The sequence below is a fragment of the Streptomyces sp. NPDC002776 genome (genome assembly GCF_053592195.1).
Genome location: NZ_JBSFVG010000011.1, coordinates 1 through 55362 on the forward strand (window position 1 = coordinate 1; position 55362 = coordinate 55362).

Here is a 55362-nt window from a genome sequence, read left to right on the forward strand (position 1 = left end):
AAACGCCCGGTTACATTCCGAACCCGGAAGCTAAGCCTTACAGCGCCGATGGTACTGCAGGGGGGACCCTGTGGGAGAGTAGGACACCGCCGAACTCCTTTTACAGCTCTGGCTCTTGGGCATCTGCCCAGGAGCCAGAGCTTTTTTGCGTTGAGGTAAGGTCAGGGAGCATCGTTCGCACGTTTCCCTCAGGAGGCCCCGGGTGGAGGTCCAGGAGACCCGTGTCCAGACGGACAGGGTCCTCACCATCCCCAACATCCTCAGCATGGCTCGCCTCGTTGGCGTGCCCGTGTTCCTGTGGCTGATCCTCTGGCCGGAGTTCGGCGGGCCGAAGAGCGATGGCTGGGCCCTGCTGGTGCTGATGCTGAGCGGGATCAGTGACTACCTGGACGGCAAGCTCGCGCGGCGCTGGAACCAGATCAGCAGCCTCGGCCGGCTCCTGGACCCCGCCGCGGACCGGCTCTACATTCTCTCGACTTTGGTCGGACTGACCTGGCGGGATATTTTGCCGCTGTGGTTGACCGGTGTACTTCTGGCACGAGAACTGCTGCTGCTGGTGATGGTGGGCATCCTCAGGCGTCACGGCTATCCGCCGCCCCAGGTGAACTTCCTGGGCAAGGCGGCTACCTTCAACCTGATGTACGCCTTCCCGTTGCTCCTGCTCAGTGACGGGAGTGGGTGGCTCCCGTCACTTGCTGCTATTTTCGGATGGGCGTTCGCAGGATGGGGTACAACCCTCTATTGGTGGGCAGGAGTCCTCTACGTGGTACAGGTCCGCCGCCTTGTCCGTGCGGACACCATGGCCGATTGAACCTCGCCCATTGCCGGGCTCCAGCGGCTCGATGGCCCGCTGACGAAAAGTGCGGGACAATTTGGACGGGTGAAGTCGGCTAGACCGTCGTCTTAGAGGAGGACGCTTCCGACATGAAGGCCGTCGTGATGGCCGGAGGCGAAGGCACACGCCTTCGTCCCATGACCTCAAGCATGCCCAAGCCGCTCCTGCCGGTGGCCAACCGGCCGATCATGGAGCATGTGCTGAGGCTGCTCAAAAGGCATGGGCTGAACGAGACCGTCGTAACTGTCCAGTTCCTGGCCTCCTTGGTCAAGAACTACTTCGGTGACGGTGAAGAGCTCGGAATGGAGCTCACCTATGCCAATGAGGAGAAGCCACTCGGTACCGCCGGAAGCGTCAAGAACGCCGAAGAGGCGTTGAAGGACGACGCCTTCGTTGTGATCTCCGGTGATGCCCTGACCGACTTCGACCTCACCGACCTGATCCGTTTCCACAAGGAGAAGGGCGCGCTCGTCACCGTCTGCCTGACGCGGGTGCCGAATCCTCTGGAATTCGGAATCACCATCGTCGATGAGGAAGGCAAGGTCGAGCGTTTCCTCGAGAAGCCGACCTGGGGCCAGGTCTTCTCCGACACGGTGAACACCGGTATCTACGTCATGGAGCCCGAGGTCTTCGACTACGTCGAGGCCGATGTGCCCGTCGACTGGTCCGGCGATGTCTTCCCGCAGTTGATGAAGGAAGGCAAGCCGATCTATGGGTACATCGCGGAGGGCTACTGGGAGGACGTCGGCACCCACGAGAGCTATGTGAAGGCGCAGGCCGATGTCCTGGAGGGCAAGGTCGACGTCGAGCTCGACGGGTTCGAGATCTCCCCGGGCGTGTGGGTGGCCGAGGGTGCCGAGGTGCATCCTGACGCCGTTCTTCGTGGCCCTCTCTACATCGGCGACTACGCCAAGGTGGAAGCCGGCGCCGAGATCCGGGAGCACACCGTGGTCGGCTCCAACGTGGTCGTGAAGAGCGGCGCCTTCCTGCACAAGGCCGTCGTGCACGACAACGTGTATGTCGGGCAGCAGAGCAACCTTCGGGGCTGTGTCGTCGGCAAGAACACCGACATCATGCGTGCCGCCCGGATCGAGGACGGCGCCGTCATCGGCGACGAGTGCCTGATCGGTGAAGAGTCGATCATTCAGGGCAATGTGCGGGTCTATCCGTTCAAGATCATTGAGGCCGGTGCGTTCGTCAACACCTCGGTGATCTGGGAGTCCCGGGGGCAGGCGCATCTGTTCGGTGCCCGTGGCGTGTCCGGAATCCTCAATGTGGAGATCACGCCGGAACTCGCTGTACGCCTCGCCGGTGCCTATGCGACGACCCTCAAGAAGGGGTCCACCGTCACCACGGCCCGCGACCACTCCCGTGGTGCTCGGGCGCTGAAGCGTGCGGTGATCTCCGCGCTGCAGGCGAGCGCCATCGACGTACGGGATCTGGAGAATGTACCGCTGCCCGTGGCGCGACAGCAGACCGCTCGCGGCAGCGCCGGCGGGATCATGATCCGGACGACGCCCGGTGTGCCGGACTCCGTGGACATCATGTTCTTCGACAGCCAGGGCGCCGATCTGTCGCAGGGCAGTCAGCGCAAGCTGGACCGGGTGTTCGCGCGTCAGGAGTACCGGCGGGCGTTCCCCGGTGAGATCGGGGATCTCCATTTCCCGGCCAGCGTCTTCGACTCGTACACCGGATCGCTGCTGCGGAACGTGGACACGACCGGGATCGCGGAGTCCGGGCTGAAGGTCGTCGTGGATGCCTCCAACGGCAGCGCCGGCCTGGTGCTGCCCAGCCTGCTCGGCAAGCTGGGTGTGGACGCGCTGACCATCAATCCCGGTCTGGATGAGTCCCGGCCGACCGAGACGGCGGACGCTCGTCGTTCCGGGCTGGTGCGGCTGGGCGAGATCGTCGCCTCCGCGCGGGCCGCGTTCGGAGTGCGGTTCGACCCGGTCGGTGAGCGGCTGTCGCTGGTCGACGAGAAGGGACGGATCGTCGAGGACGACCGGGCGCTGCTCGTGATGCTCGACCTGGTGGCCGCCGAGCGGCGCAGTGGGCGGGTCGCGCTGCCGGTGACCACCACGAGGATCGCCGAGCAGGTGGCGGCGTACCACGGGACACAGGTGGACTGGACGACGACGTCGCCCGACGACCTGACGCGGGTCGGCCGGGACGAGACCACCATCTTCGGCGGTGACGGCAAGGGCGGGTTCATCGTCCCCGAGTTCAGCGGTGTCTTCGACGGCACGGCGGCCTTCGTGCGGCTGATCGGGCTGGTGGCGCGGACGCAGCTCACCCTCAGCCAGATCGACGCGCGGATTCCGCGGGCGCACGTCCTCAAGCGGGATCTGGCGACCCCGTGGGCGGTCAAGGGACTCGTGATGCGACGGGTCGTGGAGGCTGCCGGTGACCGGTTCGTGGACACCACGGACGGTGTGCGGGTGGTGGAGACCGACGGGCGCTGGGTGATGGTCCTGCCCGACCCGGCCGAGGCCGTCACCCATCTGTGGGCGGAGGGTCCCGACGACGCGTCGGCCCAGGCCCTGCTCGACGAGTGGTCGGCCGTGGTGGACAGCGCCGGGCGCTGAAATCCCCAGCACGCGCGCGTGCCGGACAAGTGTCCCCAAGGGGGCCTGTCCGGCACGCCGGTGGGGCCATTCGGAGGTACGTGGCGCGACGTGCGACGATGTGCGGCATGCCGCAGCAGCCCCCCGTTCGGAGCACTCCTACGCGACCCTCGCGCCCGGACGCCTCCATGTCGCTGCTCACCAACGTCATGGATCACAGCCTCGATGACGGGTACGCCGAGGCGGCGGCCCGGAAGAAGGCGGCGGACGGCGGTCTGCCCAAGACCCTCAGGGCGAAGCTCGGACTCGCGGCCGGTCTGGTGCTGGCCGCCCTCGTCGTCACCGTCGGGGCGGCCCAGGCGCGGGTCGCGGCTCCTGTGGTGGCGAAGGAGCGCGAGGAACTGATCGACCGGATCGATCAGGAGACCGAGGCCGCGGACAAGCTCGAGGACAGCGTCGACGAGCTGCGCGAAGAGGTGAGCGCGCGCCAGCGTGAGGTGCTGAAGGAGAGCGGCAGCGAGCAGGGGGAGCTCGTGGGCATCCTGTCCGGCGCCGTCGAGGTGCACGGACCCGGGGTGAAGCTGGTCGTCGACGACGCCCGGGAAGCCGGTGGGGGCGGTGACGGGGATCCGCGTGAGACCTCCGGGTTCTCCGACACCGGGCGGGTGCGCGACCGTGACATGCAGCGGGTGGTCAACGGGCTGTGGGAGTCGGGCGCCGAGGCGATCTCCATCAACGGACAGCGGCTGACGGCCCTGTCGGCGATCAGGGCCGCGGGCGACGCGATACTGGTCGACAACAAGCCGCTGGTACCGCCGTACACGGTGCTCGCGGTGGGGGACGGGGAGCGGCTGAGCACCAGGTTCCAGGACAGTGCCGACGGGCTGTATCTGCATGCCCTGCAGGAGAACTTCGGCATCCGGACGGCAATCTCCGTGGAAGAGGACCTCCGGCTGCCGGCGGCACCCCGTGTGACCGTACGAACAGCGCAGCCGAACACCGAGAAAAGCGAGAAGGGCACATCGTGATCGCCGTACTGGGCCTCGTCGTGGGAGTCGTGGCCGGCCTGTTGGTCCGGCCTGAGGTTCCGGCGGTCGTGGAGCCTTATCTGCCGATCGCCGTCGTGGCGGCGCTGGACGCCGTCTTCGGTGGCCTGCGGGCCATGCTCGACGGGATCTTCGACGACAAGGTCTTCGTGGTGTCCTTCCTGTCCAATGTGGTCGTCGCCGCGCTGATCGTGTTCCTCGGTGACAAGTTGGGTGTGGGGGCGCAGCTGTCCACCGGTGTCGTCGTGGTCCTCGGGATCCGTATCTTCTCCAATGCCGCGGCGATCCGCCGGCACGTGTTCCGGGCGTGAGACCGATGAGCAACCAGGACGAGGCGGCCGAGAACAGGCTGCGCAAGGAACTGCCCGACGAGGTCCCGTCCCAGGCGGCCGCGGTAGGCGCGCACGAGGCGGAGACGCGGCCGGAGCTCACCGGACGGCAGCGGCTCGCCAAGGGGCTCTGGCCGCCGCGGGTCACCCGGGCTCAACTGATCGTCGCCCTGTTGCTGTTCGGCCTCGGCTTCGGCCTGGCCGTGCAGGTCGCCTCCAACAGCGACGGGGACGACGCCCTGCGCGGCGCGCGCCAGGAGGATCTTGTCCGGATCCTCGATGAACTGGATGACCGCACACAGCGTCTTGAGGACGAGAAGCAGGGACTCGAGCAGCAGCGGGACGAGCTCGAGAACAGTTCGAACCAGGCCGAGGAGGCTCGTCGGCAGACGGTCGAGAAGGAGCGGCAACTCGGCATCCTGGCGGGCACGGTGGCGGCGCAAGGACCCGGCATCACGGTGGTCATCGACGACACGAAGGGCACGGTCGAGGCGGACATGCTGCTCGACGCCATTCAGGAGTTGCGTGCGGCCGGTGCGGAGGCGATCCAGGTGAATGGGGTACGCGTGGTGGCGGGGACCTATCTGACCGATTCGGGAAACTCCGTGAGCGTCGACGGGAACAAGATCAACGCGCCCTATCGTTTCAAGGTCATCGGCAAACCTCAGGACCTCGAACCGGCGCTCAACATCCCTGGAGGCGTGGTGCAGACCCTCGAGAAGGAGCAGGCCGTGGTGACGGTCGAGCGGTCGGACAAGATCGTTGTGGACGCCTTGCGAGCCGCGCAGCAGCCTGACTACGCTCGGTCGTCCTCGCGGTGAATCGGGGGTGCATGGGGGACGTCCGGCGAGGGCATGAGGTTGCGGGGGGTCGGCGCACCGAATGGGTGGTGCGTGGTGGAAACTGTCTGGTGGATACGGACGTTGTGAGGATGTCCGGGTCGGCCGGAGTGTGCAGTCAGGGTTCGTCCTGCCCCACGGGCGGGTCTGTTTCAGTCAAGGGGAATCGCCCGTGAAGTTGTTTGCGAAGTTGTTCGGCAAGAGCGCGCGGCAGGGCAACGACAACGCCACCGCCCGCCACCGCGCGCAGCCTGACGCAGAGGGCCAGCGGCCGTTGTTCCGGGACCAGGTGGGTGGCCCGGGCGGGGACATTTCCGGAGGTCAGGGCGCGCCGTCTGTTGACCCTGCCCAGGCCGGAGGCATAGGTTTCGGGCAACCCTCAACCTCAGGTACGGGTGGAGGGTTCACCGCCGACCCGTATGCGTCCAATGCCCCCGCGGGGCAGCCGCGGCAGGAGGATCCGTCCATGTCGGCCCTGGTGTGCACGAGGTGCGGTAACCGCAACGCGGAGAACAGTCGCTTCTGTTCCAACTGCGGTGCTCCGCTGCGGGCGGGTGCGGTGCCCGAGCGTCCGTCCGAGACCACCTCCACGATCTCCATCTCCGGTCTCGAGGCCTACGACGCCGAGGCCACCGGCCAGACGCAGATCCCGGCGCTGTCCCCCGAGGCGCAGGCCGCCGTCGAGGCGCTGCCGCTCGGCTCCGCGCTCCTGGTGGTGCGCCGCGGGCCGAACTCGGGCAGCCGCTTCCTGCTGGACAGCGACCTGACCACGGCCGGCCGTCACCCGCAGAGCGACATCTTCCTGGACGACGTCACCGTCTCGCGCCGGCACGTGGAGTTCCGCCGGAGCCCGGACGGCTCGTTCACCGTGGCCGACGTGGGCAGCCTGAACGGCACGTACGTCAACCGCGAGCGGATCGACCAGGTCGCCCTGTCGAACGGTGACGAGGTGCAGATCGGCAAGTACCGGCTGGTCTTCCACGCGAGCCAGCGAGGCTACTGACCCTCCCCCGGAGAAGGTCCATGCTTCACACACCGAGCGGCGGTGCCGGACACGGCACTGCCGCCACGGACAGCGGGCTGATGAGCATCGGCACCGTGCTGAGCGTGCTGCGCGACGAGTTCCCCGAAGTCACCATCTCCAAGATCCGCTTCCTGGAGTCCGAGGGACTCGTCGAACCGCAGCGGACCCCTTCGGGTTACCGCAAGTTCAGCGCCGACGACGTCGAGAGACTCGGCCATGTGCTGAGGATGCAACGGGACCACTATCTGCCCCTCAAGGTGATCAGGGAGCACCTGGACGCCATGGAGCGCGGCGAGGCCGTGGCGCTGCCCACCGTGGGCCGACAGCGCGACGGAGAGGCCGGACCGGAGCTCTCCGATGCTCCTACGGCGGCCCGGATCGGGCGGAGCGAGCTGCTGGCCGCCGCGGAGATCGGCGAGCGGGAGCTCGAGGAGTGGGAGTCGTACGGGCTGATCGCCCCGCTGCCGGACGGGGCGTACGACGCCGAGGCGGTCACCGTGGCCTCGCTCGTCGTCGAACTGGGGCGGTTCGGGATCGAGCCGCGGCATCTGCGGGCGATGAAGGCCGCCGCGGACCGGGAGGCCGGGCTCGTGGACCAGGTCGTGGCACCGCTCAGACGCCATCGCAACCCGCAGACCAGGGCCCATGCCGAGGCCCGCACGAAGGAGCTGGCGGGGCTCACGGTGAAGCTGCACGCGGCGCTCGTGCAGACCGCGCTCGGGGTGCGGCTGCCCTGACCCGGAGGGCCTGGGCGGTCCGGATGGGCCGCCCGTTTCCTGCCCGACTACCCAAACGTCCCGGGCACGGCCTAGGGTTGCTGTGTGAACGAGCTCGATGTCGTAGGTGTCCGGGTCGAAATGCCCTCCAACCAACCGATCGTGCTCCTGCGCGAAGTGGGAGGCGACCGTTACCTCCCCATCTGGATCGGGCCGGGGGAGGCCACGGCCATCGCCTTCGCCCAGCAGGGCATGGCCCCCGCACGACCGCTGACCCACGACCTGTTCAAGGACGTGCTGGAGGCCGTCGGCCAGGAGCTCACCGAAGTGCGCATCACGGACCTGCGTGACGGCGTCTTCTACGCCGAGCTGGTCTTCGCCAGCGGCGTCGAGGTGAGCGCGCGTCCCTCCGACGCCATAGCACTGGCCCTGCGCACCGGAACGCCGATCTACGGCAGTGACGGCGTGCTGGACGACGCGGGGATCGCGATTCCGGACGAGCAGGAGGACGAGGTGGAGAAGTTCCGCGAGTTCCTCGACCAGATCTCGCCCGAGGATTTCGGCACGAGCAGCCAGTGAGACGTCCGGTTCCCGGCAATTGCCAGCGGCGAGTGAGAGCGTCCTGCGGCCCGCTCCGAGCGCATTCGGCTAGCCTTTCCCCGCGGTGGGGTACGGGAAACCACTCCTAGGGTGATTATCACTCGGCGTGCCGAGTGTGGCGATCGTTGACGCACCCCTGGTGACTGCCTACCGTCGAGAAGGCAGGTCAAGGACGGAGGTCGGCGTGAGAAGCAGCGGCGACGGTACGGCTGGGGGTGCCCCCGGACGCGGTCTCGGGGAGAGCGGTCCGTACCCTCCCCCGAGCTCACGACTCCGCTCCGGCGGGGGATACCCCCAGCCGGGTGGTGCGGCCGACCGCGCCCCGCAGCGACCGACGGCCGTGCCGAGCGGCGGAGGGGCGACGTCCATGACGTCCGAGCAGATCGGCTACCGGGGCCCGACGGCCTGCGCGGCGGCCGGCATCACCTATCGGCAGCTGGACTACTGGGCCCGTACGGGGCTCGTCGAGCCCAGTGTGCGGCCCGCGCACGGGTCGGGGACGCAGCGTCTGTACAGCTTCCGGGACGTCGTCGTCCTGAAGATCGTCAAGCGGTTCCTCGACACCGGTGTCTCGCTCCAGAACATCCGCACCGCGGTGCAGCACCTGCGAGAGCGGGGCTTTCGTGACCTGGAGCGCATGACGCTGATGAGCGACGGCGCCACGGTCTACGAGTGCACCTCGCCCGACGAGGTCCACGCGCTGCTCCAGAGCGGGCAGGGAGTCTTCGGGATCGCCGTCGGCGTGGTGTGGCGGGACGTGGAGAGCGCGCTGTCGCAGCTGCACGGGGAGCGCATCGACACCGGGGAGACGCTGGTCGGCCCCAATCCGGCGGACGAGCTGGCGCGGCGGCGGAACCGGGCGGTCTGAGGACGGCTCCGCCGTGTGGGCTGTGCGGGGCGGCGTGGAGGCCGCTCGGGGGCATTGTCAGTGGCGTAGGGCAGCATCGGACATGTGAGAAACACGCCCACGATCCTGCATCTCGACATGGATGCCTTCTTCGCCTCGGCGGAGCAGGCGTCCAAGCCGAGTCTGCGCGGGAAGGCGGTCATCGTGGGCGGGCTGGGGCCGCGTGGTGTGGTGGCCACCGCGTCCTACGAGGCCCGGGTCTTCGGGGTGCACTCGGCGATGCCGATGGCGCAGGCCCGGCGGCTCGCACCGAACGCCGCGTATCTCGTGCCGCGGTTCGCGTTCTACCGGTCGATCAGTGAGCAGGTGATGGCGCTGCTGAGGGCGCTGTCGCCGCTGGTGGAGCCGTTGAGTCTGGATGAGGCGTTCGTCGACCTGGAGGCCGGGGGAGCGGCCTGGGACGAGGCGTCGGCGCGGCTGGTGGGGGCGAAGCTGCGGGCGGACATACGGGCGGTCACCGGGCTGACGGGGTCCGTGGGGCTCGCCGCGTGCAAGATGCTCGCGAAGATCGCTTCCGAGCAGGCCAAACCGGACGGTCTGGTGGTGATCGAGCCGGGGACCGAGCGGGCGATGCTGGGGCCGATGCCGGTGCGGACCCTGCCGGGGGTGGGGCCGGCCACCGGGGATCATCTGCGGCGGGCCGGGATCCACACGGTCGAGGAGCTGGCCGAGGCGGGCGAGGACGAGCTCGTGCGGATGCTGGGGAAGGCGCACGGGCATGCGCTGTACGCCATGGCGCTGGCGCGGGACGAGCGGCCGGTGGTGGCTGAGCGGGAGACGAAGTCGGTGTCCGTGGAGGACACGTATGACGTGGACATCCATGACCGGGTGCGGGTGGGGCTGGAGGTGCAGCGGCTCGCGGATCGGTGTGTGCGGCGGTTGCGGGAGGCCGGGTTGTCCGGGCGGACCATTGTGCTGAAGGTGCGGCGGTACGACTTCTCCACGCTGACTCGGTCCGAGACGTTGCGGGGGCCCACGGATGATCCGGCGGTCGTGCGGGAGGCCGCGGGGCGGTTGCTGGAGTCGGTGGACACGACGGGGGGTGTGCGGTTGCTGGGGGTGGGGGTCAGTGGGCTTGCCGACTACACGCAGGAGGATCTGTTCGCGCAGGCCGCGGGGGAGCGGGGTCGGGGTGCGGAGGATGGGGGAGAGGACGGGGCCGGCGAGGTTGGCGAGGCCGGGGGTGTGGGTGCGGCTGCGGAGGTGGGGGCGGCTGTGGAGCGGCGGTGGGCTGCTGGGCATGACGTTCGGCATGCGGAGTTCGGGCATGGGTGGGTGCAGGGGAGTGGGGTGGGGCGGGTGACTGTGCGGTTCGAGACGCCGGAGTCCGGGCCGGGGCGGGTGCGGACGTTTCGGGTCGATGATCCTGAGCTTGTTCCTGCGGAGCCGTTGCCGTTGGTGCCGCGGAGGCCGGGGGTTGCTGTGGATGAGGTGCGGGCGTGAGGGGCGGGGGCGGTGTTGGTGGGGGGTTGGTGCACTCGCCCGCGTTGGCCGGGTGCCTCACCCGAGGGGCCCAGCCCACCCGTGCCGCCCCAGCGGCACGACTGCCCGCAGCGGCGGGTTGGGGGTGCGGGCCGGGGGTTGTGCGGGCGATGGGCTGTAGGGCTGTGGGCAACAGGCTGAGGGATGTGCGGCTGCGGGTTAGGGGATACACGGCACGCGACTCGGAGCTATGGGCATGCGGTCATGCAGCCAGGGGCGCGAGGAGTGCGGTCACCCAGCTGCGGGGCGGCGGGGGCCGCGGTCACTCAGCTAGGGGGCTACGACGGATGCGGCCGTCCCGCTGTGAGGGCAGACAGGTAGGCGGCTACGGGGCGGTGGTGGCACGGTCGCTCAGCTGCGGGGCGAGGTGGGACGCGGAGGCCCAGCCCCTGGGGCTGCGAGGGGTGCGGTCGCCCAGCTAGTGCGCCCGAGCAGCGCTGGATCCGCGACGACAGCCTGGCTGCCCTGGGCCAGGAGGGGCGCGGCCGTCCCGCTGCGAGGGCGTGCAGGTGCAGCTACGGGGCGGCGGGGGCGCGGTCGCTCAGCTGCGGGGATAGGAGGGACGCGGAGGCCCAGCACTGGGGCTGCGCGAGGGGTGCGGGTACCCAGCTGCGGGGCGGCGGGGGACGTCGTCACCCAGCTGGTGCGCCCGAGCAGCGCTGGATCCGCGACGACGGCCTGGCTACCCTGGGTCACGAGGGACGCGGCTGCTCCGCTGCGAGGGCGTGCAGGTAGGCAGTTGCGGGGCGGCGCGGGCGCGGGCGCCTAGCTGCGGGGAGCGGAGGGGAGCGGAGGCCCAGATCCCGGGGCTGCCAGGGGGCGCGTCGGTGCGGGGCACGAGGGGTGTCGGGTGCGCGGTCGCGTTGCGGGGGCTACGTGGGGGGCTTAGGTGTCTGCTTCTTCTGTGCCTGCCAAGTTGCCGAAGTCGTAGTCGGGGGGTGTGGGGGAGGTCAGGTCCAGGCCGTAGTGGTGGTAGAGCTGGAGTTCCTGTTCCGGGGAGAGGTGGCGGCCTACTCCGAAGTCGGGGGCGTCCTTGATCAGGGAGCGGTCGAAAGGGACGCGGAGGGCGCCCTCCACCAGTTCGCTGGGCTCCAGGGGGACGAAGGCGTCCCTGCTGAACAGGCCCGTTCGTATGGCTGCCCACTCCGGTACGCCGGTGGCGTCGTCGAGGTAGACCTCGTCGATGGTGCCGAGCTTCGTACCGTTGCGGTCGAACGCCTTGCGGCCGATCAGGTTGCGCGGATCGATGTCGGTCTGCACGTGCCCTCCACTTGGTCGCAACTCATCCGTAAGCACTACGAAAGAGCACATTCGGGTGCGCGGCCACTCGAACGCCTGGGCGTTGACCTCGCTGGTAGGCTGACAGCGGCTGCTGACCCCGTGCGGGAGAGTCCTCCGGACACCATCCGGAGGCGCCGAAGGAGCAAATCCTCCCCGGAATCTCTCAGGCCCACGTACCGCACGGACGAGGTCACTCTGGAAAGCAGAGCGGGTGTCGACGGCTTCCGCTCTCACCGACGGTGAAAGCCGGGCGCCCTCATGCCCTGGTGAAGCTCTCAGGTTGAGATGACAGAGGGGGAGGCCGTCCGGGTACCCGTGCCGTGGTGCCCCTCGAAGGTCGTGTCGACCAGGAGGCCTCCGCAATGACCGCCTATCGCATTCCGCTCTCCGAGCTCGAGCAAGGGATCCCCTTCGAGCAGCGTCACATCGGTCCTGATCATGAGGCTCGGGCCAAGATGCTCGCCCAGGTCGGCTACGGCTCGCTGGACGAGCTCACCGCCGCCGCGGTGCCGGATGTGATCAAGAACGCCGACGCCCTCGACCTGCCGGGTGCGCGGACCGAGGCCGAGGTGCTCGCCGAGCTGCGGACCCTCGCCGACCGCAACCAGGTGCTGGACTCCATGATCGGGCTCGGCTACTACGGCACCTTCACCCCGCCGGTCATCCTGCGCAACGTCATGGAGAACCCGGCCTGGTACACGGCCTACACGCCGTACCAGCCGGAGATCTCGCAGGGCCGCCTGGAGGCCCTGCTGAACTTCCAGACGATGGTCGCCGAGCTCACCGGGCTGCCCACCTCCGGTGCCTCACTGCTCGACGAGGGCACGGCGGCTGCCGAGGCCATGGCGCTGTCCCGGCGCATGGGCAAGAACAAGAAGGGCCTGTTCCTCATCGACGCGGACGCCCTTCCGCAGACCATCGCCGTGATCCAGACGCGGGCCGAGCCCACGGGCGTCGAGGTGGTCGTCGCCGACCTGAGCGAGGGCATTCCGGACGGCATCGCCTCGCGCGAGATCAACGGCGTGCTCATCCAGTACCCGGGCGCCTCCGGTGCCGTGCGGGACATCAAGCCCGTCATCGAGCAGGCCCATGAGCTCGGCGCGCTGGTCACCGTCGCCGCCGATCTGCTCGCGCTGACGCTGCTGACCTCCCCCGGCGAGCTGGGCGCGGACATCGCGATCGGCACCACGCAGCGCTTCGGTGTGCCGATGGGCTTCGGCGGTCCGCACGCCGGTTACATGGCCGTGCACGAGAAGTTCGCGCGCAGCCTGCCCGGGCGGCTGGTCGGGGTGTCCGTGGACGCCGACGGCAACAAGGCCTACCGGCTCGCGCTGCAGACGCGTGAGCAGCACATCCGCCGGGAGAAGGCGACCAGCAACATCTGTACGGCGCAGGTGCTGCTCGCCGTCATGGCCGGCATGTACGCCGTCTACCACGGGCCCGAAGGGCTGAAGAGCATCGCCCGGCGGGTCCACCGGTACACCTCGATCCTGGCCGCGGGGCTCACCGCCGGCGGAGTCGAGGTCGTGCACGGCTCCTACTTCGACACGCTCACCGTGCGGGTACCCGGTCGGGCCGCCGAGGTCGTCGCGGCCGCGCGGGAGAACGGCGTGAACCTCTGGCTGGTCGACGCCGACCACGTCTCCCTCGCCTGCGACGAGACCACCGGCCGGGCCCAGCTCACCGCGGTGTGGAGCGCCTTCGGGGTGGACGGGGACGTCGAGGCGCTGGACGCGCGGGCCGAGGACGCGTTGCCGGCGGCGCTGGTGCGCGGGGACGAGTTCCTGGCCCACCCGGTCTTCCACCAGTACCGCTCCGAGACCGCGATGCTGCGCTACCTGCGCCGCCTCGCCGACCGTGACTACGCGCTCGACCGCGGCATGATCCCGCTGGGCTCCTGCACGATGAAGCTCAACGCGACGACCGAGATGGAGCCGGTCACCTGGCCCGAATTCGGGCAGCTGCACCCCTTCGCGCCGGAGGAGCAGGCGGGGGGTTACCTCACGCTCATCCGCGAGCTGGAGGAACGTCTCGCCGAGGTCACCGGGTACGACAAGGTCAGCCTCCAGCCGAACGCCGGATCGCAGGGTGAGCTGGCCGGTCTGCTCGCCGTCCGCGGCTACCACCGGGCCAACGGCGACGAGCAGCGCACCATCTGCCTCATCCCGTCCTCCGCGCACGGCACCAACGCCGCCAGCGCCGTGATGGCGGGCATGAAGGTCGTCGTCGTCCGGACCGCCGAGGACGGCGAGATCGACGTCGAGGACCTGCGGGCGAAGATCGAGCAGTACCGCGACGAGCTGTCGGTGCTGATGATCACGTACCCCTCGACGCACGGCGTCTTCGAGGAGCACGTGGCCGACATCTGCGCGCAGGTGCACGAGGCGGGCGGGCAGGTCTACGTCGACGGCGCCAACCTCAACGCGCTGGTGGGCCTGGCCAAGCCGGGTCACTTCGGTGGTGACGTCTCGCATCTGAACCTGCACAAGACCTTCTGCATCCCGCACGGTGGCGGTGGCCCGGGCGTCGGCCCGGTGGGTGTGCGGGCGCACCTGGCGCCGTACCTGCCGAACCACCCGATGCAGCCGAGCGCCGGCCCCGAGACGGGTGTCGGGCCGATCTCGGCGGCGCCGTGGGGTTCCGCGGGGATCCTGCCGATCTCGTGGTCGTACGTCCGGCTCATGGGCGGCGAGGGGCTGAAGCGGGCCACGCAGGTCGCCGTGCTCAGCGCGAACTACATCGCCAAGCGCCTCGAGCCGCACTACCCGGTGCTGTACACCGGCCCGGGCGGGCTCGTCGCGCACGAGTGCATCATCGATCTGCGGCCGCTGACCAAGGCGACCGGTGTGAGCGTCGACGACGTCGCGAAGCGGCTCATCGACTACGGCTTCCACGCGCCGACGATGTCCTTCCCGGTGGCCGGCACGCTGATGATCGAGCCGACCGAGTCCGAGGACCTCATCGAGCTGGACCGGTTCTGCGAGGCGATGATCGCCATTCGCGGGGAGATCGAGAAGGTCGGCTCCGGCGAGTGGGCCGCGGACGACAACCCGCTGCGGAACGCTCCGCACACCGCCGCCGCGCTGGGCGGGGAGTGGGAGCACGCGTACAGCCGCGAGGAGGCCGTGTTCCCGGGCGGGGTCTCGGCCGCGGACAAGTACTGGCCGCCGGTGCGCCGTATCGACCAGGCCTTCGGCGACCGGAACCTGGTGTGCTCGTGCCCGCCGATGGACGCGTACGAGGGCTGATCCGGCGTAGGCGAGGGGCTCCGCCCGGGCTGTACGGCTCGGGGGGAGCCCTTCGCTGTTTCCCGCTCCTGTTTCCCGCCGGCCGGACGGACGGCCTAGGCCGGGTAGGCGTGGGTCTGCGTCGCCTTGACCGTGGCCCAGACGGGGGCGCCCGGGTGCAGGTCCAGCTCCGCCGCGGCGACCGTGGTGAGGTCGGCGGCGAGGGGGAGTTCGCCGGTGAGGTCGGCGCGGATCTGGTCGCCGTGGGTTTCCAGCCCCTCCACCTGGCAGTGCCAGAGGTTGCGGGCGCTGGCGCCGGTGGGGCGGTCGCGGAACAGGGTGACGGCGCCCGGGGGGAACGCGACGAAGACCGGGCCGGTGAGGTCCTCCGTGGTGGTGATGACGGGTCCCGCGTCCAGCCGGACCGTGTGGCCCGCCGCCGTGCCCTTGTAGAGGTTCAGGCCCACCAGCTGGGCGATGTAGTCCGTGCGGGGGTGGCGGGCGATGTCCGAGGGGGTGCCCTCCTGGACGATCCGGCCCTGCTCGATGACCACCAGGCGGTCCGCCAGGACCATGGCGTCCAGGGGGTCGTGGGTGACGAGGACCGCCACCGCCGCGAACTCGGCGAGATGGCGGCGCAGCTGGGCCCGGACCTCCAGGCGGGTGCGGGCGTCCAGGGCCGCCAGGGGCTCGTCGAGGAGCAGGAGGCGCGGGTTCGTGGCGAGGGCCCGGGCCAGCGCGACGCGTTGCGCCTGGCCGCCGGAGAGGTGGCGGGGCTTGGCGTGCGCGTGGTCGGCGAGGCCCATGCGGTCCAGCCAGGTCCGCGCCTGGGCGCGGGACTCGGCCTTGGTGGCGCCTTGGCAGCGCGGGCCGAAGGCGACGTTGTCGAGGGCGGTGAGGTGGGGGAAGAGGAGGTAGTCCTGGAAGACGACGCCGACGGGGCGGTGCTCGGGGGGCGTGCGGTCCAGGGACCTGCCGTCGAGGCGCAGGTGACCGGCGGTCAGGGGGAGCAGACCGGCGAGTGCCCGCAGGGCGGTGGTCTTGCCCGCGCCGTTGGGGCCGAGGAGGGCCACGACGTCACCGGGGGCGGCGGTGAGCCCGATGTCCAGGTGGAAGGTGTCCCGGTCGACGATCAGGTGGGTGTCCAGACCCGGGCGGGTGTCGGTCATGGGGTCGCCATCCATCGGTCCCGTAGTGCTGCCAGCACCGTGATGGACACCGCGAGGAGCACCAGGCTCAGGGCGATGGCGGCTGCCGGGTCGGACTGGAGGGCCAGGTAGACCGAGAGGGGCATGGTCTGGGTGCGGCCCGGGAAGTTGCCCGCGAAGGTGATGGTGGCGCCGAACTCGCCCAGTGCGCGCGCCCAGGCGAGGACCGCTCCGGCCGCGATGCCCGGGGCGATCAGCGGCAGCGTCACCCTGCGGAACGCCGTGAAGCGGGACGCGCCCAGGGTCATGGCCGCCTCCTCGTAGCGGGGATCCGCCGCCCGGAGCGTGCCCTCGACGCTGATGACGAGGAACGGCATCGCCACGAAGGTCTCCGCCACCACCACTCCCGCGGTCGTGAAGGGGAGCGTGACGCCGAACCAGCTGTCCAGCCACTGGCCCACCACGCCGTTGCGGCCCAGCGCCAGGAGCAGCGCCACGCCGCCCACCACCGGGGGCAGGACCAGCGGCAGGGTCACCAGGGCGCGGACCAGGCCGCGGCCGGGGAAGTCGGTCCTGGCCAGCAGCCAGGCCAGCGGGACGCCCAGGAACAGGCTCAGGGCGGTGGCCGCCGTGGCGCAGAGCAGGGACAGGCGCAGGGCGTCCCAGACCTCGGGGCTGGTCAGCTGGTCCGGCAGGGTGCTCCACGGGGTGCGGACCAGCAGGGCGATCAGCGGGACGACCAGGAACGCCAGACCCAGCAGCGCGGGGAGCAGCAGCGGCAGCGGCACCAGGCGGGGCCGCGGGCGCCCGGGGCCGCCTTTCGAGGGCGCGGCGGGGTGCGTCACGGCTTCAGGAACCCGGCCTCGGTCAGGGCCCTTCGGCCCTCGGCGGACCGCACCAGGGCCATGAACGCCTTGGCCGTGTCCGGGTTCGGCGCGTCCTTGAGGAGGGCGATCGGGTAGTCGTTGACGGCGTCGGCGGCCTCGGGGAAGTCCACGCCGTCCACCTTGTCACCCGCCGCCTGCACATCCGTCCGGTACACGACGGCGGCGTCTGCCTCCTTGAGCTCCACCTTGGTCAGGGCGCCCTTGACGTCCTGCTCGTAGGAGACGGGCGTGACCGTCAGCCCCGCCGCCGTCAGCGCCCTGTCCGCCGCCGCGCCGCACGGCACGGTCCTGTCGCACAGGACGACCTTCAGGCCGGGCTCGGTGAGGTCCTTCAGGGAGGAGATCTCGTCCGGGTTGCCCGGCAGGGTGGCGATCTCCAGCTGGTTGCGGGCGAACGTGGACGGCGTGCCCGCCACGTCCTCCGCGGCCGTCACGATCTCCATGGTCTGCGGGCTGGCCGCGGCGAACACGTCGGCGGGGGCGCCGCCCGTGATGTTCGCCGCGAGGGTGTCGCTGCCGCCGAAGCTGAAGGTGACCTCGGTGCCGGGGTGCTCCTTCTCGAACGTCTCGCCGAGCTGGGTGAAGCTCTCCTGGAGGGAGGCGGCGGCGAAGACGGTGACCGTGCCGGAGAGCCTGGACGAGCCCGAGGAGCCGGACGCCTCGGAGGAGGACCCGGACGAGGAGGAGCAGGCGCTCAGCAGGAGCAGTACGGCGGCTCCCGCGCCGGCCGCCTGCACCGTCCTGCGGGTCCGGCGGGCGTAAGGGGTCATCACGGGTCCACTCCCTCGGTCTCCGGGGGAGGAAGCCGCCGGGACTCACCGTCGGCCTCCCCTCGCATACGCCGATGATACTTACGCAGATGCGAGGAGAAAGTCTGCTGGCTCTTCGTATGAGCGAGGGGGAAGGGGGGATGGAGGTTCGTATGTGCGAGACCAGGTGTGGGTCTCAGGTGCGGTCGATGTGTACGTTTGTCGACTTCACCCGGGCCGTGGCCTCCATGCCGACCTCCAGGCCCAGCTCCTCCACGGCCTCCCGGGTGAGCAGGGAGACCAGCCGGTGCGGGCCGGCCTGGATCTCCACCTGGGCTGCCACGTCACCGAGCTTGATCGCGGTGACGATGCCGGGGAAGGCGTTGCGGGCCGAGGTGTAGGGGGCCTCCTCGTCGGGTGCGGCCGCCGTCCTGGCGAGCTCCACCGAGAACTCGGCCAGGTCCCGGCCGTCGATGAGCCGCCGGCCGCTGTCGTCGCGGTGGGTCGCCATCCGGCCCGCGTCCGCCCAGCGGCGGGCGGTGTCCGGGCTGACCCCGAGAAGTCGTGCGGCCTGACCGATCGTGTAGGACTGCATGCCGGTCACGATAGGGCGTCGACCTTGGCTTTCGGCCGTCGGCGTAAGAGAACCGTCAAGGACGGTCGGTGATCCGTATGGGAGCCGTCAACGGCGGTCGGAAGCGGTCAGGGGAGAGGTTCGCTCTACCCGTCCCTGTTTTCCCACCGCATCTCAACTCCAGGAGCTCACGATGGCCGATCTGGCCTTCGTCGTCACCACGGTCGCGGTCTTCGCGCTGGTGGCTCTCGTCGCCAAGGGGGTGACCAGGCTGTGACCGCCGAGAACATCGTCGGCCTCGTCGTGGCCGTCGCCCTGCTGGGCTATCTCGTCCTCGCCCTGATCTTCCCCGAGAGGTTCTGAGCGCTGATGGGTCCCGTACTCGCCGGCGTGCTTCAACTGCTGGCACTGGCAGGGGCGCTCGCCCTCGTCCACATTCCCCTCGGCAACCACCTGGCCCGGGTCTACTCCAGCGACCGTCACTGGCGCGTCGAGAAGTGGATCTACCGGGGGATCGGAGCCGACCCCGACACCCGGATGCGCTGGCCCGCCTATCTGCGCGCCCTGCTGGCCTTCTCGCTCGTCGGGGTCCTCTTCCTGTACGCCCTTCAGCGGCTCCAGGGCGTGCTGCCCGGCTCACTGGGGTTCACGTCGATCGACCCGGACCAGGCGTTCAACACCGCCGTGTCCTTCGTGACCAACACCAACTGGCAGTCCTACGCCGGTGAACAGGCCATGGGCCATGTCGTGCAGACCGCCGGCCTCGCCGTGCAGAACTTCGTCTCCGCCGCGGTCGGCATGGCCGTCGCGGTCGCGCTGATACGCGGGTTCGCGCGGTCGCGTACCGGTGAACTCGGCAACTTCTGGGCCGACTTGGTGCGGGGCGTCGTACGCGTGCTGGTGCCGCTGGCTGTCGTCGCGGCGGTCGTGCTCGCCGGCTGCGGGGTCATCCAGAACTTCTCCGGCATCCATGAGGTCGGGCAGTTCACGGGTGGCTCGCGGGAGTGGAACGGGGGTGCCGTCGCCTCGCAGGAGGCCATCAAGGTGCTGGGCACCAACGGCGGCGGTTATTTCAACGCCAACTCCGCGCATCCGTTCGAGAATCCGACGCCGTTCTCGAACCTCTTCGAGATCTTCCTGATGCTTCTCATCCCGTTCTCCCTGACCCGGACGTTCGGGGTCATGACCGGCTCGGTCCGGCAGGGGTACGCCGTCCTCGCCGCCATGGGCGTCATCTGGCTCGGCTTCACCGCGCTGATGATGTGGGCCGAGTTCGCCCACCACGGCCCGGCGTTCGAGATCGCCGGCGGGGCGTACGAGGGCAAGGAGGTCCGCTTCGGGGTCGGCGCCTCCTCGATCTTCGCCACGTCGACGACGCTCACCTCGACCGGTGCGGTGAACTCCTTCCACTCCTCCTTCACCGGCCTCGGCGGCGGCATCACCCTGCTCGGCATGATGCTGGGCGAGATCGCGCCCGGGGGTGCCGGATCCGGCCTCTACGGCATGCTGATCATGGCGATCATCGCGGTGTTCCTCGCCGGTCTGATGGTCGGCCGTACGCCCGAGTACCTCGGCAAGAAGATCGGCACCCGCGAGATCAAGGCGGCGGCCTGCTTCATCCTCGTCACCCCGGCCCTGGTCCTGGTCTGCACCGCCGTGGCGATGGCACTGCCCACCCCGCCCCACTCGATGAGCAACGGCGGGGCCCACGGATTCACCGAGATCCTCTACGCCTACACCTCCGCCGCCAACAACAACGGCTCGGCCTTCGCCGGGCTGAACGCGGACACGCAGTGGTTCAACAGCACCCTCGGCCTGTGCATGCTGCTCGGCCGTTTCCTACCCATGGTGTTCGTGCTGGCGCTGGCCGGCTCGCTCGCCGAGCAGCGGCCGGTGCCGGTCACCGCGGGCACCCTGCGCACCGAGAAACCGCTGTTCACCGGCGTGCTGGTGGGCGCCATCCTGATCATCACCGGTCTGACCTACTTCCCGGCCCTGGCGCTGGGACCGCTCGCCGAGGGGTTGGCGGCATGACCATCGACGTAACACATCCCGAGGACGCCATGTCCACCACCGCCCCGAGCCGGGCCCCGCACACCGTCGGCGCCGGTCTGTTCGCGCCCCGGCAGCTGCTGCTGTCGCTGCCGGACGCCTTCCGCAAGCTCGATCCGCGGGTGATGATCAAGTCTCCCGTGATGTTCGTGGTGCTGGTCGGCTCGGTGCTGACGACCGGGTTCTCCTTCGCGGATCCCGGAGACTGGTTCGGCTGGACGATCAGCGGCTGGCTGTGGCTGACGGTCCTCTTCGCGAACCTCGCGGAGGCCGTGGCCGAAGGGCGCGGCAAGGCGCAGGCGGACACCCTGCGCAAGGCCAGGACCGGCATGGTGGCCCGCAAGGCCGACGGGACCGTGGTCGCCGGGACCGAGCTGCGGGTCGGTGATCTGGTCGTCTGCGCGGCGGGCGATGTCATCCCCGGCGACGGGGACGTGGTCGAGGGCGTGGCCAGCGTCGACGAGTCGGCGATCACCGGTGAGTCGGCGCCGGTGATCCGCGAGTCGGGCGGGGACCGCTCGTCCGTCACCGGGGGTACCAAGGTGCTCTCCGACCGGATCGTCGTGAAGATCACGACCAAGCCGGGGGAGACCTTCGTCGACCGGATGATCAACCTGGTCGAGGGCGCCGCGCGGCAGAAGACGCCCAACGAGATCGCGCTGAACATCCTGCTGGCGTCCCTGACGATCGTGTTCCTGCTCGCCTGTGCCACCCTCCCGCCGTTCGCCGGCTATGCGGGCGCCCACTTGACGACGGTCGTGCTGGTGGCGCTGCTGGTCTGTCTGATCCCGACCACCATCGGCGCCCTGCTCTCCGCGATCGGCATCGCGGGCATGGACCGGCTGGTGCAGCGCAATGTGCTCGCCACGTCGGGCCGTGCGGTCGAGGCCGCGGGTGATGTCTCCACGCTGCTGCTCGACAAGACCGGCACCATCACGCTCGGCAACCGGCAGGCGGCGGAGTTCGTGCCGGTGCGCGGGGTGACCGCCGCCGAACTCGCCGGGGCCGCCCAGCTGTCGTCGCTGGCGGACGAGACGCCCGAGGGCCGTTCCGTCGTCGTCCTGGCCGAGGAGCGGTTCGGGCCGCGCGAGCGGCGCGAGGGCGAACTGGCGCAGGCCCGCTGGATCCCCTTCACCGCCCGGACCCGGATGTCGGGGGTGGATGTCGCCGGGCGCAAGGTCCGCAAGGGCGCGGCCGGTTCGGTGCTGGCCTGGGTGGCGGAGCAGGGCGGCCAAGTCGCCGAGGACGCCAGGGAGTTGGCCGAGCTGATAGCCGCGGCGGGCGGTACGCCTCTGCTGGTCGCGGTCGAGGATGCCGGCGGGGCCCGGGTGCTCGGTGTCATCCACCTCAAGGACGTCGTCAAGGAGGGCATGCGCGAGCGGTTCGAGGAACTGCGCAGGATGGGCATCCGGACCGTCATGATCACGGGGGACAACCCGCTCACCGCCAAGGCCATCGCGCAGGAGGCCGGCGTCGACGACTTCCTGGCGGAGGCCACCCCCGAGGACAAGATGGCGCTGATCAAACGGGAGCAGGCCGGCGGAAAGCTGGTCGCGATGACGGGCGACGGCACGAACGACGCCCCGGCGCTCGCCCAGGCGGACGTCGGCGTGGCGATGAACACGGGGACGTCGGCCGCCAAGGAGGCCGGCAACATGGTCGACCTCGACTCGGATCCGACGAAGCTGATCGAGATCGTGGAGATCGGCAAGCAGTTGCTGATCACTCGGGGAGCGCTGACCACGTTCTCGATAGCCAACGACGTCGCCAAGTACTTCGCGATCATCCCGGCGCTGTTCGCGGCCGTCCATCCGGGCCTGGACAGGCTGAACATCATGGGCCTGTCATCGCCGGACTCGGCGATCCTGTCCGCGGTCGTCTTCAACGCGCTGATCATCATCGCCCTGGTGCCGCTCGCGCTGCGCGGAGTGCGGTACCGGCCGATGAGCGCGGACCGGATGCTCCGCCGCAACCTCGCGGTCTACGGATTCGGCGGGCTGATCGCACCCTTCGTCGGCATCAAGCTCATCGATTCGATCGTCTCGCTGATCCCCGGGATCGGGTGAAGGACCATGAACAACTCCGTGCTGAACACCGGCCGCCTGCTGGGCGCGGCGCTTCGGGCGCTGCTCGTGTCGACCGTGCTCACAGGCGTGCTGTATCCGCTATCCGTCACCGGTGTGGCGCAGGCGCTCTTCCCCACCGAGGCGAACGGCTCGGAGGTGAAGGCGGACGGCCGGGTCGTCGGCTCCGCCCTGATCGGACAACAGGGCTACAGCCTGGACTGGTTCCAGCCCCGCCCCGCCGACGGACTGGGCGAGAACTTGGTCAACACCCAGTACCGGCTGATCCTCTCCGGCGCGACCAACCGCTCGGCCGACAACCCCGAGCTGATCAAGTGGGTCAAGGAGGCCAAGGCCAAGGTCGTCCAGGAGAACTCCACCGCCGGCCACCGGGTCGAACCCTCCGACGTACCCCCCGACGCCGTCACCTCCTCCGGCTCAGGGCTGGACCCGGACATCTCCCCGGCGTACGCCGAGCTCCAGGTCCACCGGGTCGCCGAGCGCAACCACCTCTCCGTCGCCCGCGTCGAGCGGCTCGTCGCCGACCACACCGAGGGCCGCACCCTCGGCTTCCTCGGCGAACCCCGCGTGAACGTGCTCGCACTCAACATCGCGCTCAAGGAGTTGATCGACGGCCGCTGACCGCCCAGGGGCTCGCGGGGCTTCTTGTCCGCCCCCGCGGGCCCCCTTACAGTCCGCTCCGTAAGGTTCGCCACCCAGACCGAATGTTTCGCTCGGTCTCCGGAAGGACTGACGCATGCGGACGTACGACAACCCCGTCCTCGCCGGCTTCCACCCCGACCCCAGTGTCTGCCGGGTCGGGGAGGACTACTACATGGTCTGCTCCAGCTTCGAGTACTTCCCCGCGCTGCCGCTCTTCCACAGCCGCGACCTGGTCAACTGGCGGCAGATCGGCCATGTCCTCGACCGGCCCGAGCAGTTCGAGGTGCCGCACGACCTGCGCGCCTCCGACGGCATCTACGCACCCACGATCCGCCATCACCGGGGCCGCTTCCACGTCATCACCACCAACGTCGGCGCGGGGGGGGGGGTAACTTCCTCGTCACCGCCGACCGCCCCGAGGGCCCCTGGTCGGACCCGGTGTGGATCGACCTGCCCGGGATCGACCCCGACCTCGCTTGGGACGAGGAGGGCACGTGCTGGAGCGCGGTCGCCGGTGTGGGGCTCGCGCGCATCGACCCCGTGGCCGGGAAGGTGCTCGAAGGGCCGTTCCCCGTCTGGTCGGGCACGGGCATGGCGGATCCCGAGGGGCCGCACCTGTACCGCGTCGGGGCGTGGTGGTACCTGATGGTCGCCGAGGGCGGCACCGCGGACGGGCACAGCGTGTCGATCGCCCGGGCGCGCACACCCCGGGGGCCCTTCGAACCGGCCCCGCACAACCCCGTGGTGAGCAACCGCAGCACCGGGCTGCCCATCCAGTGCACCGGCCACGCGGACCTCGTCCAGGCGGCCGACGGCCGGTGGTGGATGGTGCTGCTCGGGACGCGTCCGCGCGGCTTCTTCCCGAAGTTCCACGTCCTCGGCCGGGAGACCTTCCTGGCCCCGGTGGAGTGGGTGGACGGCTGGCCGTACGTCGGCACGGTACGCGAGCGGTACGAGGCCCCGGCCGTCCTGCACCCCTTCCCGTCGGAGCCCGCCCGGGACGACTTCGACGCGCCCGTCCTCGCCCCGCACTTCATCTCCCCGCGCCAACGCCCAAAGTGGTCGACGGCCGAGCGCCCGGGATGGCTCACCCTGCACGCCGGCGGCGACAGCCTCGACCGGCCGGGCCACACCTTCGTCGGCCGTCGCCAGCAGCACCACGACTGCCGGGTGGCGGCCCGCCTGGACGGCGGACCGGGCAGCCGCGCGGGCCTGTCCGTCCGCATGGACGAGGCGCACCACTACGACCTGGAGGCGCACGACGGCACGGTCAGCGTGCTGGCCCGGATCGGCCCGCTGCGCCAGTGCGTCGGCCGACTCCCCGTCCCCGCGGGGCCCCTGACCTTGGCCGTCGAGTTCCGTACGACCGACGCACCGCCGCCCACGGAGGGCGTCCGCCCCGCCGGTCCCGACACGATCGCCTGCTCGGTCGAAAGCCCGGAGGGCACCGTCACGGTGGCCGAGCTCGACGGGCGCTACCTCTCCACCCAGGTCGCGGGCGGCTTCACCGGACGGGTCGTCGGCATGTACGTCACCGCGGGCAGAGCGGCTTTCGACTGGTTCGAGTACCGGGAACAGGGCCCCGAGCCCCGCTGAACCCGGCTGTCCCACGGCCGCGGGCGCGTCACAGTCGGATTCCCCGTGCACGAGGGGTTGCCACCCATCAAGCGCTGTCTCTAGGGTGCGGCAGCAGCGAAGCTTTCTGGATTCACACCGAAACTTTCGAAATCCCTGGTGGGCGGAGTGACACGCCGTCCCGGATCTCAAGGAGCGCATGATGGGCGACCCGGCACTGTCCCGCCGCGGCTTCCTGGCGGCCTCCGCCGCAGCCGGTCTGAGCATGACGGCACTGAGCGGCTGCGGCGGCGACTCGGACGGAGGGTCGTCCGACGGCACGACCACGGTCGAGTGGTGGAACATCTCCACCACCCAGCCGACGAAGGACGTATGGGCAGGCCTCGCGCGGAAGTTCGAGGCCCAGAACCCCAAGGTGAAGATAAAGATCGTCCAGCTGGAGAACGACGCCTACAAGTCGAAGATGACGGCGCTGACCGCCTCCGGGAAGCTCCCGGACATCTTCCACACCTGGGGCGGGGGCGTACTGCGGCAGCAGATCGACGCCGGTCTCGTCGAGGACCTCACGGACCGCACCAAGGAGTGGGCCGAAGGGCTGGTGCCGGTCGCCAAGGAGCCGTACCTGGTCGACGAGAAGCTGTACGGCATTCCCTTCGACATCGGCATGATCGGCTTCTGGTACAACAAGGCGCTGTTCAAGAAGGCGGGCATCAGCGCACCCCCCGCCACCTGGAGCGCCTTCCTGGAGGCGGTCGGCAAGCTGAAGTCCGCCGGTGTCACCCCGCTCGCCCTCGCGGGCAAGGAGACCTGGACCGGCATGTACTACTGGGCGTACCTGGCCATGCGCACCGCCGGTGCCGAGGCTCTGCAGAAGGCCAACGACGACAAGGACTTCTCCGCCCCGGGGCTCGTCCAGGCCGGCGCGCACCTCAAGGAACTCGTCGAACTGCAGCCGTTCCAGAAGGGTTTCCTCGGCGCCTCCTACTCCGGGCCCACCGGACAGGCGGCCACCGTCGGCAACGGCAAGGCGGCCATGGAGCTCATGGGCCAGTGGGCGCCCGTCGTGCAGGCGGACGCCGGGAAGGGCCTCGGGGACGACCTCGGCTTCTTCCCGTTCCCCACGGTCGAGGGCGGACAGGGCGCGATCACCGAGGTGTTCGGCGGGGGCGGCGGCCACGCCCTGCGCAGCGGCGCCCCGCAGGCGGCGGTGGACTTCCTGAAGTTCTTCGCCTCGGAGGCGACCGACCGGGAGCTGGTCAAGAAGACCGGCGTGCTGCCCGTCGTCCCGGCCGCCGCGAGCGCCATCACCGACCCCAACGTCAAGGCCGTACAGCAGGAGTTGACGGCCGCGACCGGGTTCCAGCTCTACCTCGACCAGGCGTACGCGCCCGCCCTCGGCCAGGAGGTCAACGACAGCGTCGGGGCGCTGATCGCCGGGTCCAAGTCGCCCGAGCAGGTCACCGACTCGATCACCAAGGTCGCGAAGGAAGAGCAGTAAGCGCCGATGACCTTCACCTCGCTCAAGGACGAACGGAGCGGCCTCGACCTCCCGCCCCCGCCCGCCCCCGCGGGCCGGGGGCGGGCCAGGCGCCGGACGCTGAACTGGCTCACCGCGGTCTCCTTCCAGGTGCCCGCCCTCGCCCTGTTCGGCGTCCTGGTCCTGCTGCCGATCCTGTTCGCGCTGTACGCCGCGTTCTTCCGGTGGGGCGGCTTCGGCATGCCCTCCGACTACATCGGCGTCGACAACTTCACCCGGCTCTTCGCGGACCCGGTCTTCCTCGGCGACCTGTGGCGCTGCCTCGTCCTGGTCGTGCTCTCACTGGTGCTGCAGCTGCCGTTCGCGCTCGCCATGGCCGTCGCGCTCAACCAGCGCATGCGCGGCCGGGCCGTGTACCGGATGCTGTTCTTCGCGCCGTACGTGCTCTCCGAGGCCATCACCGGTGTGCTGTTCGCCATGATCTTCGCGCCGGGCGAGGGGCTCGCCGACGAGATCCTCGACGGGGTGGGCCTCGAAGGGCTGGGCGGTGAGTGGTTCGCCGACCCCGACATGGTGATGGCCACCCTGTTCCTGGTCATGACCTGGAAGTACTTCGGCTTCCACATGATGCTCTACCTGGCCGGACTCCAGTCCATCCCCAAGGAACTGCACGAGGCGGCGCTGATCGACGGCGCCGGGCCCTGGCAGCGGTTCCGCAGTGTGACCCTGCCGCTGCTCGCGCCCACCCTGCGGATCAGCGTCTTCCTGTCCGTCATCGGGGCGATCCAGCTCTTCGACCTGGTCTGGGTGGTCACCGCGGGCGGCCCCGACCATCACTCCGAGACCATGGCCGTGACCATGTTCCAGTACGGCTTCAAGCGCTACCAGGTCGGCTACGCCAGCGCGATCAGCGTGGTCATGTTCGGTATCAGCCTCGTCTTCGCCCTCGCCTACCAGCGGTTCGTGCTCCGCCGGGACCTGGAGGGCGCGACCACCACCATGCGGGGAGGCGGCACGTGACCGTCCGTTCCACCAAGCGCGGGCGCTCGATGCCGCTGCACCTCGTCCTGATCGTGGTCGGCGCGGTGATGGGCATCCCCCTGCTGTACGCGGTGCTCTCCGGCTTCAAGTCCACCGACCAGCTCTCCCGCAACCCCATCGGGCTGCCCGACCCCTGGGTGACCGGCAACTACACCGACATCCTGGCCACGGGGGACTTCTGGCGGCTGGTCGGCAACAGCACCCTGATCGCCGTGGCCACCACGGCCCTCGTGGTCGCCGCATCGGCGCTCGCCGCGTTCTCCTTCGCGCGGTTCGCCTTCCGGGGCCGGGAGATGCTGTTCACCCTGTTCACGATGGGGCTGATGTTCCCCTTCGCGGTGGCGGCGCTGCCGCTGTTCCTGCTGCTGCGCGAGATGAACCTGCTGGACAACCCCCTGGGTGTGATCCTCCCGCAGGCCGCCTTCGGGCTGCCGATGACCATCATCATCCTGCGCGGCTTCTTCCGGCAGATCCCCGGGGAACTGGAGGAGGCGGCCACCCTCGACGGCTGCGGTCCGCTCGGCTTCTTCTGGCGGGTGCTGCTGCCCATGGCGCGGCCCGCGCTCGGCACCGTCTCGGTCCTGGCCGTCGTCACCAGCTGGAACAACTTCTTCCTGCCGCTGCTCGTCTTCAACGAGCCCACCTGGTGGACCATCCCGATCGGCGTTCAGCAGTTCCAGGGCCAGTACTCGCAGGACGTGGCCCGTGTGTTCGCCTATCTCGTCCTCGCCATGGTCCCCGCCCTGGCCTTCTACGCCGTCGCCGAGCGCCAGCTCGTCGGCGGTCTCACCGCCGGCGCCACGAAGGGATGACCCGCGCCGCGGACGTACGGCTCACCCACCCCTGTTCCGTGAGGAGTCGCACCATGCGCAAGAACCGTCTCCGAGTTGTCGGTGTCCTCGCCGCCGTGCTGGTCACCGTCACCGGGCCGGCCGCCGTGGCCCACGACGAGCCGCCCACGCTCGCCGACCTCGCCCAGCGCCACGGCCGCTACTTCGGCAGCGCCACCGACAACCCCGAACTCACCGACGCCCCATATGTCTCGCTCCTCGGCAGTGAGTTCGACCAGATCACCCCCGGCAACGGCATGAAGTGGTACGCCACGGAACCCCAGCAGGGCGTCTTCGACTTCTCGCAGGGCGACGAGATCGTCGACCTGGCCCGCGCCAACCACCAGAAGGTCCGCGGCCACACCCTGGTCTGGCACAGCCAGTTGCCGGACTGGCTCACCGGCCGCGAGTGGACGGCCGGCGAGCTGAGGGACGTACTGAAGAAGCACATCCAGACGGAGGTACGGCACTACCGCGGCAAGGTCTTCGCCTGGGACGTCGTCAACGAGGCCTTCAACGAGGACGGCACCTACCGGGACACGATCTTCTACCGGACCCTCGGTCCCGGCTACATCGCCGACGCCCTGCGCTGGGCCCACCAGGCCGACCCGCGGGTGAAGTTGTACCTCAACGACTACAACATCGAGTCGATCGGGCCCAAGAGCGACGCCTACTACCGGCTCGCCAAGGAGCTGAGGGCACAGGGCGTCCCCCTGCACGGCATCGGCCTCCAGGCCCATCTGGCGCTGCAGTACGGCTATCCGACGACGCTGGAGGACAACCTCCGCCGTTTCGCGCGGCTCGGTCTGGACACCGCGCTCACCGAGGTCGACATCCGGATGTACCTGCCCGCGGACGAGGAGAAGCTGGCCACGCAGGCCGAGTGGTACCGGGACCTGACCGAGGCGTGCCTCGCGGTGCGCCGGTGCGTGGGCATCACGCTGTGGGACTACACGGACAAGTACTCCTGGATCCCGGCCTTCTTCGAGGGTGAGGGCGCGGCCCTGCCCTGGGACGAGGAGCTGCGGCCCAAGCCCGCGTACTACGCGATCCGGGACGCGCTGAAGTAGCCGTCACCGCGCGGACGGTGGTGCGGTACGGGGAGTGACCATCGCCGGACATGGGTCGGGGCCGGAGCGCAGAACGGATCTGCGGACCGGCCCCCAAGGTCTCCGCGCGGTCGGTCGACCGCCCGGCCGCGCTCAGGCCGCGGTCATCACCTGGTTGGCGCCCACTGGGCGGTGCGGGGCGATGATCTGGCCGTCGGGCAGGAGCTCACCGGTGTCCTCGAAGAGCAGAACGCCGTTGCACAGCAGGCTCCAGCCCTGTTCCGGGTGATGCGCCATGAGGCGCGCCGATTCCCGGTCGGCGGAGTCTGCGGAGGGACACGGTGGCTGGTGCTGGCACATGGGTGGGATCTTTCGCTCTGACGTGTTGTTCATGGCCGCCCCCGTTGCGACAAGTGGTTCGAACCCAGTGTTGCCCCACGGGCGTCAATCCGCAGGGATTTCGGTGCACCGCTTCTCACAGGTTGAGGACGCGTCACCCGCGCGGACGGTTCATCCCAACTGCACTGTCATTTCGGGTGGTTCAGGGGGGCCGGATGGGGCTAGTCCATGCAGGTAGCGGGCTCTGGGGAGCGCGCCGGCGCTCGTACGAGCGTATGGCCGCCGCGGGCAGCGCCGTACCCCGCGGCCGGCGACCGGCGGCGGGGCACGGGACCCTCGGTGCGGACGGTCAGGCGGGTGAGCCGAGGAGCGGCGCCCGGGTCACGCGGTGGGTCAGCACCGAGAGGAGATCGGCGGCCTGATGCGGTCGGTGGGCCGCGATGCCGGGGGGTGCCGGGGCCAGCGGGACCAGGACGTCCGTGGGCTCGGGATGGCCGGCGGAGGCGTCGGCGGCGATGTCGCCGTGCAGCCACAGGGCCAGCATGTACAGGCCGGGGATCGACAGCAGCCGTGGCTGGTAGGTCGCCTGCATCGTCTCGGCCTGGCGCAGCGCGCGCTCGGTGGACGTGATGTAGGGGCCCTCGAAGAAGTGCGAGAAGGCCCACCCGTCGGGCGTCAGCCGGGTCTCGGCGGCGGCGACGGCTCGGTCGCCGCAGCGGATCAGGAACCGCCATCCGGCGAGCCGGGTGGTGGCGGGTCCGGTGGCGGTGATGCCGTCCAGGACATGCACCGGCAACGGCAGTTCGGGGGTCGCGGGTCCCTGGGCGGAGCGCAGGGCGGGAGTTCGGGCCTCGCGGACCGCGGTGGGGGACCCGAGTGCGGTGATGACGGAGCGAAGTGCGGGCGCGGGAGCCGGGGGGACATGCAGCGGCATGGTGGGTCGCCTCTCATGAGACAGGCACGGTGGCGCGAGGGCGGGGGCGGACGGCGCTGTCAGCTCGCGAAGGCGGAGAGGCTCGGGCCGAGGTCCTGCGTGCGTGGGTGTGCGAGAGGCCCGCCGCACGTCCATCGCTACGGCAGGTTCTCCGACCGGGCGCCAAGCATCCGCCTTGTTCGCGGAGTTTATACGACAAGTGTTCAGGGAGTGTTTCGTCTAGCCGTTTCGGACGCACTCGGCAAGGGCGCATTCGGACGGCGATCCGCGGGTTTCATCCCGATTCCGGAAGGAGTGTAAGGCGGTGACCTCGGGAAATACGGGAGAAGCGGTCGGCCAATTCTCGTCGGCGTTTTTCACGAGTTCGTCGGCGGCCCGAAACTGCGCGCTGCTCCATGCCTGGCGAATGTGCCGCCCGTCACGTTCGACAGCCTAGCGGGCCTCGGGGCGAGGCGGGACGTTATCGATCGCTTGGGCGGGGCATCATCCCACGTGACCCAGGACACCGACGGCCGATCTTCGGCCCGACGATCGAGAGGGATGCTTCCATGGGCGAGAAGGTCGCGGCAGGTCGGTTCGATCTGGCCGACCGCCAGCACTACCGCGACAAGCTCCGGAAGTGTCTGGCGGGTCTGGAGCGGCTTCTGGCGGAGAAGCGGTTCGATCGACCCAAGAATCTCATGGGGCTCGAGATCGAATTGAATCTCGCCGGAGCCGACGGCATGCCGAGAATGTTGAATGCACAGGTTCTCGAGCGGATCGCGAGCCGGGATTTCCAAACGGAACTCGCGATGTTCAACCTGGAGGTGAACATTGCCCCCCACCGGCTGGGTGGCCGGGTATTCGATCAGCTCGCCGAGGAACTCCGCACCTCGCTGGCATATGCCGACCGTAAGGCCGGTGAGCTGGACGCGGGAATCGTGATGATCGGCATTCTGCCGACCCTCGACCGGGACGACCTGGTCTCCTCCAACCTCTCCGACGTCGACCGCTACACCTTGCTCAACGACCAGATCGTGGCCGCCCGCGGCGAGGACTTCCTGCTCGACATCGACGGCGTGGAGCGACTGACCTGCACCTCGAAGTCCATAGCGCCCGAGGCCGCCTGCACCTCGGTCCAGCTGCATCTCCAGGTCACCCCGGGCCGCTTCGCCGACGTCTGGAACGCCGCCCAGGCCGTGGCCGCCGTCCAGGTCGCGGTCGGCGCCAACTCGCCGTTCCTGTTCGGCCGGGAGCTGTGGCGCGAGTCCCGCCCGCCGCTGTTCACCCAGTCCACCGACACCCGCCCGCCCGAGCTCCAGGCGCAGGGGGTACGCCCGCGGACCTGGTTCGGTGAGCGCTGGATCTCCTCCGCCTACGACCTCTTCGAGGAGAACCTGCGCTACTACCCCGCCCTGCTGCCGATCTGCGACGACGAGGACCCGCTCCAGGTGCTCGACGAGGGCGGCATCCCCTCGCTGGCGGAGCTCGTCCTGCACAACGGCACGGTCTACCGCTGGAACCGCCCGGTCTACGGCATCGCCGACGGCGTCCCGCACCTGCGCGTGGAGAACCGCGTCCTGCCCGCCGGCCCCACCATCACCGACGTCCTCGCCAACGCGGCCTTCTACTACGGCCTCGTCCGCGCCCTCGCCGAGGAACCGCGCCCGGTGTGGACGCGGCTGCCCTTCGAGGCGGCCGCCGCCAACTTCGACACCGCCTGCCAGTACGGCATCGACGCCCGCCTCCAGTGGCCCCGGCGCGGACGCTACGGCGGCATCGCGGAGATCGACGCGGCCACCCTCGTACGCGACGAACTGCTGCCGCTCGCCGCGAGCGGACTGGACGCGTGGGGCGTGGAGGCCACCGACCGCGACCTGTACCTCGGGGTGATCGAGGAGCGCTGCCGGCGGCGGGCCAACGGGGCATCCTGGCAGTCGGCCACCTTCCACCGCGCCCTGGAGCAGGGGCTGTCCCGGGACGCCGCCCTGGCCGCCACGACCCGCCGCTACCGCCAGCTGATGCACGTGGGCGACCCGGTCCACGCCTGGCCCGTCGGCCTGCCGGAGACCATGCCGCTGGGCTGAGGGGCGCCTGAACGGGGGCCGCCGCCGTCCGCCTCATACTGGTCGGGCAAGCTGTGACGTCCTATGACGGTGGTGCCCCTGGGAGGCAGTGTGCAGGCGGAGGCGGGCCCTGTGTCCGAGTCGTTCCCGCAGGAGGGGCCCTCGCGCCGGATCCTCCGTGACGAGCTGCTGCTCGTGCTGGCGCTCTCGCTCGGGGCGAGCGGGGTCTCCGCCCTCATCAGCTTCATCGGCTCGGTCACCAGGCCAGGCGGTCTGAAGGACCAGGCGGCCACCCTCAACGCCTCCGCCGCTCCCGGGCGGCCCTGGCTGGACCTCGCCTGGCAGCTCTTCGGCATCACGACGTCCCTGGTGCCGGTCCTCCTCGTCGCGCACTTCCTGCTGCGCGAGGGCAGCGGTCTGCGGGCCCTCGGGTTCGACCGCACCCGGCCCTGGCCGGACCTCGGCCGGGGCGCCGCCATCGCCGCGGTGATCGGCAGCAGCGGCATCGCCTTCTATCTCGCCGCCCGGGGCCTGGGCTTCAACCTGACCGTGGTCCCCGAGGCGCTGCCCGAGGTGTGGTGGAAGTACCCGGTACTGATCCTCTCGGCGCTCCAGAACGCGATCCTCGAAGAGGTCATCGTGGTCGGCTATCTGCTGCGCCGGCTCCACCAGCTGGGCTGGACGCCCGGGGCCGCGCTGATGGCCAGCTCGGTGCTGCGCGGCTCGTACCACCTCTACCAGGGCATCGGCGGCTTCATCGGGAACCTGGTGATGGGCGTGGTGTTCGTCTACCTCTACCGCCGCTGGGGCCGGGTCGGCCCGCTGGTCGTGGCGCACTCGCTGCTCGACATCGGCGCGTTCGTCGGGTACGCCCTGCTCGCGGGGAAGGTGGACTGGCTGCCCACGGCGTGAGAGGCAGCGACAGGGGCGTACGCGGGATGCGTACGCCCCTTCCGTCTGTCCGGGCTCAGACCAGCAGCTCGCCGTCGATCACCGTGACCGCGCGGCCGCCGAGCAGGGTGCGGTCGCCGCGCACCTCCGTGCGGACCAGGCCCGAGCGGGCGGACGCCTGGAGGCCCGTGAGCTCGGGGCGGCCGAGGCGCTGCGACCAGAACGGGGCCAGCGCGGTATGGGCGCTGCCGGTGACCGGGTCCTCGTCGATGCCGATGTTCGGGAAGAAGCAGCGGGAGACGAAGTCGTAGCCGCGTGCGGGGTCCTCGGCGCGGGCGGTCGCGATGAAGCCGCGCTCGGAGCAGGCGCCGAGGGAGCGGTGGTCGGGGTTCAGGGCGCGGACGGTCTTCTCGTCGGCGAGCTCCACCAGCAGGTTGCCGACGTCAGGGCCGGTGTCGAAGACGGCCAGCGGCTCGGCACCCAGTGCCTCGGCGGCGCCGTCGGGGATCTGGGCCGCGGTGAGCGGCGCCGTCGGGAAGTCCAGGATGAACGAGCCGTCCTCGCGGGGCGTGGCGATCAGGACGCCGCTGCGGGTGGCGAACCGCACCGGGCCCTCGTGGGCGCCCGTGCTGTGCAGGACGTGGGCCGTGGCGAGCGTGGCGTGACCGCACATCGGGACCTCGGCGGCGGGGGTGAACCAGCGCAGCGCCCAGTCGGCCTCCGGGTCGTCGGTGAGTCGGTGGGCGAACGCGGTCTCGGCGTGGTTGACCTCCATGGCGACCTGCTGGAGCCGGTCGTCGGCGGGGAAGGCGTCGAGGAGGAGGACCCCGGCGGGGTTCCCGGCGAAGGGGCGGTCGGTGAAGGCGTCGACGATTCGGATGCGCATGGGCCGACCGTAGAGGGGCGACGAAGCCGCGGGCCAAGGCCAATTCGGGGTCAGTGGACCGACCGGGGGTTGTCATGCGAACTGTTCCGATATATCGTTGAGGCATCGCGACAGATCAACGATGGAATGGAGTGATTGACATGCGTTCCCATGGATTCGCACAGGGACACGGTGGAGCCGGCCGAGGTGGTTTCGAGGGTGGCCGTGCCGCCTTCGGGCCCTTCGGGCCGAGTGGACCCGGCTTCGGTGGACCGGGCTTCGGCCCCGGGCACTGGGGCCCCAGGGGTCGCGGCGGACCTCGGGGAAGGGCGAGGCGGGGTGATGTACGCGCCTCGATCCTGGCCCTGCTCAGGGACCGGCCGATGCACGGCTACGAGATGATCCAGGAGATCGCCGAGCGCAGCGGCGGGGCGTGGAAGCCCAGCCCCGGCTCGGTGTACCCCACCCTCCAGCTGCTGGAGGACGAGGGCCTGATCGCCAGTGAGAGTGAGGGCGGCAAGAAGCTGTTCGCCCTCACCGACGCCGGCCGCACCGCGGCCGAAGAGGGCCCCGAGGCACCCTGGGAGGACGCCTCCAAGGGCGTCGACTGGGAGGCCCTCGGCGAGATCCGCCAGGCGGGCTTCGGTCTGATGGAGGCCTTCGGGCAGGTCTGGAAGACCGGCAGCAAGGAACAGCGCGAGAAGGCGATCTCCGTGATCAACGACGCGCGCAAGAAGATGTACCTGATCCTCGCCGACGAGGACTGACGGCCTCCCGCCGTGCAACGAAGGCGCCCCGCGGAGCGATCCGCGGGGCGCCTTCTCGTGTACGGCTCTTCCGTACGGCCCTCATGTCACCAGCCCGGCGCGGGCGAGGCTCGGCCGACGAGCCGTATCACCGCCGCGTCGAACAGGTCCCACGCGCGCGGGAAGGCGCTCTCGTCGTGGCAGTGCCAGGCGTCCCAGAACAGATCGGCGGGCAGTGCGTCCTCCGGGGCGTACACCCGGTAGACGTACTGTCTTCCGTCCACGGCCGGCAACGCCACCAGCCAGCACATGCTCTCCATGCACCTGTGGGACGTACGGGAGCGCGCCGTGGTTGCGCGCGGGGCGCGACGCAAGGCGGCGCACGCCCGCGGGGGAAGCCCGGCGTGATCTCCTCCTCAAGGAGGAGATTCCGGCCCGCCGGGTCCACTCTGTGTGGGACGCGAAGATGCGTCCCGCCGGGGATGCCCTGTCCGGCGGAGGCTGATGGGGTAAGGGATGTGCCACCCCGTACCCCTCACCGGCCGGGCCCTCACCAGGCCGGCGGACGCTTCGACAACGATGCCGGGCTCAGTGCCGAACTGGCAGCGGTGATCTCCGGCGCCCGGCGTCGCGTGGTACGGGACGCGGACCGCCAGGTCGACACCGCCCACCTGCTGCACTCCCTGCTGGAGCACGACCCCGAGGTGCGGGACGTCCTCGGCGACGGGCCCCGGATCGCCCGGCTGCTCGGCTATCTCGTCCAGCGCAGCATCGGCTACGGCCTGCGCTGGCAGGGCAGCGTCGAGGACTCCGGAGCGGTACCCGGGGTGACCGAGGCGGAGGGCTTCTCCCCGCTGGCCGCGGGTGCGCTGGAGTACGCCTGCGAGCGCGCCGCCCGCCGTGGGGACGGACCCGCCCGGGGCGTGGACCTGCTGGCCGCCATCCTCGTGGACAGCCAGGCGCGGGCCGTCGAGGTGCTGGCCCGTGCCGGGATCGACGCGGGTGAGGTGTACGCGCGCATCGACAGCCGCCCCGGGAGTTACCCCGGCGAGAGCGGCTGCTGAGGGCGCCGCTGCCCAGGTGCCGGGTGCCGTCCAGTCGTTGAGACAGGTGTCATCGGGGGTGACGCTCATGTCATCGCCTGTCATCATGTGCCGGTGCGTACGTCAACGAGCAGTCAGGGCCATGGCGGCAAGGGGATGGGGCTCGGTCTCGCCCTCGTCTCCGCGCTCGCCTTCGGCGGATCCGGTGTCGCGGCCAAGCCGCTGATCGAAGCGGGCCTCGACCCGCTGCACGTGGTGTGGCTGAGGGTGGCCGGGGCGGCCCTGGTGATGCTGCCGCTCGCCGTCCGCCACCGCGCGCTGCTGCGCCGCCGCCCCGCGCTGCTCGCCGGGTTCGGACTGCTCGGGGTGGCCGGCGTCCAGGCCTTCTACTTCGCCTCCATCTCCCGTATCCCGGTTGGCGTCGCGCTGCTCGTGGAGTACCTCGCGCCCGCGCTGGTGCTGGGCTGGGTGCGGTTCGTGCAGCGCCGTCCGGTGACCCGGGCCGCGGCGCTCGGAGTGGTCCTCGCGGTGGGCGGTCTCGCCTGTGTCGTCGAGATCTGGGCCGGGCTCGGCTTCGACGCCCTCGGCCTGCTCCTCGCCCTCGGCGCGGCCTGCTGCCAGGTCGGCTACTTCGTCCTGTCCGACCAGGGCAGCGACGCGGCCGAGGAGGCGCCGGACCCGCTCGGCGTCATCGCCTACGGCCTGCTCGTGGGCGCCGCCGTGCTGACCGTGGTGGCCCGGCCCTGGTCGATGGAGTGGGCCGTACTCGCGCACAGCGCGGACATGGACGGCACCCCCGTCGCGGCGGCGCTGCTGCTCTCCTGGATCGTGCTGATCGCCACGGTCCTCGCCTATGTGACCGGCGTGGTTTCGGTGCGCCGGCTCTCCCCGCAGGTCGCGGGCGTGGTCGCCTGCCTCGAAGCGGTCGTCGCGACGGTGCTGGCCTGGGTCCTGCTGGGCGAGCACCTCTCCGCTCCGCAGATCATCGGCGGGGCGGTCGTCCTGCTCGGCGCCTTCATCGCCCAGTCCTCGGCACCGGTGAAGGGCTCCGCCGAGCCGGTGGCCAGTGGTGGTGAGGAGCGGGAGATGTCACGGCGGGGTTCTGCGGCGTGAGGGGTGCGTCCGGGCCTGCTGGTCCGACGGGGTGGTCGTGTTGCCCGGGGCTTGCAGTGCCAGGGCCCGGGATCGTGGATCAGGGCCCGGGTCGGACGGGAGTGCGGCGGCTGTCGGGGTGATGCCGCCGCGTCCGTCGTGCGCGTCGTGGGTCACAGCGCCTTGAGGTAGGCGGGCACCTCGGTGCCGGGCGCCAGGTTCGGGTCGTCGACCGGGGTGTCGTAGCCCTTGCGCAGCGGGACCACGCCCGCCCAGTGGGGGAGGGCGAGGTCCTCGGGTTCGTCGTTGACGCCGCCGGTGCGGAGCTTGGCGGAGACCTCGTTCAGGTCGAGGCGGATGACGGCGGTGGCGGCCAGTTCCTTCTTGTTGGCGGGCCGGGAGTCCGCCGAGCGGCCCGGCACGACATGGTCGACCAGCGCGTCCAGCGCGATCCGCTTCTCCTCGGGGTCCGTCACCTGGTGGGCGACGCCGTGCACCACCACGGACCGGTAGTTCATCGAGTGGTGGAAGGCCGAGCGGGCCAGGATCAGCGCGTCCACGTGGGTGACCGTCAGGCACACCGGCAGCCCCGGGTCGGCCTGTCCCGTCATCCGCAGCGGGCGCGAGCCCGTCGAGCCGTGCACGTAGAGCCGGTCGCCGACCCGCCCGAACAGCGTCGGCAGTACCACCGGGGCGCCGTCCCGGACGAAGCCCAGATGGCAGACGTAGGCCTCGTCGAGTATCGAGTGCACCAATTCCTTGTCGTACGACGCCCGCTCGGCGGAGCGCGTGGGGACTGTGCGGTCGGTCGGCGTGTAGGCGGTGGGCTGCGACGTCGGCTGTGCGGTCCCCTGCATTGCGGTCTCCATTGTACTAGTGCATAATTGGGTTTGTGCTAGGAGAATACCGGATCAGAGGTCGGCGCGCAGCTGAGATTGCGGCCGGTATCGAGGCGGCGGTCGGCTCCGGGGAGCTGGAGCCGGGACAACCGCTGCCGCCCATGCGGGACTTGGCGGTGGAGCTGGGCGTCAACCCCAACACCGTCGCGGCCGCGTACCGGACCCTGCGGGAGCGGGGGGTCATCGAGACCGCCGGGCGCCGGGGCAGCCGGGTGCGGCCCAAACCGGCCACCACCGCGCGCGAGTACGTCCGGGAAGAGGTGCCCGCCGGAGTGCGGGACCTGGCGAACGGCAACCCGGACCCGGCACTGCTGCCCCCGCTCGGCCCGGCGTTCGCGGCCGCGGCGGAACAGGGTGACCGGACGCCGGTCCTCTACGGGGACGACCCGCTGGATCCCGAGCTGGCGCGGGCCGCACGCGCCGAACTGGACGCCGACGGGGTGCCGGACGGGCCCCTCGCCGTCACCTCCGGCGCGCTGGACGCCATCGAGCGCGTCCTCGCCGCGCATCTGAAGCCGGGGGACACCGTCGCCGTCGAGGACCCCGGCTGGGGCAGCGTCCTCGACCTCGTCCCGGCGCTCGGGCTGCGCGTCGCACCCGTGGGCGTCGACGACGAGGGGCCGCTCCCCGACGATGTACGCCACGCGCTCGGCGCCGGGGCCCGCGCCCTGATCGTCACCGACCGGGCCCAGAACCCGACCGGCGCCGCGGTGAGCGCCACGCGTGCGCGTGCGCTGCGTTCCGTGCTCCGGGAGTACCCGGACACCCTGCTGATCGAGGACGACCACGGGCACGCCATCGTCGACGTCCCGCTGCACCCCTTGGCCGGCACCACCCGGCACTGGGCCTTCGCCCGCTCCGCCGCCAAGGCCTACGGCCCCGACCTGCGGCTCGCGGTGCTCACCGGCGACGAGGTGACCCTCGACCGGGTGCGCGGCCGACAGCGCCTCGGGCCCGGCTGGGTCAGCCTGATCGTCCAGCGGGCCGTGGTCCGGCTGTGGTCCGACGGCTCGGTCGACCCGAAGGTGGTGGCGGCGGCGTACGGCAGACGCCGGGACCGGCTCATCGGGGCGCTCGCCGAGCGGGGCATCACCGCCCGGGGGCGCACCGGCATGAACGTCTGGATCCCCGTCCCCGACGAGACCGGCGCCGTCTCCCGCCTCCTCCACGCCGGCTGGGCCGTCGCCCCGGGCGCCCGCTTCCGCCTGAACACCAGCCCAGGCCTGCGCGTCACGATCTCCACCCTGACCGAACCGGAAACCCACGCCCTGGCCGAAGCCATCGCCTCGGCCGTACGCCCGTCGCGTGGCCGGAGCGGCGTGTAGGGCTCGACTTCGGCCGGCGGGGTCGGTCGTAGGCGGGGCCGCGCCGCGGAGGGCGTAGCTGCGTCCGTGGTGCCCCCGCCGGCGGTGGCCCAAGCCCGGGCAGACCCCGTCGCCTGGGCTGTACGGCCGTCCTCGTCGGGGCAGGGTTCGGGCCGGTGATCGCATCGCGCGGTCGAGGGCGGTCGGCCGGGATCGTGTTGCGTGGTCGGAGGGGTCGGCGTAGGCCGGGATCTCGTCGCGCTCGGGGGGACGTTTCCGTGTCAGGTCCGCCCCCGTGGGCACGGTCGCCGCCGACTAGGGTGCCGTCTTCGCCGGGGTCCGTACCGGGTGGGCCGTCTCGGTCGGGATGGAGGCGCGTTCGCGGGGGCGGATCTGGGTCAGGGCCGCTCCTGCCAGGACGATGGCCGCGCCTACCGGGGTCGACCAGGTCAGGGACTCGCCGAGCAGGGTGACGCCTGCCGCGGTGGCGATGACCGGGATGAAGTAGGTGACCATCTGGGCCGTCGTCGGGCCGACCTCGGCGACCAGGCCGTACTGGAGGAGCACCGCGATGCCCGTGCCCAGGGCGCCGAGGGCCGCGACGGCGAGCAGGGGGAGCAGCGGGAAGGTCTCCGGGGACGTGGTGGACAGGGGGGTCACGACGGCCAGTTGGAGGGTGGCGAGCAGCAACTGGGCGCCGGTCAGCGACAGGTGGGAGGAGTCGGAGCCGGCCAGCGTGCGGCGGACGTAGATCCAGCCGACCGGGTAGCACAGCGAGGCCAGCAGGGCCATGCCGGTGCCCCGGGCGTCCATGCCGGTGAAGCCCTGCCAGGCGCCGAGCACCGTCAGGACGCCGAGAAATCCCAGGCCGAGACCCGCGAGCCGCATCCGGGTGGGCCGGTCCTCGGAGAGCGCGACCAGGGACAGGGCCATGCCCCACAGCGGTGACGTGGCGTTGCAGATGCCCGCGAGCGTCGACGGGATCGTCAGCTCCGCGTAGGCGAACAGCGAGAACGGCAGCGCGTTCAGCAGCAGCGCGGCGACCGTCAGATGCCCCCACGTGCGCGCCCCGCGCGGGAGCCGGTCCCGCCGCATCGCCATCGCGACCGCGAGCACCGCCGTGCCGAACACCAGCCGGCCGAGAGTCACCTGGAACGGCGCGAATCCCTCGGTGCCCACCTTGATGAGCAGAAAGCTGAAACCCCAGATGAGGGAGAGGACGGCGAAGCGCAGCCGCCAGTCGAGCAGGGAGCGAGAGCGGGTCATGGGATCAGGGTGGGGGCTCAGGACGTCGTAGCACAAGCGAGATTTTTCGAGTTGTATCTCGTAGTATTGCTTACATGTTGAACCTGGAGCGCCTGCGAACCCTGGACGCCCTCGCCCGGCACGGCTCGGTCAGCGGCGCGGCCGAAGGGCTGCACATCACCACATCCGCCGTCTCCCAGCAGATGTCCAAGCTGGAGCGGGAGGTCGGCCAGCGGCTGCTCGCCAAGAACGGCCGCGGGGTCCGGCTCACCGACGCCGGGCGGCTGCTCGCGGAGCACGCGGCGCGGATCCTGTCCCAGGTGGAGCTGGCCCAGGCCGACCTGGAGGCGCAGCGCGGCCAGGTCGCGGGGGAGCTCAGACTCGCGGCGTTCCCGACCGCCGCGCGCGGACTCTTCCCGGCCGCCCTCGCCGAACTGCGCACCGAGCACCCCGCGCTGCGGCTGCGCTCCTGCGAGCTGGAACCGGAGCAGGCCGTGGCCGGAGTGGTGCGCGGCGATCTGGACCTGGCGGTGGTCCTCGACTGGTACAACAAGCCGATGCCCCTCCCGGACGGCCTCGTCAAGGCGCCGATCCTGGACGACCCCGCCGATGTGGCGATGCCGGTCGGCCACCGGTTCGCGGGCCGCGACGAGGTGGATCTCGCCGAGTTCGCCGAGGACGAGTGGATCACCTGGGGGCAGGGCGAGTTCTGCCACGAGTGGCTGATGTTCACCCTCCGCTCCAAGGGCATCGAGCCGATCGTCGGCCACCGCGCCGCCGAGACCCACACCCAGCTCGGTCTGGTCGCCGCGGGCCTCGGTGTGTGCGTCGTCCCGCTGCTGGGCCGTCACCCGATGCCCGCGGAGGTCGTCACCGTGCCGCTCAAGCAGCGGGTGCGGCGGCATGTGTACGTGATCTGGCGGGCGGACGCCGACCGCCGCCCGTCGATCCGGGCGGCGGTACGGGCACTGCGGTCGGCGGGGGAGCGGGTGGGTGCTACGGCGACCACGGCCTCTGCGGAGCGGCTGGGCGCCACAGCGGCGGCAGCCTCAGCGGAGCGGCTGGGCGCCACAGCGACGACAGCCTCTGCAGTGCGGCCGGACGTTACAGCGACGACAGCTTCCTGAAGTCCCAGGACACGATCTTCTCCGGCGTCAGCCGCATCCACGCGTGCCGGCCGTCGTGCGGCATCTCCTCCAGGCCGAAGTTCTTCCGGGCGAACAGCGTCTCCGGCACGTCGAGTTCTGCGCAGAGCTCCCCGGTCCGCGGGATCTCGCCCACGAACTCCACGGTCCCGGACAGCTCCACGCCGCGCAGCTCGTCGTACTCCTCGCCCGTGTCGACCACGACGGCGACCCGCTGGTCGCGGCGCAGCTGGGCCCAACGCCTGCTGCGCACCACCGAGTAGAGCCACAGCGACGTGCCGTCCCAGGCGAACCACAAGGTGCTCACATGCGGGGCGCCGTCCGCCGACACGGTGGCGACCCGGCAGGTGCGCTGGGTGGCCAGGAACTCGTCCAGCTCACCCGGTGTCATCATGATCTTCCGGCCCCGGCGCTGAGTGACGGTCATGCGTCCCCTTTTCTCCAACGTCGTGTCAGAGGAGATCCTCTGACATCACGTCAGAAAAGAATGGGTCGTCTTCCCTCCTCGCGCAATGGTCGTTACCCTCGCCCGCCCGGACCGCCCGCGACAAGGGGAACCGTGCCGTCGTACGAGCAGCTCAGTGAAGTCCTCGACCCGGCCACCGCCGTGCTGCTCACGGTCGAGTGCCAACAGGGGGTCGTCGGACCGGACAGCGCCCTGCCCGAACTCGCCAAGGAAGCCCGCTCCTCCGGGACGCTCGCCAACGTGGCCCGGCTGGTGGACGGCGCCCACGCCCACGGGCTCCAGGTGATCCACGCGATCGCCGAGCGCCGCCCCGACGGCCGCGGCGCGAACCGCAACGCCCGTCTGTTCCGCGCCGCCGAACGGCTCCCGGTCCAGCAGCTGTCCGGCACCACCGCGGTCCGCCTCGCGGCCCCGATCGAGGTCACCGAGGAGGACTTCGTCGTACGGCGGCTGCACGGCCTGTCCCCGATCCACGGGACCGAGGTCGACGCCCTGCTGCGCAACCTGGGCTGCCGCACGCTGGTGGTGACCGGGGTATCGGCCAACGTGGCGATCCCGAACGCCGTGTTCGACGCCGTCAACCGCGGCTACACGGTCGTGGTGCCCACCGACGCGATAGCCGGGGTGCCCGCCGAGTACACCCGCGCGATGATCCGCAACACCCTGGCCCTGGTCGCCACGCTGACCACCACGGCCGACATGCTCGCCGCCCTGCGGGTCAGGCGAGCGTGATCGAGTCGCCGTCCACGGCCACCTCCCGCGCGGGCAGCGGCTGGGTGGCGGGCCCCTTCTGCACGCTGCCGTCCTGGATGGAGAACCGGCTGTTGTGGCAGGGGCAGGTGATGGAGCCCTCGGAGACACCCGTCACCGGACACCCCTGATGGGTGCACTCGAACGAGAACGCCTTGAAGGTGCCCGCCGTCGGCTGGGTGACGACCACCTTGTGGTCCTTGAGGACCTTGCCGCCGCCCTCGGGGATGTCCGAGGTCCGTGCGACGACGGTCCCACCGGACTCGGCGGACTCGGCGGGCCCGGCCGCCCCGGACGGCTCCTCGTCCTCCGACCCGCACGCGTTCAGCGCGAAGGTGAGGCCCACCGCGCCGACCGCCGCCACGACGGTACGGCGGCTCGGGGGCGCGACGGGGTGGAGCGGTTCGCTGGTCATGCCGGTCTTCCCTTCCACGGAGGTATGCCTTGCGCCCACAGGTACGGGCGGCGCGCGGGTGCCGTTCAGAGCGCCGGTAACCTGGGGCGATGCTCAAGGAAGTCATCGCGACCCGGTTCATCACACCGCTGCGTGAGGGCGGCTCGCTGCCGGGACTCGTCGAGGCCGACGACTTCGGGACGTACGTCATGAAGTTCCGCGGCGCGGGGCAGGGCCGCAAGACGCTGGTGGCCGAGGTGGTGTGCGGGGAGCTCGCCCGGCGGCTCGGGTTCCGGATGCCCCGGCTCGTGACGGTCGCCCTCGATCCCGTGCTCGGGCTCGGCGAACCCGACCAGCAGGTGCAGGAGCTGCTCCGGGCCAGCGGCGGCACCAACCTCGGCATGGACTTCCTGTCCGGCGCGCTCGGTTTCGACCCGCTCGCCTTCGCGGTGAGCCCCGAGGAGGCCGGGCGGATCGTCTGGTTCGACGCCCTGGTCAACAACGTCGACCGTTCCTGGCGCAACCCCAACCTGCTGATGTGGCGCGGCGACCTGTGGCTCATCGACCACGGCGCCACCATGATCTGGCAGCACAACTGGCCCGCCGCCGAAGCCTCCGCGGCCCGCCCCTACGACGCCCGCGACCACGCCCTCATGCCCTTCGGCCCCGATGTGACCGCGGCCGCCGGGGAGTTGGCGCCCCTCGTCACCGAGGACCTGCTCGCCGAGGTGACCGCCGAGATCCCGGACGCCTGGCTCGCCGACGAACCTGGCTTCGACACCCCGGACGACCTCAGACGGGCCTACGCCCGCCCGCTGCTGGCCAGGGCGGCCGTCATCCACGAGCGAATCGAGGGCACCGCGTGAGCGACGACCGCCACTTCATCAAGGGAGGCCCGAGCGAGCGCGAGGTCTTCGAGTACGCCGTCCTGCGCGTCGTGCCCCGGGTCGAGCGCGGCGAGTGCATCAACGCCGGGGTGCTGGTCTACTGCCGTGCCAAGGCGTACGTCGGGGCGCTCACCCACCTCGACGAGCGCCGTCTGCTGGCGCTGGACCCGGAGGCCGACCTGGCCGGTGTGCGCGCCGCGCTCGGGGCGGTGGAGCGGGTCTGCTCCGGGGGAGCGGCGGCGGGCCAGGCGGCCTCGGACGACGCGGGCCGCCGCTTCCGCTGGCTGATCGCCCCCCGCTCCACGATCGTCCAGCCCGGCCCGGTCCACACCGGGCTGACGACCGACCCGGCGGCGGAGACGGCACGGCTCCTGGAACTGCTCGTCCGCTGACTCAGGCGCGGCGGCGCTTGACCACGAATCCCGCCGCGACGGCACCGCAGGCGACGAAGGCGATCCCGGCGGCGGTCTCCCAGCCGCCGAGACCGGAGTCGGTGGCGCCGCCCACCCCACCGCGCACACCGAGCGTCGGACTGGCGGTGACGCGGGTGGGGGTAGGGGCGGCGGTGGGGGTGGGTGTGGCCGTGACGGGGGCGGGGATCGAGGTGGCGGGCGCGAGCGTGCCGCGGGCGGTGGTGCCGCGCGCGGGCAGCGCCTCGCAGGCCACGCCGTCGTCGGGGCCCTGGTCCGCGTCGAGGTCGTGCGGATCACTGGGGTCGGAGTTGTAGACGGCCTGTGCCTCCTCCCGGTACGTGAAGTTGACGCAGTCCAGGTCCTGCGCGTGGGCGATGCCGGCCGGCGGCACGATCGCGGCTATGGCTATCAGCGTGCCGACGGCTGCGGTGCGAGGGCGCATGGTGCGCCTCCTTTCCGGCCACGAGGGCCTCCGGCCGACGCTAGGGGCCGCCCGGCGCGGGGACGCGCTCAGCTGGGCCGATCGGGTGGCGGGGGAGGGCCGCCGCGAGCCGGGGGCGCGGGGAATGGATCACACGTGGCGGTGTGCCGTTGACACCGGGTGCCAGGGCTTCTAGCGTCACGTCTGCTGAAGGTACTAAGCGGTCGCTCACCGATGGGCGGACCGTGGAGCCGCACCCCCAAGGGCGAGGAGAAGCAGCCATGTCCACCACTGACCAGCGGGTCGCCGTAGTCACCGGCGCAGCGCGCGGTATCGGCGCCGCCACCGCCGTACGTCTGGCCGCCGAGGGCCGCGCGGTCGCCGTCATCGACCTCGACGAGGCGGCCTGCAAGGACACCGTGGAGAAGATCACCGCGGCGGGCGGCAAGGCTCTCGCGGTCGGCTGCGACGTTTCCGACGAGGCACAGGTGGAGGCGGCCGTCGCGCGGATCGCGGCGGAGCTCGGCGCGCCCACGATCCTGGTCAACAACGCGGGCGTGCTGCGCGACAACCTGCTGTTCAAGATGAGCGTCTCCGACTGGGACACGGTCATGAACGTCCACCTGCGCGGCGCCTTCCTGATGTCGAAGGCCTGTCAGAAGCACATGGTGGACGCCAAGTTCGGCCGGATCGTCAACCTCTCCTCGTCCTCCGCGCTCGGCAACCGCGGCCAGGTCAACTACTCCGCCGCCAAGGCCGGTATGCAGGGTTTCACCAAGACCCTCGCCATCGAGCTCGGCAAGTTCGGGGTCACCGCCAACGCCGTCGCCCCCGGCTTCATCGCCACCGACATGACGGCGGCCACCGCCGAGCGCGTCGGCATGGGCTTCGAGGACTTCAAGGCCGCGGCCGCCACCCAGATCCCCGTCCAGCGTGTCGGCTACCCCGAGGACATCGCGGGCGCCATCGCCTACTTCACGGGTGATGACGCCGGCTTCGTCTCCGGCCAGGTGCTGTACGTCGCCGGCGGACCGCTCGACTAGAGGATCAGGCACATGACTGCAGTGGAACTCTCCGGCAAGGTCGCCCTCATCACGGGCGGCAGCCGCGGCATCGGCTACGGCGTCGCCGAGGCGCTCGTCGCCCGCGGTGACCGGGTGGCCATCACCGGCCGCAACGAGGACTCCCTCAAGGAGGCCGTCGAGCAGCTCGGCTCGGACCGCGCGATCTACATCGCCGGCAAGGCCCACGACGAGGCCCACCAGGCCATCGCCGTGGAGCGCACCATGGAGGCCTTCGGGCGCGTCGACTTCCTGGTCAACAACGCCGGCACCAACCCGGTCTTCGGGCCGATCGCCGACCTCGACCTGGGTGTCGCGCGCAAGGTGTTCGAGACCAATGTGATCTCGGCGCTCGGCTTCGCCCAGAAGACCTGGCACGCCTGGCAGAAGGAGAACGGCGGCGCGATCGTCAACATCGCCTCCGTCGCGGGCATCGCGCCCTCGCCCTTCATCGCCGCCTACGGCGTCAGCAAGGCCGCGCTGATCAACCTGACCCAGCAGCTGGCGCACGAGTTCGCGCCCGGGGTGCGGGTCAACGCGATCGCCCCGGCCGTGGTGAAGACCAAGTTCGCCCAGGCGCTGTACGAGGGCCGGGAGGAGGAGGCGGCCGCCTCCTACCCGCTGGCCCGGCTGGGCGTGCCCTCCGACATCGGGGGCGCCGCCGCCTTCCTCACCTCCGAGCAGTCCGACTGGGTCACCGGTCAGACGCTCGTCGTCGACGGCGGCATCTTCCTCAACGCCGGCGTCGGCTGACCTGCGTCGGGCCCGTGTCTCCCGGCGGGGGCACGGGCCCGAATCCGTACAAGCCGGTCGTCCCGCTTCGACCGAACAGATTGACCGACGGCTGACAACGTAGTCAAAGGTTTATCGATCAAGAACCCCTGTGAGACACCGGTTCAATCGGCCGAGCTCTGCGGTATGGTCTGCCGACCCTTGGTATGGCAGATCGAGGAGCGTGCGCGTGTTCAACCGGAACCGATGCCTGCGGCAGGTGGCGGCCATCGCGTCCATATCGTCCCTGATGACAGGATGCGGAATTCTCTCCTCGGACTCTTCCGAGGACGAAGGGCCGATCGTCGTGGGCACCACCAGTGCGCCGAGCACGCTGGATCCCGCCGCGTCGTGGGACAGCTCCTGGGAACTGTTCCGCAACATCTACCAGACACTGCTCAGTTACCCCGCCGGGGCGAGCGTGCCCGAGCCGGACGCCGCCGAGGAGTGCGCGTTCACCGACAGCACGAACACGGCCTACCGCTGCGAACTGCGTGACGGGCTGGAGTTCTCCGACGGCAGCACGCTGGACGCCCAGGCCGTCAAGTACTCGATCGACCGCATCCGGGACATCAAGGTCAACGGCGGTCCCGCCGGTCTGCTGGGCAGCCTCGACCGGGTCCAGGCGCTGGGCGACCGCGAGGTCGTCTTCCATCTCAACAAGCCGGACGCCACCTTCCCGTTCGTGCTCGCCACGCCCGCCATGTCGATCGTCGACCCGGACAGCTACCCCGCGGACAAGCTGCGCGAGGACGGCAAGGTCGTCGGCTCCGGCCCCTACACGCTCCAGTCCTACGAGGACGGCAAGACGGCCGAGCTGGTCCGCAACGACAAGTACGAGGGCTACGCGGAGCGCGAGAACAGCGCCGTGACCATCCGCTACTTCCAGGACTCCGGCGAGATGGTGGGCGCCCTGCGCGAGCACGAGCTCGACGTCGCCTTCCGCGGTATCGCCGCCGACGACATCCTCGAGCTCCAGACGCACGAGGCGAAGAAGGAGTTCCAGGTCGTCGAGAGCGTCAGCACCCAGATCAGCTACCTGGTCTTCAACCCCAAGGACCCGTGGGCCGCCAAGCCCGCCGTCCGCAAGGCCATCGCCCAGGTCCTGGACCGCCCGGCCATCGCGCACAAGGTCTACAAGGACACCGTCGAGCCGCTGTACTCCATGGTCCCCAAGGGCCTGACCGGGCACACCACCGGCTTCTTCGACGACTACGGCCAGCCCAGCACCTCCAAGGCCCGCCAGATCCTCTCCGAGGCCGGTATCACCGAAAAGGTGCCGCTCATCCTCTGGTACACCACCGACCGCTACGGCTCCGAGACCAAGGCGGAGTTCGAGGAGATCAAGAAGCAGCTGGACGGCTCCGGACTGTTCGAGATCACCCTCAAGAGCCGCCCCTGGAAGACGTACGTCACGGGCTACCAGAAGGGCGAGTACCCGGTGTTCGGCCGCGGCTGGTCCCCCGACTTCCCCGACGCCGACAACTTCATCGCCCCCTTCGTCGGCGACCAGAACGCCCTCGGTACGCCCTACCCGGCCCCGGAGATCACCGGCAAGCTGCTGCCGCGCTCCCGCAAGGAGAGCGACCGCGCCAACGTGGAGAAGGACTTCGAGGAGGCGCAGAAGATCCTCGTCGAGGACGCCCGTCTGCTGCCGCTGTGGCAGGGCCGGCAGTACGTGGCGGCCAACAACGACATCTCCGGCGCGGAGCGGGCGCTGGACCCGTCGACGATCATGATGATGGGCGCGCTGTACCGCAAGACCAGCTGGTAGGGCCGTCCCCCGGGCGCGTTGTCAGTGGTCGCCGGTAGGTTCTGTGGTCAGGAAGCGACGCAGGTCGTAGTGACCGCACACCGAAGGAAGTTGACGTGACCGACATCGCCATGCTGCCCGAGTCCTGGCGCGGGGTTCTGGGCGACGAACTGCAGCAGCCCTACTTCAAGGAGCTGACGGAGTTCGTCGAGGAGGAGCGAGCGAAGGGTCCCGTCTACCCTCCGCGCGAGGAGGTCTTCGCCGCGCTGGACGCGACGCCCTTCGACCGGGTCAAGGTCCTGATCCTCGGTCAGGACCCCTACCACGGCGAAGGGCAGGGCCATGGCCTGTGCTTCTCGGTCCGTCCCGGTGTGCGGACCCCGCCCTCGCTGCGGAACATCTACAAGGAGATGGAGCAGGAGCTGGGCCTGCCGGTCCCGGACAACGGCTATCTGATGCCGTGGGCCCAGCAGGGCGTCCTGCTGCTCAACGCGGTCCTCACCGTCCGCTCCGGCGAGGCCAACTCCCACAAGGGCAAGGGCTGGGAGAAGTTCACCGACGCGGTGATCCGTGCGGTCGCCGACCGGCCCGACCCGGCGGTGTTCGTGCTGTGGGGCAACTACGCGCAGAAGAAGCTCCCGCTGATCGACGAGACGCGGCACGCGGTGGTCAAGGGCGCGCACCCCTCACCGCTGTCGGCCAAGAAGTTCTTCGGGTCCCGTCCGTTCACCCAGATCAACGAGGCGGTCGCGGCGCAGGGCCACGACCCCATCGACTGGCGGCTGCCGAACCTGGGCTGACCTGCTGCGGGGCCGCTCCTGCGGGTCGGCCCCGCCTCGCCGGGATTGCCGGTGGCTGCGGTTAGCGTCGGGGGCGACCAGGCGCCGAGGGTGTGGAGGACGCGGTGGCGGAGCGACAGGAGCGGACGGCGCCGGATGCCGTGATGACACGGATCGGGCAGGTCGTCATGTTGCATCACGCGGGCGACCGCGAGGAGGCCCGGCACCGCCTGCTCGGTCTGTGGGCCGAGATCGGCGAGGACGGCGACCCGCTGCACCGCTGCACCCTGGCCCACTACCTCGCCGACACCCAGGACGAGCCGGACGACGAACTCGCCTGGGACCTCCGGGCGTTGACGGCGGCGGAGGAACTGACCGACGACCGCCTCGCCGAGCACGAGGGGGCGCTCGCGGTCCGGGCGCTGTATCCGTCGCTGCATCTGAACCTCGCCGCCGACTATGTGAAGCTGGACCGCGCCGAGGCGGCGCGGACACATCTGCGGCGGGCCCGGACGGCGGCGGACGCGCTCGCCGAGGACAGTTACGGGGACGGAGTGCGGGCGGCGATCCACCGGCTGGAGCTGCGGCTGGGGGACGACGGGGGCTCCTCCGGAGGCTGGGGGCCGCCGGGGCGGCGGTCCTGACGCTCAACGCCCGTACGTCTGCTCGCAGATCCTCGTCTCCGGGCTCTCCTTGCGCCAGCCGCCGTACTTCCTGCCCAGGGCGCAGACGTCGGTGTTCTTGCGGACCGAATCCGCGACGTCCGGGATCTCGACCCGCGGGTGCGGCGGAGCGGGGCGCTCGGGGCGGGGGTGTGCCGGGCGGGGATGACTCGGGGGAGTGTCCGGCCGGGCGGGTGGTGCCGGCGGCGGGGCGGGGCGGGTCGGCCGCCGGGTCGCCGGGGGTGTGCGTTCCGGGCGGCGGGGCGGGCCGATGAGTTCCAGCGCCTCCTGGGCCGGCGCCTGCACGATCTGCGGCTCCGCCCTGCCGTCCGGCCGGGGCACGGAGGGCCGGGACGGTGCCGTGACCGGCCCCGGGGCGGGCGGGTGCTGGACGGTCACACAGCCCGCCAGGGCCGACGCAGCCACGGTGACCAGGAGCGTTGCGGTCGTCGTCGTTCGATGCACCCGGGTCACTCTGGTGGTTGGGGCCCCCTCCGGGACAGCCCACAAGCGCAGGATGCCCCGCACGGGTGATCTCCGCCCCCGTACGGAGGCCGTGGGTCCGCCGAGGGTGACGTCAGTCGCCGGTGGACCCGTCGACGCGCTCGCGGAGGAGGTCGGCGTGACCGTTGTGGCGTGCGTACTCCTCGATCATGTGGGTGTAGATCCAGCGGAGGTTGAAGGTCTCCCCGGACCGGCTGGTGCCCTTGGAGAAGTCGTCGAGACCCAGGCCGGCGGTGTTGCGCCGGGCCCTTTCGATCTCGGCCTGCCAGGTGTCGTGGGCCTCCTGCCAGGTGTCCGCGGCGGAGAAGTGGAAGTCGCCGTCCCGGTCCTGCTCGGAGGAGTAGAGCACCCCGAGGTCCTCGTCGAGGAGCACCTCGTGGAACCAGTACCGCTCGACCTCGGCCATGTGCCGCACCAGCCCCATCAGGGTGAGCTCCGACGGCTCCACGGAGGCGGTCCTGAGCTGGGCCTCGGTCAGGCCCGCGCACTTCCACCCGAGGGTCTGCCGGTGGTAGTCGAGCCAGCCCTCCAGCATGGTGCGCTCATCGGCGTTCACGGCGGGTTCACGGCGTTCGGTCGTCATGGCCGCATCCTTGCCCAACTCGCCCACGTCCACCAGCGGTTTTACGACGGCCCGAACATCCCTTCCAGCAGCTCGCGCAGTCCGGCGCGCACCTCGTCCAGGGTCGGTTGCCGCGCGCCGAAGGAACCGGCCACGCAGGAGAACATCAGCCCGTCCGCCCACGCCACCAGGGACAGCACGTGCCGGGCCGGATCCGTCGACCCCAGCGCGGTCATCAGCGCGCCGAGCTGTTCGTGGAAGCGGGCGCCGGTGGCGTCGAAGTAGGCGCGCAGCTCGGGGCGCCGGGTGGCCTCCAGGGCCAGTTCGTAGCGGGCGAGCGTCAGTTCGCGGTTGCGGGTCAGGGAGCGGTGGGTGGCCAGGGCGAGTCCGTCCACCAGGGCGTCCCGGCCGCCGCGCGGGTGGGGCATCTCCTCCAGGGCCAGTACGCGGGCCTCGCGTTCGGCGAGCCGCCGTACCGCCAGCTCCAGGAGGGCCTGCCGGGTGCGGGCCAGGTTGGAGGTCGAGCCCTGGGGGAGTCCGGCCGCCTCGTCGACCGCCCGGTGGGTCAGGCCGCGCATGCCGCGCTCGGCGAGCAGACGGAGGGCGGCGTCGGCGACGAGGTCGGCGCGGGCGGCGCCTGCGGTGCGTGCGGACATGGAGATCAACCTACCCGGCTCACTACATCCGTAGTACGGTAATGCTCACTACAGCTGTAGTTGCATCGGGAGGAACCATGGCACAGCCCAAGCGGGCCGTCGTGATCGGTGGCGGGATCGGCGGGCTGACCGCCGCCACGGCACTGCACCGCCGCGGCCTGGAGGTGACCGTACTGGAGCGGGCCCCGTCGCTGGAGCCGGTCGGCGCGGCGATCTCGCTCGCTCCCAACTCCCTGCGCGCCCTCGACGTCATCGGCCTCGGTGACGAGATCCGCGATCTGGCCGCCTGGCAGGGCGACGGAGGACTGCGCGCCCCGTCCGGACGGTGGCTCGCGCACACCGACGCCACCGCCGCGGCCGAACGCTTCGGCGGCCCCCTGGTCCTGCTGCACCGGGCCACCCTCGTCACCAGCCTGGCCGCGGGCCTCCCGCCGGGCACGGTCCGCACGGGCGTCACCGCGACCGTCGCCGATCCGGGCGCCGCCGGCCGCCCGGCCCGCGTGAGCACCCCGGACGGCGACCGGGAGGCCGACCTGGTGGTGGCCGCCGACGGCATCCACTCCGCCGTACGCGGGGTGCTGTTCCCGGACCATCCCGGAGCCGTGTACTGCGGGTTCACCACGTGGCGGGTCGTGATCCCGGTCCCCGGCGCGCAGTTCGCCTCCCACGAGACCTGGGGCCGGGGCCGCATCTGGGGCTCGCACCCCCTCAAGGACGGTCGGGTGTACGCGTACGCGGCAGCCCTGGCGCCCGCCGGGGAGCGCGCCCCCGACGACGAGCGTGCCGAACTGCTGCGCCGCTACGGCGACTGGCACCACCCCGTGCCCGCGATCCTCGCCGCCGCCCGCCCCGAGGACGTCCTGCGCCACGATGTCCACCACGTCGCCCCACCGCTGCCCGCCTTCCACCGCGGCCGGGTGGCCCTCGTCGGCGACGCCGCGCACGCCATGCCGCCGATGCTGGGCCAGGGCGGCAACCAGGCGATCGAGGACGCCGTCGTGCTGGCGCACCATGCCGATGACCTCCCGGCCTACAGCGCCGCCCGCCGTCCGCGGGCGACCGCCGTCGCCCGGCAGTCCGTCAGGACCGCCCGCCTCAACCTGATGACCGGCCGCGCGAGCATCGCCGTACGCGACGCCCTGATCACCGCCGTCGCCAAGGCCGGGCCCGCGCTGCTCCTGCGGGGCTTCGACGGCATCGCCGACTGGCGGCCCCCGCAGCCGCCGTATGCTTCCGTCGTGTCACCCCCAGGAACACGGTAGGAGCATCAGTGAAGGTCGGCTGCATCGGACTCGGCGACATCGCACAGAAGGCATACCTGCCCGTGCTCGGCCACCAGCCCGGTGTGGAAGTGCACCTCCAGACCCGCACGCCCGCCACGCTCCACCGCGTCGCCGACACCCTCCATCTGCCCGCGCGGCAGCGCCACGCCGATCTGGACTCGCTGCTCGCCCAGGGCCTGGACGCGGCCTTCGTGCACGCGCCCACGGTCGTGCACCCGGAGATCGTGGCGCGACTGCTCGAGGCGGGCGTGCCGACGTACGTCGACAAGCCGCTGGCGTACGAACTCGCCGACTCCGAGCGGCTGGTGGAGCTCGCCGAGCGGCGCGGGGTGAGCCTCGCCGTCGGCTTCAACCGGCGCCACGCACCCGGGTACGCGCAGTGCCTGGATCATCCGCGCGAGCTGATCCTCATGCAGAAGAACCGGATCGGGCTCCCCGAGGAGCCGCGCACGATGATCCTGGACGACTTCATCCATGTCGTGGACACCCTGCGCTTCCTGGCGCCGGGGCCCGTCGACGACGTGACCGTGCGGGCCCGTACCGAGGGCGGTCTGCTGCACCATGTGGTGCTTCAGCTCGCCGGCGACGGGTTCACCGCCCTCGGGGTGATGAACCGGCTCAGCGGCTCGGCCGAGGAGATCCTGGAGGTGTCCGGGCAGGACACCAAGCGGCAGGTGCTCAATCTCGCCGAGGTGATCGACCACAAGGGGCAGCCCACGGTGCGCCGGCGCGGCGACTGGGTGCCGGTGGCCCGGCAGCGCGGCATCGAGCAGGCGGTGCTGGCGTTCCTGGACGCGGTGCGCGCGGGCAAGGTGCTCAGCGCCCGGGACGCGCTGGCGACTCATGAGGTGTGCGAGCGGGTGGTGCGGGCGGTGCAGGAGCAGGGCGCCTGATCCGCAGGGTCCGCACGCCCTCGGCCACGCACCAGGCGGCGAGGATCAGCAGCGCCGCCTGCACCGGCCAGTCGCCGAACCGGACGTAGGGCGTGGTGCCCCGGGCCAGCGGCACGTCGTAGACCTGCGCCGTGCGCGCGCTGGTGCCGAGCCAGGAGCCGACGCGCTGTCCGCTCGCGTCGTGCACGGCGGACACGCCGGTCAGGGTCGCGTGCACCATCGGCCGGCCGGTCTCGGCGGCGCGCAGGGCGGCGAGGGAGGCGTGCTGCTCGGGGGCCCAGCTCTGCTGGAACGTCGACGTCGCCGACTGGGCGACCAGCACCTGGGCGCCGTCCTCGGCGAGATGGCGGCTCATGTCGGGGAAGGCCGACTCGAAGCAGACCATCGGGCCCACGCGCAGGCCGCTTCCGGCGTGCATGACGACCTGTCCGGAGCCGCGGCGCCGGTCCTCGCCGGCCGCCTCGCCGACCGAGGTCGCCCAGCCGAGCAGGGAGCGGGCCGGGACGTACTCGCCGAAGGGGACGAGCCGCATCTTGTCGTAGCGGGCGCCGGTCAGGCCGTCGGGGCCGACCAGCACCGAACTCTTGTAGATGCCGGGCCGGTCGGAGCGGCGGGCGTCGACGTTGACGAGGACGGGCGCCCCGGTCTCGCGGGAGAGGGCCGCGAGCCGGTCCGCCAGGTCGGGACGGCGGCCGAGGTCGAAGCCGACGCTGCTCTCGCCCCACACGACCAGATCCACGTCCTGGCCGACGAGTTCGCGGGTGAGCCGCTCCTCCGCGGCGAAGCGCCGGTCGGCGCTGTCGCCGCCCTGGATGACGCCCGGCTGCACGACGGCGATCCGGGTCCGCCCGTCGGCGTCGGGCCGCGGTGACCAGACCCAGGCCGCGGAGGTGACGGTGGCCGTGGCGACCAGTCCCGCGACGGCGGGGACGCGCGCGCCGGGGACCGAGACGAGGACGGCGACGGCGACGTTGAGCGCCACCACCAGAAAACTGAGCAGCCAGATCCCGCCGACCGAGGCGAGCCGCAGCGCCGCCTCCACCGGCCACTGACTGGCCCCGAGCACGCCCCAGGGGCCGCCGAGCCCTTCCCAGGAACGGACCAGCTCCACCCCCAGCCACCCCGACGGCAGGACCGCGAGGGCGGCCCCGGTCCGGCCCGGCCCGGGGGCGCCGGCGAGGAAGCGGCGCACCAGCCACCCCCACGGGGCCCACAGGGCGCCGAGCAGCGCCGCGAGGACGAAGGTGAAGACGTGCAGGTTCGGCAGCAGCCAGTGGTGCATGGCCAGCATGAAGCCGAAACCGCCGCACCAGCCGTCGCGGAGCGCCCGGCGGCCGGTCGGGGCGGTGCGCAGCAACAGCAGCCAGGGCACCAGGGCGACGTAGGCGAACCACCACAGGGCGGGACCCGGAAAGGCGAGGACGGGCAGGGCACCGGCCGCCGTGGCGACGAGGGAACGCCGCCACGGGATGACGAGCCATCGGCCGAACCTCTGCATGCGGCGCCTCCCTGACCCGTGGTTCCTCCAGTGTGCGCGCTGGGATCGGCCCCTAAACAGAGCACCCGCAGGGAATCGATCATCGTGTCGCGGGCAGCTGCCG

At 70.9% G+C, this 55362-nt stretch carries 55 protein-coding genes, 1 rRNA gene, 1 pseudogene and 1 riboswitch (1 of these 58 only partly in view); of the genes and pseudogenes, 38 read left to right on the top strand and 19 right to left on the bottom strand.

The window, feature by feature from the left end; all coding sequences use genetic code 11:
- The 11 genes from rrf to ACWD11_RS22050 form a co-directional block, all read left to right on the top strand.
- A 5S ribosomal RNA gene (rrf, locus tag ACWD11_RS22000) occupies positions 1-95 on the top strand; the annotation flags it as partial.
- Between the two features lie 107 nt (positions 96-202).
- Positions 203-811 (top strand): CDP-alcohol phosphatidyltransferase family protein, encoded by a 609-nt coding sequence (locus ACWD11_RS22005; RefSeq protein WP_451284888.1) that lies wholly within the window; start codon positions 203-205, stop codon positions 809-811.
- 113 nt (positions 812-924) lie between these two features.
- Positions 925-3420, top strand: coding sequence for a sugar phosphate nucleotidyltransferase (locus ACWD11_RS22010; protein WP_389417492.1), 2496 nt, complete (start codon positions 925-927; stop codon positions 3418-3420).
- A 98-nt stretch (positions 3421-3518) separates the two neighbouring features.
- Positions 3519-4427, top strand: a complete 909-nt coding sequence (locus tag ACWD11_RS22015; RefSeq protein WP_451285241.1) for a DUF881 domain-containing protein — start codon at positions 3519-3521, stop codon at positions 4425-4427.
- Positions 4424-4756 carry a small basic family protein gene (locus ACWD11_RS22020; protein WP_003988855.1) on the top strand — a complete coding sequence of 111 codons (333 nt, stop codon included), beginning with the start codon at positions 4424-4426 and terminating at the stop codon, positions 4754-4756. Before ACWD11_RS22015 ends, ACWD11_RS22020 begins: the two co-directional genes overlap by 4 nt.
- A gap of 5 nt (positions 4757-4761) precedes the next feature.
- Positions 4762-5595 (top strand): DUF881 domain-containing protein, encoded by an 834-nt coding sequence (locus ACWD11_RS22025; RefSeq protein ID WP_389417493.1) that lies wholly within the window; start codon positions 4762-4764, stop codon positions 5593-5595.
- A 61-nt stretch (positions 5596-5656) separates the two neighbouring features.
- Positions 5657-6616, top strand: coding sequence for an FHA domain-containing protein (locus ACWD11_RS22030; RefSeq protein ID WP_389417494.1), 960 nt, complete (start codon positions 5657-5659; stop codon positions 6614-6616).
- Positions 6617-6636: 20 nt separating this feature from the next.
- On the top strand, positions 6637-7374 hold the full coding sequence (gene ftsR, locus ACWD11_RS22035; protein WP_451284891.1) for a transcriptional regulator FtsR: 738 nt from the start codon (positions 6637-6639) through the stop codon (positions 7372-7374).
- Positions 7375-7458: 84 nt separating this feature from the next.
- Complete coding sequence (locus ACWD11_RS22040; protein ID WP_006144119.1) at positions 7459-7932, top strand: bifunctional nuclease family protein; 474 nt, start codon at positions 7459-7461, stop codon at positions 7930-7932.
- 205 nt (positions 7933-8137) lie between these two features.
- Complete coding sequence (locus ACWD11_RS22045) at positions 8138-8821, top strand: MerR family transcriptional regulator (RefSeq protein ID WP_389417496.1); 684 nt, start codon at positions 8138-8140, stop codon at positions 8819-8821.
- Between the two features lie 84 nt (positions 8822-8905).
- Positions 8906-10303, top strand: a complete 1398-nt coding sequence (locus ACWD11_RS22050; protein ID WP_451284893.1) for a DNA polymerase IV — start codon at positions 8906-8908, stop codon at positions 10301-10303.
- A gap of 924 nt (positions 10304-11227) precedes the next feature.
- Here ACWD11_RS22050 and ACWD11_RS22055 read toward each other — a convergent pair.
- Positions 11228-11602, bottom strand: a complete 375-nt coding sequence (locus tag ACWD11_RS22055) for a PRC-barrel domain-containing protein (protein WP_389417498.1) — start codon at positions 11600-11602, stop codon at positions 11228-11230.
- Between the two features lie 113 nt (positions 11603-11715).
- Positions 11716-11812, top strand: a riboswitch (glycine riboswitch).
- 173 nt (positions 11813-11985) lie between these two features.
- On the opposite strand from ACWD11_RS22055, the gene gcvP reads away from it, so the two are divergent.
- Entirely contained in the window at positions 11986-14871 is a 2886-nt protein-coding gene (gcvP, locus tag ACWD11_RS22060) for an aminomethyl-transferring glycine dehydrogenase (RefSeq protein WP_451284895.1), read from the top strand.
- A gap of 95 nt (positions 14872-14966) precedes the next feature.
- On the opposite strand, the gene ACWD11_RS22065 is transcribed toward gcvP, so the two are convergent.
- From ACWD11_RS22065 to ACWD11_RS22080, 4 genes are all read right to left on the bottom strand, one after another.
- Positions 14967-16019 (bottom strand): ABC transporter ATP-binding protein, encoded by a 1053-nt coding sequence (locus ACWD11_RS22065; protein WP_451284897.1) that lies wholly within the window; start codon positions 16017-16019, stop codon positions 14967-14969.
- Entirely contained in the window at positions 16016-16843 is an 828-nt protein-coding gene (locus ACWD11_RS22070) for an ABC transporter permease (protein ID WP_389417501.1), read from the bottom strand. Before ACWD11_RS22070 ends, ACWD11_RS22065 begins: the two co-directional genes overlap by 4 nt.
- Positions 16840-17655: a molybdate ABC transporter substrate-binding protein gene (gene modA, locus ACWD11_RS22075; RefSeq protein ID WP_451284899.1), complete on the bottom strand. Its 816-nt coding sequence runs from the start codon at positions 17653-17655 to the stop codon at positions 16840-16842. The genes ACWD11_RS22070 and modA overlap by 4 nt, the downstream gene beginning before the upstream one ends.
- 175 nt (positions 17656-17830) lie before the next feature.
- Positions 17831-18229: a TOBE domain-containing protein gene (locus tag ACWD11_RS22080; protein ID WP_389417503.1), complete on the bottom strand. Its 399-nt coding sequence runs from the start codon at positions 18227-18229 to the stop codon at positions 17831-17833.
- 252 nt (positions 18230-18481) lie between these two features.
- On the opposite strand from ACWD11_RS22080, the gene kdpF reads away from it, so the two are divergent.
- From kdpF to ACWD11_RS22125, 9 genes and pseudogenes are all read left to right on the top strand, one after another.
- A complete protein-coding gene (gene kdpF, locus ACWD11_RS22085; protein WP_016434100.1) occupies positions 18482-18571 on the top strand; it encodes a K(+)-transporting ATPase subunit F in 90 nt (29 codons plus the stop codon).
- A gap of 6 nt (positions 18572-18577) precedes the next feature.
- Positions 18578-20242 (top strand): potassium-transporting ATPase subunit KdpA, encoded by a 1665-nt coding sequence (gene kdpA / locus ACWD11_RS22090; RefSeq protein ID WP_451284901.1) that lies wholly within the window; start codon positions 18578-18580, stop codon positions 20240-20242.
- Positions 20239-22326, top strand: a complete 2088-nt coding sequence (gene kdpB / locus ACWD11_RS22095; RefSeq protein ID WP_451284903.1) for a potassium-transporting ATPase subunit KdpB — start codon at positions 20239-20241, stop codon at positions 22324-22326. The genes kdpA and kdpB overlap by 4 nt, the downstream gene beginning before the upstream one ends.
- A 6-nt stretch (positions 22327-22332) precedes the next feature.
- Positions 22333-22965 carry a potassium-transporting ATPase subunit C gene (locus ACWD11_RS22100; RefSeq protein WP_451284905.1) on the top strand — a complete coding sequence of 211 codons (633 nt, stop codon included), beginning with the start codon at positions 22333-22335 and terminating at the stop codon, positions 22963-22965.
- A gap of 115 nt (positions 22966-23080) precedes the next feature.
- Positions 23081-24582, top strand: a pseudogene (locus ACWD11_RS22105) (glycoside hydrolase family 43 protein).
- Between the two features lie 181 nt (positions 24583-24763).
- Positions 24764-26059 (top strand): extracellular solute-binding protein, encoded by a 1296-nt coding sequence (locus ACWD11_RS22110; RefSeq protein WP_451284907.1) that lies wholly within the window; start codon positions 24764-24766, stop codon positions 26057-26059.
- A 6-nt stretch (positions 26060-26065) separates the two neighbouring features.
- Entirely contained in the window at positions 26066-27058 is a 993-nt protein-coding gene (locus ACWD11_RS22115; protein WP_451284909.1) for a carbohydrate ABC transporter permease, read from the top strand.
- A gap of 29 nt (positions 27059-27087) precedes the next feature.
- Positions 27088-27891 (top strand): carbohydrate ABC transporter permease, encoded by an 804-nt coding sequence (locus ACWD11_RS22120; RefSeq protein ID WP_451285242.1) that lies wholly within the window; start codon positions 27088-27090, stop codon positions 27889-27891.
- 53 nt (positions 27892-27944) lie between these two features.
- A complete protein-coding gene (locus tag ACWD11_RS22125) occupies positions 27945-28979 on the top strand; it encodes an endo-1,4-beta-xylanase (RefSeq protein ID WP_451284911.1) in 1035 nt (344 codons plus the stop codon).
- A gap of 132 nt (positions 28980-29111) precedes the next feature.
- Here the strand turns inward: ACWD11_RS22125 and ACWD11_RS22130 are convergent, their stop codons facing one another.
- The gene (locus ACWD11_RS22130) at positions 29112-29318 is read right to left on the bottom strand and encodes a DUF5999 family protein (protein WP_389417510.1); all 207 of its coding nucleotides are present in this window, start codon (positions 29316-29318) and stop codon (positions 29112-29114) included.
- A 328-nt stretch (positions 29319-29646) separates the two neighbouring features.
- Entirely contained in the window at positions 29647-30231 is a 585-nt protein-coding gene (locus ACWD11_RS22135) for a hypothetical protein (RefSeq protein WP_389417511.1), read from the bottom strand.
- Positions 30232-30779: 548 nt separating this feature from the next.
- On the opposite strand from ACWD11_RS22135, the gene ACWD11_RS22140 reads away from it, so the two are divergent.
- Together ACWD11_RS22140 and ACWD11_RS22145 are read left to right on the top strand one after the other, a co-directional pair.
- On the top strand, positions 30780-32297 hold the full coding sequence (locus ACWD11_RS22140; protein WP_451284913.1) for a glutamate-cysteine ligase family protein: 1518 nt from the start codon (positions 30780-30782) through the stop codon (positions 32295-32297).
- A 90-nt stretch (positions 32298-32387) separates the two neighbouring features.
- Positions 32388-33188: a CPBP family intramembrane glutamic endopeptidase gene (locus ACWD11_RS22145; protein WP_389417969.1), complete on the top strand. Its 801-nt coding sequence runs from the start codon at positions 32388-32390 to the stop codon at positions 33186-33188.
- A gap of 55 nt (positions 33189-33243) precedes the next feature.
- On the opposite strand, the gene ACWD11_RS22150 is transcribed toward ACWD11_RS22145, so the two are convergent.
- The gene (locus tag ACWD11_RS22150) at positions 33244-34053 is read right to left on the bottom strand and encodes a PhzF family phenazine biosynthesis protein (protein WP_451284915.1); all 810 of its coding nucleotides are present in this window, start codon (positions 34051-34053) and stop codon (positions 33244-33246) included.
- A gap of 140 nt (positions 34054-34193) precedes the next feature.
- Here ACWD11_RS22150 and ACWD11_RS22155 point away from each other — a divergent pair, with 140 nt between their 5' ends.
- On the top strand, positions 34194-34799 hold the full coding sequence (locus ACWD11_RS22155; protein ID WP_451284917.1) for a PadR family transcriptional regulator: 606 nt from the start codon (positions 34194-34196) through the stop codon (positions 34797-34799).
- Between the two features lie 86 nt (positions 34800-34885).
- Here ACWD11_RS22155 and ACWD11_RS22160 read toward each other — a convergent pair whose 3' ends face one another.
- Positions 34886-35098, bottom strand: coding sequence for a hypothetical protein (locus ACWD11_RS22160; protein WP_389417515.1), 213 nt, complete (start codon positions 35096-35098; stop codon positions 34886-34888).
- 198 nt (positions 35099-35296) lie between these two features.
- Here ACWD11_RS22160 and ACWD11_RS22165 point away from each other — a divergent pair, with 198 nt between their 5' ends.
- Both ACWD11_RS22165 and ACWD11_RS22170 read left to right on the top strand, forming a co-directional pair.
- Positions 35297-35842: a Clp protease N-terminal domain-containing protein gene (locus tag ACWD11_RS22165; RefSeq protein WP_389417516.1), complete on the top strand. Its 546-nt coding sequence runs from the start codon at positions 35297-35299 to the stop codon at positions 35840-35842.
- A gap of 87 nt (positions 35843-35929) precedes the next feature.
- Positions 35930-36934 (top strand): EamA family transporter, encoded by a 1005-nt coding sequence (locus tag ACWD11_RS22170; protein WP_389417517.1) that lies wholly within the window; start codon positions 35930-35932, stop codon positions 36932-36934.
- A 152-nt stretch (positions 36935-37086) separates the two neighbouring features.
- On the opposite strand, the gene ACWD11_RS22175 is transcribed toward ACWD11_RS22170, so the two are convergent.
- Positions 37087-37770, bottom strand: a complete 684-nt coding sequence (locus ACWD11_RS22175) for a pyridoxamine 5'-phosphate oxidase family protein (RefSeq protein WP_451284920.1) — start codon at positions 37768-37770, stop codon at positions 37087-37089.
- Positions 37771-37805: 35 nt separating this feature from the next.
- On the opposite strand from ACWD11_RS22175, the gene ACWD11_RS22180 reads away from it, so the two are divergent.
- A complete protein-coding gene (locus ACWD11_RS22180; RefSeq protein ID WP_389417519.1) occupies positions 37806-39137 on the top strand; it encodes an aminotransferase class I/II-fold pyridoxal phosphate-dependent enzyme in 1332 nt (443 codons plus the stop codon).
- Between the two features lie 294 nt (positions 39138-39431).
- Here ACWD11_RS22180 and ACWD11_RS22185 read toward each other — a convergent pair whose 3' ends face one another.
- Entirely contained in the window at positions 39432-40382 is a 951-nt protein-coding gene (locus ACWD11_RS22185) for a DMT family transporter (RefSeq protein WP_451284922.1), read from the bottom strand.
- A gap of 74 nt (positions 40383-40456) precedes the next feature.
- Between ACWD11_RS22185 and ACWD11_RS22190 the strand changes: the two genes are divergently transcribed.
- A complete protein-coding gene (locus tag ACWD11_RS22190; protein ID WP_389417521.1) occupies positions 40457-41488 on the top strand; it encodes a LysR family transcriptional regulator in 1032 nt (343 codons plus the stop codon).
- Here the strand turns inward: ACWD11_RS22190 and ACWD11_RS22195 are convergent.
- The gene (locus tag ACWD11_RS22195; RefSeq protein WP_389417522.1) at positions 41466-41933 is read right to left on the bottom strand and encodes a pyridoxamine 5'-phosphate oxidase family protein; all 468 of its coding nucleotides are present in this window, start codon (positions 41931-41933) and stop codon (positions 41466-41468) included. The genes ACWD11_RS22190 and ACWD11_RS22195 overlap by 23 nt on opposite strands.
- A gap of 132 nt (positions 41934-42065) precedes the next feature.
- On the opposite strand from ACWD11_RS22195, the gene ACWD11_RS22200 reads away from it, so the two are divergent.
- Entirely contained in the window at positions 42066-42704 is a 639-nt protein-coding gene (locus ACWD11_RS22200; RefSeq protein WP_389417523.1) for a cysteine hydrolase, read from the top strand.
- Here the strand turns inward: ACWD11_RS22200 and ACWD11_RS22205 are convergent.
- Positions 42691-43137, bottom strand: a complete 447-nt coding sequence (locus tag ACWD11_RS22205) for a Rieske (2Fe-2S) protein (RefSeq protein ID WP_451284925.1) — start codon at positions 43135-43137, stop codon at positions 42691-42693. The two genes, ACWD11_RS22200 and ACWD11_RS22205, sit on opposite strands and share 14 nt — an antisense overlap.
- 89 nt (positions 43138-43226) lie before the next feature.
- Between ACWD11_RS22205 and ACWD11_RS22210 the strand changes: the two genes are divergently transcribed.
- Positions 43227-43982, top strand: a complete 756-nt coding sequence (locus ACWD11_RS22210) for a HipA family kinase (protein WP_389417525.1) — start codon at positions 43227-43229, stop codon at positions 43980-43982.
- Positions 43979-44395, top strand: coding sequence for a DUF3037 domain-containing protein (locus tag ACWD11_RS22215; protein ID WP_389417526.1), 417 nt, complete (start codon positions 43979-43981; stop codon positions 44393-44395). The genes ACWD11_RS22210 and ACWD11_RS22215 overlap by 4 nt, the downstream gene beginning before the upstream one ends.
- Position 44396: 1 nt before the next feature.
- On the opposite strand, the gene ACWD11_RS22220 is transcribed toward ACWD11_RS22215, so the two are convergent.
- Positions 44397-44858, bottom strand: coding sequence for an excalibur calcium-binding protein (locus ACWD11_RS22220; protein WP_451284927.1), 462 nt, complete (start codon positions 44856-44858; stop codon positions 44397-44399).
- Between the two features lie 260 nt (positions 44859-45118).
- Between ACWD11_RS22220 and fabG the strand changes: the two genes are divergently transcribed.
- From fabG to ACWD11_RS22245, 5 genes are all read left to right on the top strand, one after another.
- A complete protein-coding gene (gene fabG / locus ACWD11_RS22225; protein ID WP_389417528.1) occupies positions 45119-45880 on the top strand; it encodes a 3-oxoacyl-ACP reductase FabG in 762 nt (253 codons plus the stop codon).
- 12 nt (positions 45881-45892) lie between these two features.
- The gene (locus ACWD11_RS22230; protein WP_389417529.1) at positions 45893-46651 is read left to right on the top strand and encodes an SDR family oxidoreductase; all 759 of its coding nucleotides are present in this window, start codon (positions 45893-45895) and stop codon (positions 46649-46651) included.
- A 208-nt stretch (positions 46652-46859) separates the two neighbouring features.
- On the top strand, positions 46860-48443 hold the full coding sequence (locus ACWD11_RS22235) for an ABC transporter substrate-binding protein (protein WP_389417530.1): 1584 nt from the start codon (positions 46860-46862) through the stop codon (positions 48441-48443).
- Between the two features lie 95 nt (positions 48444-48538).
- Positions 48539-49222 carry a uracil-DNA glycosylase gene (ung, locus tag ACWD11_RS22240; protein WP_389417531.1) on the top strand — a complete coding sequence of 228 codons (684 nt, stop codon included), beginning with the start codon at positions 48539-48541 and terminating at the stop codon, positions 49220-49222.
- A gap of 104 nt (positions 49223-49326) precedes the next feature.
- Positions 49327-49845, top strand: a complete 519-nt coding sequence (locus ACWD11_RS22245; RefSeq protein ID WP_389417532.1) for a hypothetical protein — start codon at positions 49327-49329, stop codon at positions 49843-49845.
- Between the two features lie 3 nt (positions 49846-49848).
- Here the strand turns inward: ACWD11_RS22245 and ACWD11_RS22250 are convergent, their stop codons facing one another.
- From ACWD11_RS22250 to ACWD11_RS22260, 3 genes are all read right to left on the bottom strand, one after another.
- Positions 49849-50328 (bottom strand): hypothetical protein, encoded by a 480-nt coding sequence (locus tag ACWD11_RS22250; protein ID WP_389417533.1) that lies wholly within the window; start codon positions 50326-50328, stop codon positions 49849-49851.
- 112 nt (positions 50329-50440) lie between these two features.
- The gene (locus ACWD11_RS22255; protein WP_451284931.1) at positions 50441-50950 is read right to left on the bottom strand and encodes a DinB family protein; all 510 of its coding nucleotides are present in this window, start codon (positions 50948-50950) and stop codon (positions 50441-50443) included.
- Between the two features lie 41 nt (positions 50951-50991).
- Positions 50992-51585, bottom strand: coding sequence for a TetR/AcrR family transcriptional regulator (locus ACWD11_RS22260; RefSeq protein ID WP_389417535.1), 594 nt, complete (start codon positions 51583-51585; stop codon positions 50992-50994).
- Positions 51586-51662: 77 nt separating this feature from the next.
- Between ACWD11_RS22260 and ACWD11_RS22265 the strand changes: the two genes are divergently transcribed.
- Together ACWD11_RS22265 and ACWD11_RS22270 are read left to right on the top strand one after the other, a co-directional pair.
- The gene (locus tag ACWD11_RS22265; RefSeq protein ID WP_451284933.1) at positions 51663-52847 is read left to right on the top strand and encodes an FAD-dependent monooxygenase; all 1185 of its coding nucleotides are present in this window, start codon (positions 51663-51665) and stop codon (positions 52845-52847) included.
- A gap of 8 nt (positions 52848-52855) precedes the next feature.
- Complete coding sequence (locus tag ACWD11_RS22270; RefSeq protein ID WP_389417537.1) at positions 52856-53761, top strand: Gfo/Idh/MocA family protein; 906 nt, start codon at positions 52856-52858, stop codon at positions 53759-53761.
- On the opposite strand, the gene lnt is transcribed toward ACWD11_RS22270, so the two are convergent.
- A complete protein-coding gene (gene lnt / locus ACWD11_RS22275) occupies positions 53685-55259 on the bottom strand; it encodes an apolipoprotein N-acyltransferase (RefSeq protein WP_389417538.1) in 1575 nt (524 codons plus the stop codon). The genes ACWD11_RS22270 and lnt overlap by 77 nt on opposite strands.
- Before the next feature lie 79 nt (positions 55260-55338).
- A protein-coding gene (locus ACWD11_RS22280; RefSeq protein ID WP_389417539.1) for a nuclear transport factor 2 family protein crosses the window boundary here: on the bottom strand, positions 55339-55362 show its 3' end. Its footprint extends 444 nt past the window's final position; 24 of the gene's 468 nt are visible here — the last part of the coding sequence; the start codon falls outside the window, past its right edge; its stop codon occupies positions 55339-55341.

Bases quoted from the DNA above. Each gene is read 5' to 3' on its own strand.
- ACWD11_RS22155 (WP_451284917.1), top strand. From the start codon at position 34,194: ATGCGTTCCCATGGATTCGCACAGGGACACGGTGGAGCCGGCCGAGGT.
- ftsR (WP_451284891.1), top strand. From the start codon at position 6,637: ATGCTTCACACACCGAGCGGCGGTGCCGGACACGGCACTGCCGCCACG.
- kdpA (WP_451284901.1), top strand. From the start codon at position 18,578: ATGGGTCCCGTACTCGCCGGCGTGCTTCAACTGCTGGCACTGGCAGGG.
- ACWD11_RS22065 (WP_451284897.1), bottom strand. From the start codon at position 16,019: ATGACCGACACCCGCCCGGGTCTGGACACCCACCTGATCGTCGACCGG.
- ACWD11_RS22220 (WP_451284927.1), bottom strand. From the start codon at position 44,858: ATGCGCCCTCGCACCGCAGCCGTCGGCACGCTGATAGCCATAGCCGCG.
- ACWD11_RS22140 (WP_451284913.1), top strand. From the start codon at position 30,780: ATGGGCGAGAAGGTCGCGGCAGGTCGGTTCGATCTGGCCGACCGCCAG.
- modA (WP_451284899.1), bottom strand. From the start codon at position 17,655: ATGACCCCTTACGCCCGCCGGACCCGCAGGACGGTGCAGGCGGCCGGC.
- ACWD11_RS22025 (WP_389417493.1), top strand. From the start codon at position 4,762: ATGAGCAACCAGGACGAGGCGGCCGAGAACAGGCTGCGCAAGGAACTG.
- ACWD11_RS22195 (WP_389417522.1), bottom strand. From the start codon at position 41,933: ATGACCGTCACTCAGCGCCGGGGCCGGAAGATCATGATGACACCGGGT.
- ACWD11_RS22125 (WP_451284911.1), top strand. From the start codon at position 27,945: ATGCGCAAGAACCGTCTCCGAGTTGTCGGTGTCCTCGCCGCCGTGCTG.
- ACWD11_RS22175 (WP_451284920.1), bottom strand. From the start codon at position 37,770: ATGCAGGGGACCGCACAGCCGACGTCGCAGCCCACCGCCTACACGCCG.
- fabG (WP_389417528.1), top strand. From the start codon at position 45,119: ATGTCCACCACTGACCAGCGGGTCGCCGTAGTCACCGGCGCAGCGCGC.
- ACWD11_RS22230 (WP_389417529.1), top strand. From the start codon at position 45,893: ATGACTGCAGTGGAACTCTCCGGCAAGGTCGCCCTCATCACGGGCGGC.
- ACWD11_RS22115 (WP_451284909.1), top strand. From the start codon at position 26,066: ATGACCTTCACCTCGCTCAAGGACGAACGGAGCGGCCTCGACCTCCCG.
- ACWD11_RS22210 (WP_389417525.1), top strand. From the start codon at position 43,227: ATGCTCAAGGAAGTCATCGCGACCCGGTTCATCACACCGCTGCGTGAG.
- ACWD11_RS22120 (WP_451285242.1), top strand. From the start codon at position 27,088: ATGCCGCTGCACCTCGTCCTGATCGTGGTCGGCGCGGTGATGGGCATC.
- ACWD11_RS22205 (WP_451284925.1), bottom strand. From the start codon at position 43,137: ATGACCAGCGAACCGCTCCACCCCGTCGCGCCCCCGAGCCGCCGTACC.
- ACWD11_RS22150 (WP_451284915.1), bottom strand. From the start codon at position 34,053: ATGCGCATCCGAATCGTCGACGCCTTCACCGACCGCCCCTTCGCCGGG.
- ACWD11_RS22030 (WP_389417494.1), top strand. From the start codon at position 5,657: ATGGGTGGTGCGTGGTGGAAACTGTCTGGTGGATACGGACGTTGTGAG.
- ACWD11_RS22185 (WP_451284922.1), bottom strand. From the start codon at position 40,382: ATGACCCGCTCTCGCTCCCTGCTCGACTGGCGGCTGCGCTTCGCCGTC.
- ACWD11_RS22130 (WP_389417510.1), bottom strand. From the start codon at position 29,318: ATGTGCCAGCACCAGCCACCGTGTCCCTCCGCAGACTCCGCCGACCGG.
- ACWD11_RS22135 (WP_389417511.1), bottom strand. From the start codon at position 30,231: ATGCCGCTGCATGTCCCCCCGGCTCCCGCGCCCGCACTTCGCTCCGTC.
- gcvP (WP_451284895.1), top strand. From the start codon at position 11,986: ATGACCGCCTATCGCATTCCGCTCTCCGAGCTCGAGCAAGGGATCCCC.
- kdpB (WP_451284903.1), top strand. From the start codon at position 20,239: ATGACCATCGACGTAACACATCCCGAGGACGCCATGTCCACCACCGCC.
- ACWD11_RS22255 (WP_451284931.1), bottom strand. From the start codon at position 50,950: ATGACGACCGAACGCCGTGAACCCGCCGTGAACGCCGATGAGCGCACC.
- ACWD11_RS22100 (WP_451284905.1), top strand. From the start codon at position 22,333: ATGAACAACTCCGTGCTGAACACCGGCCGCCTGCTGGGCGCGGCGCTT.
- ACWD11_RS22010 (WP_389417492.1), top strand. From the start codon at position 925: ATGAAGGCCGTCGTGATGGCCGGAGGCGAAGGCACACGCCTTCGTCCC.
- ACWD11_RS22015 (WP_451285241.1), top strand. From the start codon at position 3,519: ATGTGCGGCATGCCGCAGCAGCCCCCCGTTCGGAGCACTCCTACGCGA.
- ACWD11_RS22080 (WP_389417503.1), bottom strand. From the start codon at position 18,229: ATGCAGTCCTACACGATCGGTCAGGCCGCACGACTTCTCGGGGTCAGC.
- lnt (WP_389417538.1), bottom strand. From the start codon at position 55,259: ATGCAGAGGTTCGGCCGATGGCTCGTCATCCCGTGGCGGCGTTCCCTC.
- ACWD11_RS22260 (WP_389417535.1), bottom strand. From the start codon at position 51,585: ATGTCCGCACGCACCGCAGGCGCCGCCCGCGCCGACCTCGTCGCCGAC.
- ACWD11_RS22110 (WP_451284907.1), top strand. From the start codon at position 24,764: ATGGGCGACCCGGCACTGTCCCGCCGCGGCTTCCTGGCGGCCTCCGCC.
- ACWD11_RS22160 (WP_389417515.1), bottom strand. From the start codon at position 35,098: ATGGAGAGCATGTGCTGGCTGGTGGCGTTGCCGGCCGTGGACGGAAGA.
- ACWD11_RS22265 (WP_451284933.1), top strand. From the start codon at position 51,663: ATGGCACAGCCCAAGCGGGCCGTCGTGATCGGTGGCGGGATCGGCGGG.
- ACWD11_RS22190 (WP_389417521.1), top strand. From the start codon at position 40,457: ATGTTGAACCTGGAGCGCCTGCGAACCCTGGACGCCCTCGCCCGGCAC.